The 56,716-nt window shown below is 54.7% G+C and carries 56 protein-coding genes and 1 tRNA gene (1 of these 57 only partly in view); 27 read left to right on the plus strand and 30 right to left on the minus strand.

Going from position 1 to position 56,716, the window contains the following annotated elements; all coding sequences use genetic code 11:
• The 5 genes from Yoon_RS12480 to Yoon_RS12505 all read left to right on the plus strand — a co-directional run.
• Positions 1 to 150, plus strand: partial view of a ferredoxin family protein gene (locus tag Yoon_RS12480; RefSeq protein ID WP_238112588.1) — the 3' portion only. It extends 60 nt beyond the left edge of the window; the window shows 150 of its 210 coding nt (coding positions 61-210); its start codon lies off the left edge, out of view; it ends in the stop codon at positions 148 to 150.
• A gap of 2 nt (positions 151 to 152) precedes the next feature.
• Positions 153 to 824, plus strand: coding sequence for a ferric reductase-like transmembrane domain-containing protein (locus Yoon_RS12485; protein WP_238112589.1), 672 nt, complete (start codon positions 153 to 155; stop codon positions 822 to 824).
• Positions 821 to 2,566 (plus strand): FAD-binding protein, encoded by a 1,746-nt coding sequence (locus Yoon_RS17950; protein ID WP_304957301.1) that lies wholly within the window; start codon positions 821 to 823, stop codon positions 2,564 to 2,566. The genes Yoon_RS12485 and Yoon_RS17950 overlap by 4 nt, the downstream gene beginning before the upstream one ends.
• Before the next feature lie 22 nt (positions 2,567 to 2,588).
• Positions 2,589 to 3,821, plus strand: coding sequence for a DUF1566 domain-containing protein (locus Yoon_RS12500; RefSeq protein WP_238112590.1), 1,233 nt, complete (start codon positions 2,589 to 2,591; stop codon positions 3,819 to 3,821).
• A 188-nt stretch (positions 3,822 to 4,009) separates the two neighbouring features.
• The gene (locus Yoon_RS12505) at positions 4,010 to 4,165 is read left to right on the plus strand and encodes a hypothetical protein (protein ID WP_238112591.1); all 156 of its coding nucleotides are present in this window, start codon (positions 4,010 to 4,012) and stop codon (positions 4,163 to 4,165) included.
• 182 nt (positions 4,166 to 4,347) lie between these two features.
• Here the strand turns inward: Yoon_RS12505 and Yoon_RS12510 are convergent, their stop codons facing one another.
• From Yoon_RS12510 to Yoon_RS12525, 4 genes are all read right to left on the minus strand, one after another.
• The gene (locus Yoon_RS12510; RefSeq protein WP_238112592.1) at positions 4,348 to 4,878 is read right to left on the minus strand and encodes a ricin-type beta-trefoil lectin domain protein; all 531 of its coding nucleotides are present in this window, start codon (positions 4,876 to 4,878) and stop codon (positions 4,348 to 4,350) included.
• A 57-nt stretch (positions 4,879 to 4,935) separates the two neighbouring features.
• The gene (locus Yoon_RS12515) at positions 4,936 to 6,144 is read right to left on the minus strand and encodes a DUF1566 domain-containing protein (protein ID WP_238112593.1); all 1,209 of its coding nucleotides are present in this window, start codon (positions 6,142 to 6,144) and stop codon (positions 4,936 to 4,938) included.
• Between the two features lie 117 nt (positions 6,145 to 6,261).
• Positions 6,262 to 7,371, minus strand: coding sequence for an AraC family transcriptional regulator (locus tag Yoon_RS12520; RefSeq protein WP_238112594.1), 1,110 nt, complete (start codon positions 7,369 to 7,371; stop codon positions 6,262 to 6,264).
• A gap of 175 nt (positions 7,372 to 7,546) precedes the next feature.
• Positions 7,547 to 7,623: transfer RNA gene (locus Yoon_RS12525), tRNA-Arg, on the minus strand.
• An 89-nt stretch (positions 7,624 to 7,712) separates the two neighbouring features.
• On the opposite strand from Yoon_RS12525, the gene Yoon_RS12530 reads away from it, so the two are divergent.
• The gene (locus Yoon_RS12530) at positions 7,713 to 8,741 is read left to right on the plus strand and encodes a LacI family DNA-binding transcriptional regulator (RefSeq protein ID WP_238112595.1); all 1,029 of its coding nucleotides are present in this window, start codon (positions 7,713 to 7,715) and stop codon (positions 8,739 to 8,741) included.
• An 87-nt stretch (positions 8,742 to 8,828) separates the two neighbouring features.
• Entirely contained in the window at positions 8,829 to 9,404 is a 576-nt protein-coding gene (locus Yoon_RS12535; protein ID WP_238112596.1) for a hemerythrin domain-containing protein, read from the plus strand.
• Between the two features lie 50 nt (positions 9,405 to 9,454).
• Here Yoon_RS12535 and Yoon_RS12540 read toward each other — a convergent pair whose 3' ends face one another.
• The 4 genes from Yoon_RS12540 to Yoon_RS12555 all read right to left on the minus strand — a co-directional run bounded on the left by Yoon_RS12540 (position 9,455) and on the right by Yoon_RS12555 (position 13,359).
• Positions 9,455 to 10,399 carry a type IV pili methyl-accepting chemotaxis transducer N-terminal domain-containing protein gene (locus tag Yoon_RS12540; protein WP_238112598.1) on the minus strand — a complete coding sequence of 315 codons (945 nt, stop codon included), beginning with the start codon at positions 10,397 to 10,399 and terminating at the stop codon, positions 9,455 to 9,457.
• A 137-nt stretch (positions 10,400 to 10,536) separates the two neighbouring features.
• Positions 10,537 to 12,114, minus strand: coding sequence for a phosphate ABC transporter substrate-binding/OmpA family protein (locus Yoon_RS12545; RefSeq protein ID WP_238112600.1), 1,578 nt, complete (start codon positions 12,112 to 12,114; stop codon positions 10,537 to 10,539).
• A 287-nt stretch (positions 12,115 to 12,401) separates the two neighbouring features.
• Positions 12,402 to 13,136: a transcriptional regulator gene (locus Yoon_RS12550; RefSeq protein WP_370642168.1), complete on the minus strand. Its 735-nt coding sequence runs from the start codon at positions 13,134 to 13,136 to the stop codon at positions 12,402 to 12,404.
• Positions 13,078 to 13,359 (minus strand): hypothetical protein, encoded by a 282-nt coding sequence (locus Yoon_RS12555; protein ID WP_113774898.1) that lies wholly within the window; start codon positions 13,357 to 13,359, stop codon positions 13,078 to 13,080. Before Yoon_RS12555 ends, Yoon_RS12550 begins: the two co-directional genes overlap by 59 nt.
• Before the next feature lie 168 nt (positions 13,360 to 13,527).
• On the opposite strand from Yoon_RS12555, the gene Yoon_RS12560 reads away from it, so the two are divergent.
• From Yoon_RS12560 to Yoon_RS12580, 5 genes are all read left to right on the plus strand, one after another.
• On the plus strand, positions 13,528 to 13,953 hold the full coding sequence (locus Yoon_RS12560; protein WP_238112603.1) for a hypothetical protein: 426 nt from the start codon (positions 13,528 to 13,530) through the stop codon (positions 13,951 to 13,953).
• A 120-nt stretch (positions 13,954 to 14,073) separates the two neighbouring features.
• A complete protein-coding gene (locus tag Yoon_RS12565) occupies positions 14,074 to 14,691 on the plus strand; it encodes a ribonuclease HII (protein WP_238112605.1) in 618 nt (205 codons plus the stop codon).
• Between the two features lie 104 nt (positions 14,692 to 14,795).
• Positions 14,796 to 15,905, plus strand: a complete 1,110-nt coding sequence (locus tag Yoon_RS12570; RefSeq protein WP_238112606.1) for a site-specific DNA-methyltransferase — start codon at positions 14,796 to 14,798, stop codon at positions 15,903 to 15,905.
• A 265-nt stretch (positions 15,906 to 16,170) separates the two neighbouring features.
• Complete coding sequence (locus tag Yoon_RS12575; RefSeq protein ID WP_238112607.1) at positions 16,171 to 17,328, plus strand: DUF3500 domain-containing protein; 1,158 nt, start codon at positions 16,171 to 16,173, stop codon at positions 17,326 to 17,328.
• A complete protein-coding gene (locus tag Yoon_RS12580; RefSeq protein ID WP_238112608.1) occupies positions 17,325 to 17,885 on the plus strand; it encodes a hypothetical protein in 561 nt (186 codons plus the stop codon). Before Yoon_RS12575 ends, Yoon_RS12580 begins: the two co-directional genes overlap by 4 nt.
• On the opposite strand, the gene Yoon_RS12585 is transcribed toward Yoon_RS12580, so the two are convergent.
• Both Yoon_RS12585 and Yoon_RS12590 read right to left on the minus strand, forming a co-directional pair.
• Entirely contained in the window at positions 17,886 to 19,007 is a 1,122-nt protein-coding gene (locus Yoon_RS12585) for an alkane 1-monooxygenase (protein WP_238112609.1), read from the minus strand.
• Positions 19,008 to 19,054: 47 nt separating this feature from the next.
• Entirely contained in the window at positions 19,055 to 20,053 is a 999-nt protein-coding gene (locus tag Yoon_RS12590) for an A/G-specific adenine glycosylase (protein WP_238112659.1), read from the minus strand.
• 122 nt (positions 20,054 to 20,175) lie between these two features.
• Between Yoon_RS12590 and Yoon_RS12595 the strand changes: the two genes are divergently transcribed.
• Both Yoon_RS12595 and Yoon_RS12600 read left to right on the plus strand, forming a co-directional pair.
• Positions 20,176 to 20,694: a DUF721 domain-containing protein gene (locus Yoon_RS12595; RefSeq protein ID WP_238112610.1), complete on the plus strand. Its 519-nt coding sequence runs from the start codon at positions 20,176 to 20,178 to the stop codon at positions 20,692 to 20,694.
• Positions 20,695 to 20,696: 2 nt separating this feature from the next.
• On the plus strand, positions 20,697 to 21,362 hold the full coding sequence (locus Yoon_RS12600; RefSeq protein ID WP_238112611.1) for a DsbA family protein: 666 nt from the start codon (positions 20,697 to 20,699) through the stop codon (positions 21,360 to 21,362).
• Positions 21,363 to 21,412: 50 nt separating this feature from the next.
• Here the strand turns inward: Yoon_RS12600 and lpxK are convergent, their stop codons facing one another.
• The 7 genes from lpxK to Yoon_RS12635 form a co-directional block, all read right to left on the minus strand.
• Complete coding sequence (gene lpxK, locus Yoon_RS12605) at positions 21,413 to 22,399, minus strand: tetraacyldisaccharide 4'-kinase (protein ID WP_238112612.1); 987 nt, start codon at positions 22,397 to 22,399, stop codon at positions 21,413 to 21,415.
• Complete coding sequence (locus Yoon_RS12610; RefSeq protein WP_238112613.1) at positions 22,400 to 23,596, minus strand: 3-deoxy-D-manno-octulosonic acid transferase; 1,197 nt, start codon at positions 23,594 to 23,596, stop codon at positions 22,400 to 22,402. It abuts the gene before it with no gap.
• A 21-nt stretch (positions 23,597 to 23,617) separates the two neighbouring features.
• Complete coding sequence (locus tag Yoon_RS12615; RefSeq protein ID WP_113774910.1) at positions 23,618 to 23,863, minus strand: DUF4170 domain-containing protein; 246 nt, start codon at positions 23,861 to 23,863, stop codon at positions 23,618 to 23,620.
• Positions 23,864 to 23,899: 36 nt separating this feature from the next.
• On the minus strand, positions 23,900 to 24,691 hold the full coding sequence (locus Yoon_RS12620) for a 3'(2'),5'-bisphosphate nucleotidase CysQ (protein ID WP_238112615.1): 792 nt from the start codon (positions 24,689 to 24,691) through the stop codon (positions 23,900 to 23,902).
• Positions 24,678 to 26,024 carry a TldD/PmbA family protein gene (locus Yoon_RS12625; protein ID WP_238112616.1) on the minus strand — a complete coding sequence of 449 codons (1,347 nt, stop codon included), beginning with the start codon at positions 26,022 to 26,024 and terminating at the stop codon, positions 24,678 to 24,680. Before Yoon_RS12625 ends, Yoon_RS12620 begins: the two co-directional genes overlap by 14 nt.
• Positions 26,025 to 26,076: 52 nt before the next feature.
• Positions 26,077 to 27,609 carry a DUF2125 domain-containing protein gene (locus Yoon_RS12630; RefSeq protein ID WP_238112617.1) on the minus strand — a complete coding sequence of 511 codons (1,533 nt, stop codon included), beginning with the start codon at positions 27,607 to 27,609 and terminating at the stop codon, positions 26,077 to 26,079.
• Between the two features lie 76 nt (positions 27,610 to 27,685).
• Positions 27,686 to 29,185, minus strand: coding sequence for a DUF2125 domain-containing protein (locus Yoon_RS12635; protein ID WP_238112618.1), 1,500 nt, complete (start codon positions 29,183 to 29,185; stop codon positions 27,686 to 27,688).
• Between the two features lie 118 nt (positions 29,186 to 29,303).
• Here Yoon_RS12635 and Yoon_RS12640 point away from each other — a divergent pair, with 118 nt between their 5' ends.
• From Yoon_RS12640 to Yoon_RS12665, 6 genes are all read left to right on the plus strand, one after another.
• Complete coding sequence (locus Yoon_RS12640) at positions 29,304 to 30,062, plus strand: SDR family oxidoreductase (protein ID WP_238112619.1); 759 nt, start codon at positions 29,304 to 29,306, stop codon at positions 30,060 to 30,062.
• Positions 30,059 to 30,673 (plus strand): enoyl-CoA hydratase/isomerase family protein, encoded by a 615-nt coding sequence (locus Yoon_RS12645; RefSeq protein WP_238112620.1) that lies wholly within the window; start codon positions 30,059 to 30,061, stop codon positions 30,671 to 30,673. Before Yoon_RS12640 ends, Yoon_RS12645 begins: the two co-directional genes overlap by 4 nt.
• Positions 30,670 to 31,845: a TIGR03862 family flavoprotein gene (locus Yoon_RS12650; RefSeq protein ID WP_238112621.1), complete on the plus strand. Its 1,176-nt coding sequence runs from the start codon at positions 30,670 to 30,672 to the stop codon at positions 31,843 to 31,845. Before Yoon_RS12645 ends, Yoon_RS12650 begins: the two co-directional genes overlap by 4 nt.
• A 44-nt stretch (positions 31,846 to 31,889) precedes the next feature.
• On the plus strand, positions 31,890 to 34,010 hold the full coding sequence (locus tag Yoon_RS12655; RefSeq protein WP_238112622.1) for a YjbH domain-containing protein: 2,121 nt from the start codon (positions 31,890 to 31,892) through the stop codon (positions 34,008 to 34,010).
• Positions 34,007 to 34,660, plus strand: a complete 654-nt coding sequence (locus Yoon_RS12660) for a YjbF family lipoprotein (RefSeq protein WP_238112623.1) — start codon at positions 34,007 to 34,009, stop codon at positions 34,658 to 34,660. The genes Yoon_RS12655 and Yoon_RS12660 overlap by 4 nt, the downstream gene beginning before the upstream one ends.
• 103 nt (positions 34,661 to 34,763) lie before the next feature.
• Positions 34,764 to 34,973: a hypothetical protein gene (locus tag Yoon_RS12665; protein WP_238112624.1), complete on the plus strand. Its 210-nt coding sequence runs from the start codon at positions 34,764 to 34,766 to the stop codon at positions 34,971 to 34,973.
• A gap of 55 nt (positions 34,974 to 35,028) precedes the next feature.
• Here Yoon_RS12665 and holA read toward each other — a convergent pair whose 3' ends face one another.
• From holA to Yoon_RS12690, 5 genes are all read right to left on the minus strand, one after another.
• Complete coding sequence (gene holA / locus Yoon_RS12670; RefSeq protein WP_238112625.1) at positions 35,029 to 36,051, minus strand: DNA polymerase III subunit delta; 1,023 nt, start codon at positions 36,049 to 36,051, stop codon at positions 35,029 to 35,031.
• Positions 36,048 to 36,533, minus strand: coding sequence for an LPS assembly lipoprotein LptE (lptE, locus tag Yoon_RS12675; RefSeq protein WP_238112626.1), 486 nt, complete (start codon positions 36,531 to 36,533; stop codon positions 36,048 to 36,050). The genes holA and lptE overlap by 4 nt, the downstream gene beginning before the upstream one ends.
• Positions 36,523 to 39,051 (minus strand): leucine--tRNA ligase, encoded by a 2,529-nt coding sequence (gene leuS, locus Yoon_RS12680; protein WP_238112627.1) that lies wholly within the window; start codon positions 39,049 to 39,051, stop codon positions 36,523 to 36,525. Before leuS ends, lptE begins: the two co-directional genes overlap by 11 nt.
• 76 nt (positions 39,052 to 39,127) lie before the next feature.
• Complete coding sequence (locus tag Yoon_RS12685; RefSeq protein ID WP_238112660.1) at positions 39,128 to 39,523, minus strand: DUF3576 domain-containing protein; 396 nt, start codon at positions 39,521 to 39,523, stop codon at positions 39,128 to 39,130.
• A gap of 162 nt (positions 39,524 to 39,685) precedes the next feature.
• Positions 39,686 to 40,867 (minus strand): porin, encoded by a 1,182-nt coding sequence (locus Yoon_RS12690; RefSeq protein WP_238112628.1) that lies wholly within the window; start codon positions 40,865 to 40,867, stop codon positions 39,686 to 39,688.
• Between the two features lie 227 nt (positions 40,868 to 41,094).
• Between Yoon_RS12690 and Yoon_RS12695 the strand changes: the two genes are divergently transcribed.
• The 5 genes from Yoon_RS12695 (at position 41,095) to Yoon_RS12715 (ending at position 44,237) form a co-directional block, all read left to right on the plus strand.
• Positions 41,095 to 41,751: a YggS family pyridoxal phosphate-dependent enzyme gene (locus tag Yoon_RS12695; RefSeq protein WP_238112629.1), complete on the plus strand. Its 657-nt coding sequence runs from the start codon at positions 41,095 to 41,097 to the stop codon at positions 41,749 to 41,751.
• Positions 41,748 to 42,392, plus strand: a complete 645-nt coding sequence (locus tag Yoon_RS12700; RefSeq protein ID WP_238112630.1) for a pseudouridine synthase — start codon at positions 41,748 to 41,750, stop codon at positions 42,390 to 42,392. Before Yoon_RS12695 ends, Yoon_RS12700 begins: the two co-directional genes overlap by 4 nt.
• An 85-nt stretch (positions 42,393 to 42,477) precedes the next feature.
• Positions 42,478 to 43,125 (plus strand): peroxiredoxin, encoded by a 648-nt coding sequence (locus Yoon_RS12705; RefSeq protein WP_113774922.1) that lies wholly within the window; start codon positions 42,478 to 42,480, stop codon positions 43,123 to 43,125.
• Between the two features lie 129 nt (positions 43,126 to 43,254).
• Positions 43,255 to 43,878, plus strand: a complete 624-nt coding sequence (locus tag Yoon_RS12710) for a hypothetical protein (protein WP_238112632.1) — start codon at positions 43,255 to 43,257, stop codon at positions 43,876 to 43,878.
• 77 nt (positions 43,879 to 43,955) lie between these two features.
• Complete coding sequence (locus Yoon_RS12715; RefSeq protein ID WP_238112634.1) at positions 43,956 to 44,237, plus strand: SH3 domain-containing protein; 282 nt, start codon at positions 43,956 to 43,958, stop codon at positions 44,235 to 44,237.
• Positions 44,238 to 44,272: 35 nt separating this feature from the next.
• Here the strand turns inward: Yoon_RS12715 and Yoon_RS12720 are convergent, their stop codons facing one another.
• Positions 44,273 to 44,782, minus strand: a complete 510-nt coding sequence (locus Yoon_RS12720; RefSeq protein WP_238112635.1) for a hypothetical protein — start codon at positions 44,780 to 44,782, stop codon at positions 44,273 to 44,275.
• 550 nt (positions 44,783 to 45,332) lie between these two features.
• Complete coding sequence (gene pnp / locus Yoon_RS12725) at positions 45,333 to 47,459, minus strand: polyribonucleotide nucleotidyltransferase (RefSeq protein WP_238112662.1); 2,127 nt, start codon at positions 47,457 to 47,459, stop codon at positions 45,333 to 45,335.
• Between the two features lie 418 nt (positions 47,460 to 47,877).
• Here pnp and Yoon_RS12730 point away from each other — a divergent pair, with 418 nt between their 5' ends.
• Together Yoon_RS12730 and Yoon_RS12735 are read left to right on the plus strand one after the other, a co-directional pair.
• A complete protein-coding gene (locus Yoon_RS12730; protein WP_238112636.1) occupies positions 47,878 to 48,732 on the plus strand; it encodes a hypothetical protein in 855 nt (284 codons plus the stop codon).
• Between the two features lie 200 nt (positions 48,733 to 48,932).
• On the plus strand, positions 48,933 to 51,218 hold the full coding sequence (locus tag Yoon_RS12735; RefSeq protein ID WP_238112637.1) for a methyl-accepting chemotaxis protein: 2,286 nt from the start codon (positions 48,933 to 48,935) through the stop codon (positions 51,216 to 51,218).
• A gap of 112 nt (positions 51,219 to 51,330) precedes the next feature.
• On the opposite strand, the gene rpsO is transcribed toward Yoon_RS12735, so the two are convergent.
• The 6 genes from rpsO to Yoon_RS12765 form a co-directional block, all read right to left on the minus strand.
• Entirely contained in the window at positions 51,331 to 51,600 is a 270-nt protein-coding gene (gene rpsO, locus Yoon_RS12740; RefSeq protein WP_113774929.1) for a 30S ribosomal protein S15, read from the minus strand.
• A gap of 134 nt (positions 51,601 to 51,734) precedes the next feature.
• Entirely contained in the window at positions 51,735 to 52,580 is an 846-nt protein-coding gene (locus Yoon_RS12745; RefSeq protein WP_238112638.1) for a calcium-binding protein, read from the minus strand.
• Between the two features lie 92 nt (positions 52,581 to 52,672).
• A complete protein-coding gene (locus Yoon_RS12750) occupies positions 52,673 to 53,182 on the minus strand; it encodes a DUF1643 domain-containing protein (RefSeq protein WP_238112639.1) in 510 nt (169 codons plus the stop codon).
• 33 nt (positions 53,183 to 53,215) lie between these two features.
• Positions 53,216 to 54,121 (minus strand): tRNA pseudouridine(55) synthase TruB, encoded by a 906-nt coding sequence (truB, locus tag Yoon_RS12755; RefSeq protein ID WP_238112663.1) that lies wholly within the window; start codon positions 54,119 to 54,121, stop codon positions 53,216 to 53,218.
• Between the two features lie 87 nt (positions 54,122 to 54,208).
• A complete protein-coding gene (recQ, locus tag Yoon_RS12760) occupies positions 54,209 to 56,245 on the minus strand; it encodes a DNA helicase RecQ (RefSeq protein ID WP_238112640.1) in 2,037 nt (678 codons plus the stop codon).
• A gap of 146 nt (positions 56,246 to 56,391) precedes the next feature.
• The coding region (locus tag Yoon_RS12765) for a hypothetical protein (protein WP_238112641.1) at positions 56,392 to 56,716 on the minus strand (325 nt) is incomplete at its 5' end.

Genomic DNA, 56,716 nt, shown 5'->3' on the forward strand with positions numbered 1-56,716 from the left:
TGCGATGTCATCCGCATGGACGGGAACAAGGCGTATATCGCCCATGCTGCCGACTGCCAAATCTGCCACCTTTGCCGGATGTATTGCCCCGTTGATGCCATCGAGATGGCACCGGAAAAATCCATTCCTGTGATCTTGCCTTGGGGATGACTATGAAGCTTTCTGCACAAAAATATGCGATCATCGCGGGCCTTTTCATTTTCGTCGGGCTGCCGGTCTTATTCTACACATTGGGCGATGCCCCACGCCGTACGGTGCTAAAAGAAGCGATTTCCATCGCGACGCTCTTGGCTCTTTCGATGATGCTGGGGCAATTCTTTCTCGCGCGGAGCAACGAAACCCTGCTGAGCCTGTTCAAACCGCCGCAAGTTCAGAAATTCCATAAATATATCGCCTATTCCGCAGTCGTCGTCATTCTGCTGCACCCGGCACTGATCGTATTACCGCGTCATTGGGAAGGCGGGATAAAACCGTGGGACGCATTTATCACCATGATCACTGACCTTGGAAATATTGGTATCATTCTAGGCATTGTGGCTTGGTGCTTGTTGCTGATGCTGAGCATCACCGCGTTTTTTCGCAAGAAACTGATCCCGCGTTTTAAGCTGCGCTATCGCGGTTGGCGGTATTTTCATGGGGGGCTCGCGGTGACGTTTACCGTGTTGGCGCTGTGGCACGCAATTGCCTTGGGCCGCCATACTGACGCTGCCATGTCGGCCTTCTTTATCACTGTGGCCGTGCTTGGTTTTGCGATGCTGGCCCAGATGTATTGGGGCGCAAAAACGCCCAAATCGAAACCGACGTCCAAAGGGGCCGTGACATGACCGATCTAAACGACACAACATCACCAACCCGCCGCGAGTTCCTTGCCCTATCTGGCGCGACCGCTGGCATCGCCTCGCTTGGCATGGCGGCATGGGCGCAAAACAATGTTGAAATTGACGTGGACGCGATTACCAACACAGACCACGTGACGGATGTCTTGGTTATTGGTGGCGGAATGGCGGGGCTTTTTGCTGCTGTAAAGGCGCATGATGCGGGCGCGGCCACAATGATCGTGTCCAAAGGACGCTTGGGCGCATCCGGCCTGACGCCGTTTGGCAAGGGTTTCTTCGTGTTTGACCCGGATACAGAAAGCGGCACCATCGATGATTTCGTCGATACAGTGTCACGTTCGGCGCTTGGCACAAACAACCCGACTTACACGCGCCAGTTGGCGGTGCACTCGATGGCCCGCGCGCAGGAACTGCGTGATTGGGGCTTCTTCGATCAAACGCTGGCGAATCGCCCGTTTATTAAGCCTATCGAAGAACGTAACATCCCGCTGCTTGAACGCGTTGTTGTGACCCATCTAATCAAAGAGGACGGGCGCATTGCGGGTGCTGCAGGTTTCCGCGTCGATGCCGAAGAAACAGTCACTATTCGGGCCAAATCAGTGATTCTTTGCACAGGTGCGGGCGGGTTTAAGCCAAGCGGTTTCCCACTTGGCGATCTGACCCATGATGGCACGATCATGGCCTATGAAATTGGTGCCAAGGTCACAGGCAAAGAATGGAACGATGGCCATTCGACCCGCAGCGTGAACCCCGCCGCCTGCTATGACAATTGGGGCGACATGTTTGAACGTGTCCCATCGACAAATGGCGTCGAGGTGCATCACGATCTGGGCGTCGACATCAACTACCGCGCCTATGTGACGGGCAACCCGGTCTCTGGTGGGACCGGTGCGGTGCAGCCTACCGAAGCCGTAGACGGCGGGCCCTATGTGCCCGAGGAATTTCAAAATGTTGGTCAGCCTTCGGGTGACGGGGAAGGTGGCGCGCTCGGTGCCCCCCCCTCTGGCGAAGGCGGTGCCCCCGGTGGCCCGCCCCCCGGCTTTGCGGCAAGTGCGAATGTGGGCGGTGCCTCGGCTGGGATGGCGATCCATAAATCCGAAGGGCTGGTTCCGTTTGATGATCGTTGCGCGTCTAACATCGCAGGTCTTTATGCGGCGGGCGATGCGCTTGGTAGCCATATGGCGGGCGGTATTTACACACAAATCGGGTCGTCGCTTGCGGGGTCTGCCGTGCAGGGCGCCATCGCGGGCGAGGCGGCAGCAGAATTTGCCGACACAGTGGAAACCCCCGTCATTAGCGATGATCGCCTGATTGAATTTACCGACGAAATCCTTGCGCCCTTGCGCCGCGAGGCAGGGTATGGCCCCGCATGGGTTACACAAACCCTACAAGGCATCATGATCCCGAACTTCGTGCTTTATATCAAAAAGGCGTCGATGATGACCGCCGCGCTCGCCTATGTTGAAGAGCTGCGGGACCACCATGCCCCGATGTTGCGCGCAGCCAACATGCACGAACTACGCTTGGCCCATGAAACCCGCAATATGATCCTGAGCGCGGAAATGAAGATGCGCGCCTCGCTGATGCGCACGGAAAGCCGCTGCAGTCACTACCGGCTGGATTATCCAGAGGTGGACGACGAAAACTGGCGCGCCTGGATCAATATCTACCGTGGCACGGACGGTGCAATGCAGCTTGAAAAGCAGCCTTTCGATACATGGCCTACCTAATCATTTCAAAGAGGCACTACAAATGACCCAAACACCACTGAACCTTACAACGGTTCTTGCGATTGCTGCGCTGGCGCAAACAGCAACCGCGCAGCCCACATTCCCGATTGTCGATACGGGGCAAAGCAGCTGTTTTGACGCAAGCAACGCTATTGAGTGCCCCTCAGCAGGCGTCGCGTTTTACGGCCAAGATGCCCAGTTTGATGGCACCCAACCCAGCTATACCGACAATGGTGATGGCACTGTCACCGACAATGTCACGGGCTTGATGTGGGCCAAGACGCCTGACATGAACGGTGACGGCGATATTCTTGCCGAAGACAAGATGAGCTATGAGGCTGCATTGGCTGGTGCCGCGGATTTTGATCTTGGCGGCTATGACGATTGGCGCCTTCCGACCATCAAGGAAATGTATTCGCTGATGGATTTCGATGGCGTTGATCCATCGGGATATGAGAGCGAGGACACCTCTGGCCTTATCCCGTTTATTGACCGCGACTACTTCGACTTTGCCTATGGCGACACCGACGCGGGTGAGCGGATTATCGACAGCCAGATGGCGTCAAGCACGCTGTACGTCTCGGGCACGAACGCCACAAATGACGCAGCTTTGTTTGGGGTCAACTTCGCGGATGGTCGGATCAAAGGCTATGGCCTTGAATTGCATGGACGCGACAAGACATTCTTTGTCATGTATGTGCGCGGTGACACGGGCTATGGCGTAAATGATTTCACTGATAACGGCGACGGCATTGTAACGGATGCATCCAGTGGGCTGATGTGGACCCAAGCCGACAATGGCGAGGCAATCAGTTGGGAGGATGCGCTGGCATATGCGCAGACAGCCAATGCCGAGACCTACCTTGGCCACGACGATTGGCGCGTGCCCAATGTCAAGGAATTGCAAGCGATCGTAGATTACACACGTTCACCTGATACAACGGATTCGCCCGCGATTGATCCAGTTTTTGCGAGCGCCGCAATCACCAATGAAGCCGGGCAGGTCGATTATGGGTGGATCTGGTCGTCGACCACCCACGCCAATTGGACCGACGTAGAGGGCGGGGCTGGTGCTTACGTCAGCTTTGGCCGGGCGATGGGCTATTTCGATGATGTCTGGACGGATGTGCATGGCGCAGGGTCGCAGCGATCTGATCCAAAGCTTGGTGATCCCGCAGATTTTCCAAAAGGAAACGGCCCTCAGGGTGATGCACAGCGTATTTTCAATTTTGTCCGTCTGGTACGCGACGGGTGATCATGACAGTCTGATCGTACCCGTGATTTGAATGCACGCAGTACAGCGACCGACACGCAGATAGACGCGGGCGAAAGCGCATAAGCGGTGGGCTGCAGTTGTTTGTGGGGACCGCGCTGTTTATCTTTGCCACGGCTGCAATTGGCTTCATGCGCGCCACGTTGGCCCGGTCCATCGCGTAGTTCGCCATGTTTCCCATGCTTGTTTACCTGCCGGTTGTGCTGCTTTCAGGCGGCGTCAGTCCGGTCGAAAACCAACCCGATATCCTGCAAGAGATCACTTGGTTTTTGCCGTCATGCCACGATCTCGACTTGGCCAAATCTGTTCGGAACTGCATGGCTTGACGCGGTCTGGACTCAAATCTTGACAATCGCAGGACTTGGAACCGTCTTTTTTGTTGATCAGCCCTAGCCTATTCCGACGCTCCATCAAAGCTGGCGGATGATTCGATTCTATTTGGTGTTGCGCCGGGCACGAATGGCCCGACGCAGTTTTTAGGGTCAGACAAAACTGCCTAATGCGCCCATTATTCTGTGCGTGTCGCCCAAGTTTGATAGGCGGCGCTATCCGCGTCACAAACTTCCAACGTCAGGGCTTTGATTTGGTTGGTGTCGCTGCGGCCAGACCGTGTGTCCTCACCGACGGTAAAGCACATGTCGGTTGCAGAGGCAGGTGTGATCGTACCTTCGCCAGAAAAGACGAAAGATTGCGCTGCGCTGCCGTCACAATCGGCCAGCGCAAGTGTGGCGCCTGCTTCGGTCGACGCGGCCTGCGCGCAGACGTCGAATTCTGGCATGTACAGCAGACCGTCGGCGAATTTTTCGGTGTCGAAAATTTGGTCGACAAGCAGTTCACCAAGTGGGCTGTAGCACGTGTGGCCTTGCAAGCCGTTGGCCGGATCTGCCTGCGCACCTTTGCCGCCGGCGATATCAACACAATAGCCGTCTTGTGTGTTGTCGAGGATATCTGTCAGATAGATTTCGACATTCTCGGCTTGTGCGGTGCTAGCGACAAGCATGGCGCTGATGAGGCCTGAGAAGAAAATGCGGTTTAACATAAGTGTATTCCTTTTTTAGATGGGGCCCGTATTTTGGACCCCGTTGAGTTTCGTATCTTAACGTACACAGCGCACAAGGTTGTCGGCGCGATTGTAGTCACAAGCGTTGATAGAACAGGTCGTGTCTTCGGTCATTTCTTGGTCAGCGGTTGACTTGATAGAAGACCGCTGCGCGCCTGCGCCATGCCAGTCGGTGAATTCTGTCTGCTCGCCTGCCATGCTCAGCGCTTTGCCGAATGCGATGACGTTGGCGTAGTTTTTCCAGTCGCCGAATGTCGTGCTGGTCCAGAAATCCAGTGTTTCAGAATCCTCTGTGATCATGAAATAGTTTTCGTCGATCGCGGGAAAACCGGTACGGCGATAATCCACGATGCTTTGCAGTTCTTTGGAGGTCGGGAGATACCAATCATCATGACCGCCAAGCTCAAGCGCTTCGCAATAGGCAAGCGCATCGTCCCACTCGCGGCGTGCGCCATCGTCAGATTGCTGCCACATGCGGCCGGTGGCTGCGTCGGTGACGGTACCATCGCCATTGTCGGCAAATTCATTCACCCCGTACACGCCTTCGTCGCCGCTCACACAGCGCACGTAGTTGCCTGGTGCTTGGCTTGCCAGACCACTCGTGGCGGCAGCGCCAGTGTAGAAATTCAGACCTGTCCCGTAAGATTTGATATGGCCATCCGCAAAGTTAAAGCCAAAGGCGGCTTGGTTCATACCGTTTTGCACGGGCCCTTTGATATAAAGCGTGTTGCTCCAATATTGGCCCGCAAAGATCATTTCACCGTCAGGATAGAAGAAGTCAAAGACGCTTGTGTCGATGTAAGGGGTTGGTTCGCCTTCTTCTGGTGTTAGTAGCTCGCCGCGATTGTCGGCCAGTGAATACAGCTCTTTGATCGAGGGCACGCGCCAATCAGTGCGATCACCAAGTTCAAGCGCTTCGCAATAGTCGAGCGCATCAGCGTATTGAAGACGTTCGTTTTGCGGGGTTTGCTGCCAGACAAGCTGTGTGTTGTCGTCCAAAACTGTGCCGTCGCCATTGTCGGTATATGAAGCCGCCAAACGTGGGTGCTGGGTGTCTTGACCGTACAAGGCTTCGCCGACTGCGGGGCAGGTGATTTTTACGCCGATATTGTCATAGCAAGCATCTTGCATTGTATCGACGATCGCGAATGTCACATCTTGTGCCATGCCTGCTTGGGTGGAAAGAGCCAGCAGTGCAGGTGTCAGGTAGGACGCCAGCGTAAATGGGCTAAGACGGCGTGTCATAAGAAAATCTCCTTTGAGAAAGCTAAACATTACACCTGCCTTATACGCTGCCCTGCGGGCTAAATCGTCCTCGCCGCTAAGCCCGTACGCGCCAAAACGGAAAAATTTGTTTAAAGCTCACGCTAAGTCGCGGCGATATTGCGACGGGGTCATTCCTGTAAGCTTTTTGAACGCTGTGTTGAATGGAGATTTTGAATTGAATCCGGACGCATAGGCGATGTCCAACACGGTATTTTCTGCCTGCGCGGGGTCTTTCATCGCCTGTTGGGCCGCTTGGATGCGGTATTCATTGACGAATAGGTAAAAGTTCTTCTCATAGCGTGCGCTGATCACTTCGGTCAGGTGATGGCGTGGCACAGCCATCCGTTTCGAAAGCGTTTCGATCGTCAGGTTTGCGTCCAGATAAGGACGCTGTGATTGCATGAAAGTGTCAAGCCGCTGCGCAATGACATCTGCACGCTCAGGGCTTAAACCTGACCGATCATATCGGGGTTTGGTTGATACCAATTCCTGCGTGTCAGGGGCAGGGGCCGTGTCGTCAGTAGGGGCATCGGCGTCAAAAACGCGATCTTGCTGAAGGCCGAAAAAGCTCAATCCCAAAATGGCGGCGATCAGGGCAAAAAGATGCAGATCCATCAGGTTGGGTTGGGAAAGAAACGCCGCGAGAAACAGTAAAAGAAAGACGCCGGTTACGCCCGCCGTCATCGCGCGGAGCCATCCCAAGGTGATGTGGTTCGGCAGGTTGGAGTAATGCCCAACCACGGCGTTCGCATGTCGATCTAACCGCCGAAATATCGCGATAGAATACGCGAGAAGAATACCGAGATTGATCGCGCCAACAACGCGAATGGACGTGCTAAAGGTGGCGACTTCAGGGTTTGGTGGGACGGGTGCCCAGCCGGTGATAATCTGCACCACACTCACCGCGAAAAAAGGCGCGAAATGTACGAGGTTTCGGGAAGTGATCCGGGTGACGTCCCCTGTCAGGCTTCCAACATATAGCCACATAAATGGTCCGTAGGTGAGCGGATAAACAAGGTTAGCGCGCAGAAGTGGGACTTTAATCTCTGGCCAAAGCTGCATTACCGCACCAGAAACCAGCGGAAGCGCCATAAGGACCATCCAGACCGCCAAAATGGTGTCATTTAGCGACTTTGTACGCTTATTTAGTAAGAAAAACGTCGTAAAAAGCGCCTGGACGCTGCCGACAAAAAGCAAATGTTCCATGCGGCCTCTGTTGCAAAAGGGTTCTTTGCGATCTCAGTACCTCTATCAATGCATTTGCGTAAACTCAAATTGAGATGGATCACAAGGCCGTTTGAGGCGGCTCGAAGTCGTATAGATGGGCCCGCTTGCGCGCATTCTTTCAAACACGCAACCCTGTCAAACGTCTTATCGGGTCTGGCGACCCCGGCAGGATTCGAACCTGCAACCTGCCCCTTAGGAGGGGGCTGCTCTATCCAGTTGAGCCACGGGGCCGTTCTGGTCGATCAATGCCTACGTTTGTTCATCTGGTCAACGGGCCAAAGGACCGTTAACAATGGTGGATACAAAGACAGGATGACGCCGTGACGAGCCGCAATAAACGCCCATTGACCCTGCGTGATGTATCCGAAGCTTCGGGCGTCAGCGAAATGACAGTTAGCCGTGTGCTGCGTAACAAAGGGGATGTAAGCGCTGCGACCCGCCAAAAGGTGCAGGATGCGGCCAAGCAGCTGGGCTATGTGCCCAACAAAATTGCCGGGGCTTTGGCATCGCAGCGCGTCAATCTGATTGCGGTTATTATTCCGTCATTAGGAAACATGGTTTTCCCAGAAGTCTTGTCCGGCATTTCCGAAGTTCTTGAAGGTACGGAGTTGCAACCTGTGGTGGGTGTGACCGATTATCTTCCTGAAAAGGAAGAAAAAGTTCTGTTTGAAATGCTGTCGTGGCGGCCCTCAGGGGTGATCATTGCAGGGCTGGAACATTCCGAAGCCTCGCGCGCGATGCTGCGCCAAGCAGGCATTCCGGTCGTTGAAATCATGGACGTTGATGGCGAACCAATTGACGCCTGTGTCGGGATTTCGCATCGCCGCGCGGGGCGTATCATGGCCGAAGAGATTCTTGCTGCGGGGTACAAGCGGATTGGCTTTATGGGCACGAAAATGCCGCTTGATCACCGTGCGCGCAAACGGTTCGAAGGGTTTACGCGTACCTTGGCCCAATCCGGCGTTGAGATCGCTGATCAGGAGTTTTACTCGGGCGGGTCTGCCTTGGCCAAGGGCCGAGAGATGACTGCGAAGATGGTTGAACGCACGCCTGATCTCGATTTCCTGTATTTCTCAAATGATATGATTGGCGCCGGTGGATTACTGTATTTGCTCGAAAAAGGGATCGATGTGCCGGGCAAAATTGGGTTGGCGGCGTTTAATGGTGTCGAGTTATTAGATGGTTTGCCGCGGCAACTTGCCACGATGGATGCCTGTCGCCGCGAGATCGGCGTGAAGGCAGCCCAGATTATCGCGGATTACCACAGTGGTGCGGATCAAGAAGATGGGCAGTTGGTGACACTTAGCCCTAAGCTGGCCTTTGGTGATACGCTGCGCCCCCGCAGGTAAGGCCTGCATCTGAGCACATAAGTAACTGACCCATTTCGCATGCATTGCGCTAGGTTGGGCACAGCGAAAGTGACCGATAGGACTGCCATGACCCCTGAACTCGCACTTGCCAAACGCGCGGGCTTACTCGATCCGCTGCGCGTTTTGATCAAAGAGTTTCCGCGCGAAGCCTGGCAGTCGCATGCCGCGTATTCGCAATTAATCGCGTTTTGGTTGGACCGCCATCTGATGTTTCGGCGTCTGTTGGCGCATCTGTACGATGATCTGCAAGGCGTCATGGATGGGCAAAACGATCCCGAAATCTACAAACGGGCGCTGTCGCGTTTTGGTGGCATGTTGATCAATCAACTGCACGGACATCATCAAATTGAGGATGCAAAGTATTTCCCTGTCATGGCGCAGCTCGACACACGGGTTTCGCGGGGGTTTGATCTGTTGGATTCAGATCACCATGCAATGGATGAGTTGTTGTCTGGTTTGGCAGATTCAGCGAATGCCGTTTTGCAGACGGATGTGGGTAAGCCCCCTGCCTTTCACGATACATTAGGTGGTCTGCACGGTGTCCTTGATCGGTTTGGTGCGATGCTCAATAGGCATTTGATTGATGAAGAAGAGTTGGTTGTGCCCGTCTTGCTGAAATATGCGCCTGCCCAATTCCAGTAACGTAAAAAAGGCGCCACAATGGGCGCCCCTTTCATTAGCATTCATGCGCCCTAAAGGCCCAGTTTTGAGTTTTTGTCGTAGAGGATGGTCACGTTGTTCATCCGCGCCTCAATGCCGAGGAAGGCAAAGAACAGACGCTGTCGTGCGGCTTCGTCGACACCCGCGCCGCTTTGAACTTGCTCAAGAAGCGGCTGCACTGTGTCCCATTCCTCAACTGCGAACTGCAGGCCTTCTTCGATCCGGGGTGTTGGCGGGGGGCGTACCCCAACGCTTTCCAGCCCGTTGCGTAAAGCCGTCAACGTGTCACTGAACAGCTTGCTGTTGCGCGCGAGATCGGCTTGGGCCTGTTCGACGTTAATACCCGATGCAATGAGGCAAACATCTTTGGACATTTGCGCGGCCAATGTCCGCTGACGACCCGAAAGGTCGATCAAAAGCGCATCGGCATGAAGCAATGCAACTGGGTCGGCATATTGGCCGGTGATTTCACTCACCAGAACGTTTGCAGTGTGCAATAGCGGGTCACTTTGGTCTGCGAGTGCCTTGATCTGCGCGTTGTCGTTACCGGCAACGGCGGTGGCTGTCGCCTGTTCAAGAAGCGGCCCCCACGATGTGTTCAGCTCTTCCATCACTTGCAACGTGCGTGGGCGGACTTCTGTACCCAACACGCCCATGCGGCGATTTCCATTGAGCAGAGCGTCGGCGATCACGCCGAATTGCTGCGCCGAGATTTCGAGGACAGCTTGGCTTTCACGGACTGTGATACCAGAGTTGAGGTTGCAAGCCGAAGCAATGATGCGTTGGCTAAGCGTCGAAAGCTGGCCGGCAATGTTAATGCGTTCGCTGGCACCTATGTCTGTCGCGATGCTCTGGGCAGATGCGCCTGTCGCAATGCAAAAGCTGATCGAGGCCGCTGTAGCAACTCGGCTAAGTCCTGAGAACGTGAACCGCCGAGACGTTGCTAACGTGGTCGTTAGTGTTGTGTGATATGACATATCGTTTCCTTATCGTTTCCATCCCATACGGCGCTGAGGGCAATGTGAAGATGTCCGCCGAGTACTCCCCATACTCGGCGAAAAATTGCCCGATGCACGTATCCGATTTAGGTACGGTTGGTCTTTAACTGGGCAAGTTAAGCGGGTGACTTGATCCAGACTTCGACGCGACGGTTGATGCGACGGCCTTCTTGGGTCGCGTTACAGCCAGAGGGTGCTACCTCCCCGTATCCGATCGATGAAATAGAGATGTCATTCAAACGGTTACCTGCATATGCGGCCAATTCTTGTGAGACTTGGGACGCGCGCTGTTCTGACAGAACACGGTTACCGTCAAACTGCCCAACATCATCGGTGAAGCCGACCAGAAGGACTTCTGAACCTGCAGGCTGCGTTTCAAGGTATTCAACAAGACGGTCACGGTCGATCCGGCCGCGTTCATCAAGCTGTGCGGATCCTGTCCGGAAGCGGAACGTTGTGGACAGGCGATCATAGTCGACCATCTGGGCGAGCATCTGGCGCATAAATCCGGCTTCATAAGCATCAGCAGCTGGGTCAAGCAAACTAAGTCCGCGGCTGCCATCAAGTGATTGTTCGCGGCGATCAACTGCAAATCCGATAAAGCCAGCTTTGCCGATCAGGCTGTCCGCAGCGTTTGACGTCGCAAATTCTACGAATGCGCGCGATTGGTCAGAAATTGTGTCTGCGCGTGTGTAAAGATACAGCCGACGCTGCAGCGCGTATTCTTCGGTACGGGCTGAGAATGCGTCAGGTGTCATTGTGATCCCGCATTCGTTGATCAAGCTCACAGGGTTCGCGCCACGCTGGAACGAATAACCGACAACGCCGATTGCGCCTTGTGTTGCGTTAACCAATTGAGAAGCTTCGCTGCCAGATCCTGCAATCTGCGCCCCAGATGCAAGCGACGCTGTGGTGTCGCCAAAAATGCGGTCTTCAAACACGGTCCGTGTGCCAGAGTCTTCTGATTGGGTGACGACGACGATTGGCAAATCTGGGCCATCAACCTGTGACCAGTTTGTGATTTGGCCGGAATAGATGGCGCGGACTTGATTGGTCGTCAGCGTTTCAATCGGGTTCTCGGCGTTGGTAATCATAACAAGGCTGTCGATTGCGACAATGTGTTCTTGGGCAGGGTCAACCATGTTGCCCGCGCCTGCGTCACGTAAGCTGCGTGCCTCGCCGGGGACAATTCGGCGCGAAGACATCGTTATTTCGGCCTCTTCAGCCAGAAGCTTTTGGAAACCGTCCGTTGATCCTGTCCCGCTAACAAGGATAGAGGTGAGATCGTCACCAAAGCCCTGATCTGCAGTGAGCGTCGCGATCAATTCACCGCTTTGGCCAGTGTTACCTAGTGCCGCAGCCGCATCAAGCGATCCGGCGTAACCTTCTAAGAGAAGCGGCATCAGGCCGGATCCAACGACGTCAGAACCCGCAATAGTGATGTCCGTTTCAACAGCACCGAGCGATGGGCAAGATTCGCCCGAACAGCTCACCCGGCTTGCTGCGACCCGCAATTCTCCGAGTGCGGTTGCAATGACATAGGCGTTGTCTTGGAAATCGACAAATTCACCTGTCATGTTCACGGTGCCATCTGCGGATGACAATGTCACTTCACCAGCATGTGCCAGACTTGCGATTGTCAGTCCGCTCGCAAGGGTCATCATGCTTAGTGATTTATTTGTTCGCTTACTCATTGTTAATAACTCTCCTCCCCGTAACATTTTCTGCTGTGGTGGTGGCAAAAACAGCTGAAGGGATATGTTCGGGTCTTTGTTGTTGGGTAAGTGCTATTAACCGTTTCAATTGTGCGCAAAATGCGGCGAATTCTTTCCAAATTCGAGGAAATGGCATCAATACCGATCAAAATGTCAATTTTTGTGGCCTAAGTTACGACCTAAAGCTGCATTTGATATAAAAACACGTGGTTCAAGTGTTTTTACAACCGATAGGTGATTCGTGCGGCGGATTGTCACATATCTTTCTAGACCATGCGAATAACATCTTTATCGATTGCCAACATATAGCCCTGACGCGCGATATTTTTGACCAATAGTTCACTGACCATCTGGTTCCCCAGCGTATCGCGCAGGCGCTTGATCCGAGTAGCGCCGGCGGCTTCTTCGCAGTCGGAACTGTCGCGTCCTGAAATAACGCCTTCGATTTCGGCGCCCGATAGTACCTCGTCATCCATGCGGGCTTCGGCCAAGACCGAAAGTGTTTCAATCGCCGCCGCGGTCAGCTTGAATTCAAAATCGTTCAGGTAGACTGCTTTTTGATCGCGGCTGATGGTCAATGAATTGACTTCGATCCCTTGGCGTTCGATTCGGCCCATACGGCGGTTCAGCACAACGAGCATCGCAAGAAACGCGACAGCTGCGATTAACAGTGCTGTCGCGAACACCAGCAGTACAAAGATGACAAAGCGGTAGGATGACAACGTATCCGAAAATGCTGTCCCGGAATGGGCCAGAATTTCGAGCAGTTTAATTTCGGCGTTCCCGGTCAACGTGTCATTTTCAACAAACAAACGTTCCACGCGCACATTAAATGCATTGGCGTCAGGTAGGTTGATGAACAAGAGAACAGCCGCGATGGTCAAGATCAGGACAATTGCGACGATGCCCGCAACCACAATCCGCGATCCAATTTCACGTGCCTCAGTAGCGGAGGAAGTAGTCACCAGCGCTGTCCCTTCTTTCTTGCAGCCCTGCGTCATCAAAGACGCCAAGCACATTCAATAGTTCCCAGCCATCTGCCCGTAGCGCGGCGCGAAGCTGATCTTCGGCTGACCGTACACTACAAGCGTCACGTACCTGTGTCACACCATAGTGAAGTCGCAGTGGGTCGTCTTGCTTGGCCTTATAATCGGCATAGCAATCGGCTTGGGCGGCACCCGCAGTCAGACAAAACGTCATGAATGTATAAGAAAGAATTTTCATGGTTTCCAACTGACCTCAAAGCGCCGTGATATTCAATAACTTCCGATGTTATCGCGCGGGCCATCGTATAACCATCCCCCGATATTGTTTGGCAGCCGGTTTGGGCTGCAATTTCGTTTCATCAGCGTCGATCCGTCCACAAAGGCGCAACAGATGAAAGGAAAACTCATGTTTAAACCACTGATAGCGGGGGTTGCTGCCCTGTCACTTACTTTTGCGGCGGCCGCGCCCGCACAGGCCAATGGCATTGACCGCGACGATGCAGGGAAGATTATTTTTGGGCTAGTTGCCTTGGCTGCGTTGGGCGCGGCAATTGAAAACCGGAATGACAATGACGACCGCGTCACGCAAACCCGGTCACCAGAAAGGCAGCCTACGCAACGAAATCAAACGCGCCTGCCCTCTGAATGTCTGCGCGAGGTTGGTCGAAACGACCAGATTTTTACGCGCAATTGTTTGCAAAGGAATGATGTGCGCGTGAATACACTTCCTAACCGCTGCGAAGTGCGCGTGTTCACTCGAAATGGATCACGCAACGGTTTTGACCCCAGCTGTCTGCGTCAAGAAGGGTACCGTATTGATCGGCGTCATTAAGGCGTCGGCATAAAGCGCGGCTTCAAGCCCCGGTCGCCGCGCCACCTTGGGGCAAGGGTTCGATATGGCCCTTGCCCCTTTTTATCTTGAAACGCAGCCAGCGTTCTGGTCACTGGCCGTATGACAACACCAGATTATATATTTGAACAGGCCGCGTTGGCGCGCGGCTTTTCCGCAATCGCTGGCGTAGACGAAGTTGGGCGCGGGCCTTTGGCCGGACCTGTTGTCGCCGCCGCAGTCATTCTGGACCCAGAAAATATTCCGGCAGGGCTAAACGACAGTAAGAAACTGACCGCAAAGAAGCGCGATGCGCTTTACGACGCGATTATGGATGCGGCGGAGGTGTCGCTGGCGCAGGCTACGGTGGCCGAGATTGACGAACATAACATCCTGCGTGCGTCCCATATCGCGATGGTGCGCGCGATTGCGGGGCTAGCGCGCCCTGCAGATCATACGCTGATCGACGGCAATCTTGTACCGCGCGGTTTAGACATTTCGAATGAGACAATCATCAAAGGGGATGGGCGCAGCCTGTCGATTGCGGCGGCTTCAGTCATTGCCAAAGTGTGGCGCGATAGACACATGGTGGATTTGGCGCAACAGTACCCCGGTTATGGCTGGGAAAAGAACGCTGGTTACCCAACAGCGGTGCATAAAAGCGGCTTGGTCGAATTGGGTGTCACCCCACACCATAGACGTTCGTTCAAACCGGTGCACAATATCTTGTATCAAGAGTAAATTGTAACCCATTGATTCAATAAAGCTTTTGACAGCGAATCGTCTGTGACTCACACTAGGGACAACCAAAGAGCGGAATAACCGCCGGGTGTATGAGGCAGAACATGACGATTAAAACCAAAGCAAAAGGGGCTTCCAAGCTCCCTCTGAACACGATCCTTGATGGCGACTGCATTGAGCGGATGAACAGCCTGCCAGAAGGCTCAGTTGACCTGATTTTCGCGGACCCGCCCTATAATCTACAGCTGAAAGGCGATTTGCACCGTCCCGATAATTCCAAGGTCGACGCAGTGGATGACGCCTGGGACCAGTTCGATAGCTTTAAGGTTTACGACAACTTTACCAAAGCGTGGCTCAAGGCTGCCCGCCGCATCCTGAAGCCCAATGGTGCGATTTGGGTGATCGGTAGCTACCACAACGTATTCCGCATGGGGTCAGAGCTACAGAACCAAGGGTTCTGGATTTTGAACGATGTGGTCTGGCGCAAATCCAACCCGATGCCAAATTTCCGCGGCAAACGCCTGACAAACGCGCATGAAACGCTGATCTGGGCGTCAAAAGAAGAAGCGAGCAAATACACCTTTAACTACGAAGCGCTTAAGGCCTTGAACGAAGGCGTGCAAATGCGGTCTGATTGGGTGCTGCCGATATGTACCGGGCATGAGCGTCTAAAAAACGATGCCGGCGAAAAGGCCCATCCAACGCAAAAGCCGCAATCACTGCTGCACCGTGTTTTGGTCGCGACAACAAATCCCGGCGATGTTGTGCTGGACCCGTTCTTTGGCACGGGCACCACGGGTGCTGTTTCAAAAATGCTGGGCCGGAATTTTATCGGGATTGAACGCGAAGAAGCTTACCGCAAGGTTGCTGAAAAACGCATCGCCAATACCCGTAAGTTCGATAGCGAAGCACTTGAGGTGTCGGTATCAAAACGCGCCGAACCACGCGTGGCCTTTGGCGTGCTGGTCGAACGCGGCATGCTGCGCCCCGGTGAAGAATTGTGGTCGCTGAACGGGCGTCACAAAGCCAAAGTGCGTGCAGATGGCACGTTGGTTGGCGATGATATCAAAGGATCAATCCATCAGGTCGGTGCCCACCTGGAAGGCGCCCCAAGCTGCAACGGCTGGACCTATTGGCAATTTAAACGCGACGGGCAAAAAGTCCCGATTGATCTGCTGCGCCAGCAGATCCGCTCAGAGATGGCGAAGCACTGACGCAGGCTAAACTGCGTCGCATTCCCCAACGTTGATACCGCCGGTGATTGCGGGACGCCCTGCCATAATGGCAGGGGCCGCAATTACTAACTTTGCCCGCCGTCTTTGTACGGCGGGTTTTTTTGTGTCTTTGGCTCCCACTCCGACATCGCTACGGATATCTAGTCCAGATTGAATGGCGCGCTTGCCCGGCGCTGTTACACGGCTGCGGTATCGTGTATGTACTTGAGAACAACCAAGCGTTCACCTTTTGGGAGAAATTCACATGATAACGACACGCTTTATACGCACGGGGCTCACTGCGATCACGTTTTTCGCGATGATGGGCACAGCCCAGGCACAGCCCGCAGGCGGCCCACCGCGTGATGGCGAAGGCCCACCTGTCGACAAACGGCTTGGCGATACCAGCATTCTGATGGGACGCGTTCAAATTCCAGTTTCAGTAGCGACATGCGACGATTCAGCGGGCCATGCGCGGTTGCTGTGCCTGATTGACCTGCTCAAGGCCGACATGGATGAAGAAATTCTAGAATACATCCAGCTTGATTACTCTGTCGCCGAGGGCAAAAACTGGAGCAACTTGCCCGCTGGTGCTTTCCCGGATCGTCCGGGTGCGTATTTGGGTGAGCTGAGCGTCGAACAGCGCGGTATCCTCAAGGCGATTTTGATGGAAACTGCCAGCCTGACCGAAAACGAAGGCTACGACGAGATGGAGCAAACACTGAACGCGGATGACTACATCGGATCGATCAGCACCGATTATAACGTTGGCTATTCATCCTATAACAGCAAGATCGCGTTTCTTGGAACGCCCGCTGAAACAGGCACTTGGCAGTTGTATTATGGCGGGCACCATTTTGCGTTGACCAATACATATACCGATGGTGCGTTGGCCGGGGCGACGCCATCCTTTCGTGGAATTGAACCTTTTCCACGTTTCGAAATGAACGGGCGCGAAAACCTGCCGTTGATGCAGGAACGCGAAGCTTTTGCGGCATTGCTGCGGTCATTGTCCGATGAACAGCGCGAAGCGGCCCTATTGGAAGGCACGTATCGTGATATCCTTGCCGGGCCGCAAAACGATGATGCGATTCCTGACGCGCAAGAGGGCCTAAATGTAACCGAGCTTTCCGCCGATCAGCAGGCATTGTTGCTTGCCGCAGTCGAGACATATGTCGGTGACCTGAACGAAACTGATGCGGCGGCATATATGGCGCAGTACACCGCAGAGCTGTCTGAGACGGTATTGGGTTATTCGGGCACCACGGAAGTAAACACCGAAGACGACTACGTCCGCATCCATGGACCGACACTTTGGCTCGAATTTTCGCTGCAATCGAATAAATCCACAGGTGAGGTCGGGAACCACCCGCATTCAGTTTGGCGTGATCAGGTCGATGATTACGGTGGAAATACCGAATGAAATTGAACCAATTTGGGCGGGCTTTCATGCTCGCCCTTGCGGTTTGGATCGGTAGCATGGGAGGCGTCCTTGCCCATGCATTACCGGACAGTACACTGATTTTCGCTGAAGACGAGGATCAGATTTCGTTGACGATCCAGCTGGCTCTGGAAGACCTGACCATCGCGGAACCCACACTTGTAGATCTTATGGAACATCCCGTTGCGCAAGATATTCCTGCGGCTGATGTGGCTGTGGTTGCAAGGTATTTTGCGCAACACTTACAAATCCAAAACGATGACGGAGCGTTCAGCCCTACGCTGGCGGGTGTGGCAATTGAAACTGCCCATAACGACCATGTTGGCCGTTATGCTTTGCTAACGCTCCAGTACCAATTTCCGGCTTCCACATCGCCATTGTACCTAACCTATGACGCTATCATGCACGAAGTTCGCAATCAGCGCGCGGCTGTGTATTGGCAAGAATCAGGGTCTGAACCCCGGATTATTGAAGAATTCGGGTACAGGCCTGTGGATGGGATGCAGCAGCCAATCCAATTGAATTTTCTCTCGCGGTAATCACCGGGGAAGCGGGTTTGTGGCTTCTTTGTATGGAGTCCATTCTTCGATTTCTGGGTAGAATTTTGTGCGCCACGCTTTGACACGTGGGTGCATCACTCGCCGCCATGCGGTCGGCACAAGCGCAACCATTGTCATCACCGGATAGCCAAGCGGCAATTGCGGGGCTTCTTCTTCGGTATAGTTTTGCAAAAGTGGGAAGCGGCGATCCGGTTTATAGTGGTGGTCGGAATGGCGTTGCAGGTTGATCAACAGCCAGTTCGACGCCTTATGTGCCGCATTCCATGAATGGCGTGGCTTGACGTGTTCGTATTTACCATCGCCCAAATGTTTGCGGGTCAACGCGTAATGTTCGACGTAATTTACCAGCTCAAGCTGAAACACGGCCCAAAATGCCTGTGTCGCAAACAAGAAAACGCCCCACCATCCGGCGATAACCCACGCGAGGATCGCAAAGCCGATTTCAAGCGCCCAGTAGCGCCAAAACGGATTGGATCGATGGTGCCACGGCAGTTTTTTGCGCGATAGCATCTCTTTTTCGGCAAGGAATGCGGATTTCAGACTTTGCCAAAGCACACGCGGAAAGAAGTGATAAAATGATTCTCCATAGCGGGCGCTGACCGGGTCGCGCGGCGTGGCAACATAGCGATGATGCACCAGCAAATGTTCGGATCGAAAATGCCCGTACAAGACAGACCCAAGCAAAATATCCCCCAACCACCGCTCAAATTTGGGTTTTTGGTGCATGAGCTCGTGGCTGTAATTAATTCCAATTGTACCGGACAAGATGCCAAGCCCCGCAAAAAGAGCCCATTGCGCCACCCAGCCCAAGTGGTCCGATGCGGTAACATAAACCATAATCCCAAATATCGTGATCAGTTGCAGCGGCACCCAAAGAATTGTGATCGCGCGGTACCAGAACAGGTCCTTTACGCTGGTTTCTGGATCGTTGTTGTCCAAGTTCAAGCCAAGCAGGAAGTCCAATAGGCTGAACAAAAACCAGGTACAAAGTGGCAGTAGGGCGATTGTCCAGCCACCATAGATTGCCGCGACGAACGCAAGCGGAATCAGCATCAAGGACAGCCAAAACGGCAGCGTGGCGGTAATCCGGTTGATTGGCATGGGACGCCTCCTATCTATCAGCAATCTAGGCACCCGATACCCAGCGCTCAAGCATTGCTTAGCGCCGGGGCCGCGATATCGTATACTTTACGCATGGCTGTAGGTAGGGATTCGGGGTCAAAATCAGCTGCGCTGATAAACTTGCCGCGTATGGATGCCGCCTGTGCATCGACGGTGGTGACCATCACCGTGAGCCGCAAGTGAAAATGCGTGAATGTGTGGCGGGCCTGCGTGTTCAGGGTTTGCCAATTCGCGTCAAGCGGTGGTGCCGGGGCGGGGGCATCCCCCCATTCCGATCCGGGCCAGCCCAACATACCGCCAAGCAACCCGCTTTCTGGGCGGGTTTCAAGCAATAGCGCCCCATCGTCGCGCTGCACGACATAAGCGATGCCGTGCCGCGTGGGTGTTTTCTTTTTGGGTGTTTTCTTGGGAAGTTCCGCTGCGGTGCCTGCAATTCGCGCCGCGCATGGCGTGCGCCATGGGCAATTCCCACATGCTGGATTGCGCGGTGTACAAACCGTTGCGCCAAGATCCATAACCGCTTGGGCGTAATCGCCCGGACGGCGCGCAGGTGTCAACGCACGTGCCTTTTCTGTCAGCGCCGGTTTTGATTTCGGCAGCGGGTCATGGATATCATACAGCCGCGCCATCACCCGTTCGACATTCCCGTCGACAACGGTTTCGGGCAGGTCAAATGCAATCGATGCAATTGCGGCGGCGGTATATGGCCCGATTCCCGGCAGGGTGAGAAGCAAAGCATGATCAGTAGGAAATTCCCCACCATGATTTGCGACAACAGCGCGGGCGCATTTCAGCAGGTTGCGCGCGCGTGCATAGTACCCCAACCCGGCCCAAGCGGCCATGACATCCGCATCATCCGCCGCCGAAAGGTCGTGGATAGTTGGCCATAAACACATGAATTTATTATGATATTCTCGGACGGCAGCAACAGTGGTTTGTTGCAACATGACCTCTGACAGCCAGACGGCATAGGGATCAGGTAGCGTCCCACGTTTGCGCGCGCCGGGCGGTATCCGCCACGGCATTTCGCGGGCATGGGCGTCGTACCAGTTCAAAAGCTGCAAGCTGAGGTCACGCAATGGTTATTTACCTTTCACAACGTAGGCGCTGACTTGGCGCAACCGTTCACATACAGTAAAGATCAGATATGAAACAACAACGCCACATTGGCACCACGCGCGGGTTTTCTCGGGCGGCGACGTTGATGCAGACCCGCATTCGTACGGCAAGCGAAGAGCGCGGCTTTGCAGTGACGCGCCTGTTGACCCATTGGGCCGAGGTCGTGGGGGACGCGACAGCTAGCACCGCGACGCCGGTGAATGTCAGCTACGGCAAAGGTGGTATGGGCGCGACCCTGACATTACTCACGACAGGCGCGCAGGCCCCGATGTTGGAAATGCAAAAAGAGAAAATTCGTGAAAAGGTGAATGCGTGCTACGGATACCGCGCCATTGCGCGTGTACGCATTACCCAAACCGCACCAACCGGGTTTTCAGAAGGGCGCGTGGCCTTTACCCCCGCCCCAAAAACGCGCAAAGCGCCAACCGCTGAAATACGCGCGGCGGCGGAAACTTTGGCCGATACCGTTGAAAGTGATGAACTCCGTACGGCGCTTGCAGCGCTGGGCGCAAATGTCTTAACAAAACAAAACCCTGAGCAGAGGTGAATATGAAACGTAGAACTTTATTGGCGACCGGTGGTGCGGCCATTTTGACTGTGGGCGCGGGCATGGGCCTGATGCCGCGCAATCAACAAACGGGTCTTTTGCCCGGTGCCGCGAACGCCCAAGAAGCGACAGGTGAGCTGCCAGAAGTCATGGAAATGGTCCTGGGCAACCCAATGGCTAATGTCGAGGTCATTGAATATGCGTCATATACATGTGGCCATTGCGCAAACTTTAACGCCAACCAGCATAAGCTGTTGAAGGCAAACTATATCGACACGAACAAAATTCGGTTCGTATACCGCGAAGTGTATTTTGACCGTCCGGGGCTGTGGGCGTCTATGATTGCGCGCTGCACGGATAACCCGGATTTCTTTTTTGCGTTCTCTGACGTGATCTATGAGCAGCAAAGCACATGGCTCGCCAGTGGTGATCCGACGATCATCATCGAAGAACTGCGCCGCCTTGGCAAAACAGCCGGGCTTGACGATGCCGCACTTGATGCTTGTCTAAGCGACGCGGCAAAGGCCGAGGCGCTTTATACTTGGTACCAAGAGAACGCCGACCGCGACAATATTTCGTCGACACCAAGTTTCTTGATCGATGGCGAAAACTATTCGAACATGAGTTACGATGATTTCGCGGAAGTTCTGGATGAAAAGCTGGGTTAACCCCGCTGAAAACTGAAAAAAGGGCGGGTCAAACGGCCCGCCTTTTAGCGTTATAGCCCCAGTTTATCAAAGGCGGCGTCAATTTCTGTCCAATCTGCGATCTCTAAGCGCACGGGCAGGGTGACGACTTTCATCCGAAAATTTTCTGGCAGGCGCACTGCATCTTTTTCGGTCGTGACCAGTTGCGCGTGACGCGTCTGGGCTTCGATCTCCAGCCGTTTCATCAGCGCATCGGTCAACGGTTGGTGGTCGGCTAGGGCTTCGGCCCGGATTACATCGGCCCCCATTTCGCGCAGCGTCCTAAAGAATTTTTCAGGGTGACCAATCCCGGCAAAGGCCAACAGCCGCATCCCTTTCCAAGGCATGCCGGTCGGGAGTGGGGTCAGTGCACCGCGCAGATGCGGTAGATCGAAGTCCCAGTCATTTGCAAAGCCGTCCTGCGCCTTGTCAGGCCCGATAGACAGCACCAAATCAGCGCGTTTTAAGCCGGTTTTGACGGGTTCGCGCAAGGGGCCCGCTGGGATCACCCGGCCGTTGCCAAACCCGCGAATCGCATCGACGACTACGATGGAAAGGTCTTTGGCCACCGTTGGGTTTTGAAACCCATCATCCAACAAAATGACATCTGCGCCCGCGGCTTGGGCGGCGGCAACCCCTGCGGCCCGGTCCCGTGACACCCATGTCGGGGCAAAGGCCGCGAGCAAGAGCGGCTCATCCCCGGTTTGCTCTGCTGTGTGGCCTTGTGCGTCCACTTGGACAGGCCCGGTGAGGTTCCCGCCATAGCCGCGCGACACCACATGCGGCGTGCGTCCGCGGGCCTTGAGCCGCTCAATCAGCGCAATCGTTGTGGGTGTCTTGCCGGTGCCACCCGCGTTGATATTACCGACACAAATCACCGGGACTGTGGCCTGAATCTTGGGTGGTTGGCGCAGGCGCCGTGCCGTCAGGCCCGCATAGATTGTAGCCAATGGGGTCAGAAGGCGCGCGGTAAGGGCGGGTCTATCGGGGGCGGTGAACCAGAATGACGGTGTGTGCATTTAATGCCCCAATTCTTCAAGCCGTAGGCGGATGTAATCTGCAATGCGGTTACTTACGATGGCCCCACGTGATGTAACGTCCCAGGCGGCACGGGCCAGTTCGGCGGTCTTATCAACGGCCAGCAAAATTTCGATAATTGCGCCCAGATCGTTACTGCTTCGGATCAAACGCGAGGCACCCGCCGCATTGAGCCGCGCGGCGTGTCGTTGGAAAGGCGCAACCAAAGGGCCGTATAGAACGGCTGATCCCAACGCGGTTGCCTCAAATGGATCGCGACAACCGCCACCCCGAAGCGTGCCGCCGATAAAGGTGATGGGTGCGATGCGGTACCACAGCCCAAGATCATCTTCAGTGTCGATGACATACACTTGGGTTAACTCGGTCGGAAATGGCGTTTCAGAGCGCATATCCACATAGAACCCTTGCTCGCGCATGGCATCGGCAAACGTATAGGCATCATTAGGGTTGCGCGGCGTGATCACAAATAGCAACCGGTGCGCACGACGGCTGGCTTGTTTATGGGCGCGGCTCAGATCGTTGAGCTCTGAAAGATGCGCCGCGGCAGCAAGCCACGTGGGGCGTGTGCCAATCGCCTTGGCCAGCGCTTGCCGGTCGGTTTCATCGCAAGGTAACGGTGGTGGGCAGTCCTCCATCGCGCCAGACACAATGATTGTTTCGGGCGGGGTGCCCGCCCGGATCAGGCGGTCCGCTGCGTTTTGATCCAGCGCCAATATGGCTTCGAACTGCGATAAAAGCGACCGCATCGCACCGGGCACCCAGCCGCCCGTGACCTGCTCAAGCCCGTCTCCATTGGCGTCGACAAGGACACAATGCATCTTTGCCGCGCGCATCTCATCCATCAGCAAGGGGTCAAGATCGCCGCGCACCCAAATCCCTAACGTTGGTTTCCAGTGGTCAATAAATTCACGGATCGTTTCTTTGCTACGGGGTTCTTGGATCGCGCGGCCGCCGATGGTATGGGTCCATTCGCGGATGGTCGGGATGATCGTGATTGGGTCGCCATCAACAGTGACTTTACGGCCCAGCGTTTCAATCGCAGTCAGCTGATCAACATGGGTACAGCGCGCCCAAATCACCACGCCGTCAGGCCGGGCGGGATATTCCAAAAGGCGCGTAGGTAGGTCGGCCGACCCCCGGCTTGCCAAAAAGGCAGCAATGGAAAGGGATCGCGCCATGTCTAACTATCCAAGCGAGGCTTAACCGCCAAGTTCTTCTGTGGATGACGCGGCGATTTCTTCATCGCGCAGTCGGTGAATATGCGCGATGAAATAACGCATATGTGCGTTATCTACCGTGCGCTGGGCTGCACCTTTCCAAGCGTTATAAGCGGTTTCATAGTCCGGAAACATGCCAACAATGTCGATTGCGTCGACATCTTTGAACGCGTTTTTTGTCGGGTCGATCAGTTCGCCACCGAAAACGAGGTGCAGGCGCTGGGTCATTAGAAAACCTTTGTAAAAATTGCGGTTAGATGCAGTCTACGGGTTTGCGTGGCGCGGCTCAAGCAACTCGGCAAGATTGCCGTGTAAATCAGGGCCAGCGGCCAAGACGCCGGGCACTTTGGGCAGCGGGTTGTTAAACGCCAATCTTTGCTGGTGTTGGTCTGTGACAGATGCGCCCGCCTCGGAGGCGATCAGCGCACCTGCGGCAATGTCCCATTCCCAGCTTGGGCGTAATGTGATCATACCGTCAAACCGCCCCTCTCCGACAAGGCAAAGCCGATAGGCAAGCGAAGACCGAAACACGCGCCGGATTGGCGGGGTGATACCACCGCGCCAGTTGCGCCCTTCAAAATTGGGTTTTGCGCCAAGCACTGTCGCCCCGTCGATGTTCGCTTTGGACGCCGCGATTGGGGTGCCATTCAGCATGGCCCCACCGCCCCGCATTGCCGTATACATCAGGTCGCGCACAGGCAGATAGACGGCTGCGCTGACCACCTGACCGTCTTCAACAACGGCTAAGGCGTGTGACCAATCTTTGCCGCCTTCGATAAACGCGCGGGTTCCATCGATTGGATCAATGATGAACTGCCGCTGCGTGGTCATGCGGGCGTCGTTGTCTTCGGTTTCTTCGGACAGCCAACCGTAGTCGGGTCTGGCGCTGCGCAGCTCTTCGCAAAGCATCGAATCAACCGCGAGATCGGCCTCTGTCACCGGGCCTGCCCCATCTGGCTTATCGGTGACAGCCGGGTTTTGCTGAAAAAACCGCATCGCAATGTCGCCCGACTGGCGGGCGGCGGCGGTTAAAAGTGCAAGATCAGTCTCCGGCAAGGGTAAGCCCTTCAACCAATAGCGACGGCACGACGCGCGACAGATGCCCGCGCCCATCGTTGGCCGGGATAATCGACATCAGCATATCGCGCAGGTTCCCAGCGACGGTACATTCGTTCACCGCATAGGTGATTTCGCCGTTTTCAACCCAAAACCCGGATGCCCCTCGCGAATAATCGCCTGTATTGGGGTTAATCGTAGACCCGATCATTGATGTCACTAACAGCCCGGTGCCCATCTGTTTGATCAGATCATCGCGGCTTTGCGTGCCTTGGGTCAGACTAACATTTGTTAGGCTTGGGTCGGGTGGTGCGCCTGTGCCACGCGCCGCGTTCGCCGTGCTTTGCAGCCCCAGTTTGCGGGCCGTCGCAAGATCAAGGGTCCAGCCTGTTAACATCCCGTCATCTACGATTGCGCGCTGCGAAGTTGGTAGCCCTTCGGCGTCAAAGAGCTTGGATCCAGTCACACGGGCACGGTGTGGGTCTTCGATCACTGACAGCCCTTTGGGCAAAACCTGTTCGCCCAAAGCATCGCGCAGCCAGCTCGACCCCCGTGCGATCATCATACCATTGGTGGCTTGCAATAAGTGACCGATCAAGCCGCTTGCGATCCGTTCGTCGAACAAAACGGGGTAGGCCCCGGTTTTGGGTTTGCGTGCGCCCGCGCGTTCGACGGCACGTGCCGCGGCGATTGTGCCGATCTCATCGGCGTCACGCAGGTCTGTGTAAAACACGCGGCTGTCATAGTCATAGTCACGTTCCATCGCAGCGCCTGTGCCGCTAATTGCGACACATGACAGGCCGCTATCGGTCCGGGCATAACCGGCAGAAAACCCATTGCTGGCGGCCAGATGGATGCGGCGGCGGCTATAGCCTGCCGAGGCTGATTGCACTTGACTGATGTCCTGGTTGCGCAGGGCTGCGGCTTCGGCGCGTGCGGCGGCGTCTTGCAGTGCTGCGGGGCTTGGTTCGTCGCTTGGATCAAACAGTTCAAGCCGCGCAGTTTCTAAATCGGTCGCCAGTTGTGCTGCGTCGGCTAGCCCTGCATAGGGGTCTTCGGGGGCTTCTTTGGCCATGGCGACCGCGCGTACGGCGACTTGCACCAGCGTATCAGGTTTGGTGTCGGATGAGGACACGCAGGCTTGGCGCTGGCCAACCAGAACCCGCAGCCCAATATCCACGCCCTCGGACCGTTCCGCATGTTCAAGCGCGCCTGCACGCACGTCAATAGAAACGGATGTGCCATCCACTGCAATTGCATCGGCGCTATCCGCGCCTGCGCGGCGGGCGGCATCCAAAAGCTGCTGGGTCAGATTGGATAGTGGCTGGGTCATGGGCAATCCTTTGTTCCCCATGACCTAATGTGCCGAACCATATGCTGCAAGCCTATCTGACCCGTTCGCCATTCACATGCACGCTGCCGGCATCGTCGATTTCGACAGACGTGGTTAACGTGCCGTTACCATCATCGCGCGAGAACATACCGAGCCCCATGCGCATGCCAAAGGCTTCGTCGGCATTTAGCAGTTCCAAGGCGATCAGATTATCAAGCAACGCATGCACGCCCGTCATTGTTGCACCGGCAGCACCCGTTGGACGCGGCATACCATCAAACGTATCAAGATCAGTCATGTCGAAGGTAAATGCGCCCGTCGATGCCAGCGATGCCCCAGCACCAGATATATCAAATGCATCAATCCGCAGGTCGTGCAATTCGACCGGGGTTTGTTGGATCATCAGCTCGTTTTCGATGTTCAGGAAATCAAGCCATTCAACGTTGTAGGTAAGGCCAGCTGAAAGGTCGATGTTCATATCCAACGGATCACGAGAAAGGACCTGATCGGGATCGAACATAGCCCAAGTATTTTCTGAAACTGTGAGGTCATCAAAGCCAATGTGATAGCGCGCGGTTTGGGCCGTGTCCGACTTGAGCAGCGGGACGAGAATGTCAGCAACCGTGGCACCAACCACAATATCGATCTCGCCGGGAATCCCGGCCATCTGGGTTGCTTGGGTTTCCTGAACTGAAATTTCACACCCATCGCCGCTTCCGGCAAACGCTAACCCTTGATCTGAAAGGCCAAAATTATAGATCGCTGGCCCGCAACGGTGTGAAAGCGACATGAACATCTGACCGTTTGCCATCGTGACCTGCTCTGCCTGTGCAAATTCTGTTGTTTGCGTGCTTTGCATGAACATCCCCGCGCGCAATGCAGGGGCAAGGTTCAACAGATCAAACCCTTCGGCAGGGATCGCGGAGCTTGCGGATACTTGTGAGCGGCCGATCGTGTTTGTGTTGGTTGATTGACCTTCGCCAAAATCTGTCATGGCTTCATATGTCATTGGTTCCATGACATATTCAGAGCTGATCGTGATCATTTCGCCTTCGGTGACGGTTGAAACGACCGTATGCCCGCCGCTGTTGATGGTGACGCCGAAAACCATTTCGGCGACATCGGGAACTATAGACGCCGAAGTCAAGGACGCGGTTCCGGCGCCCGCGACGCTTTCATATGTGATCGCGCCCGGTTCGCCGCTGGCCGTCATCTGCATGTCAGATTGCTGCACGTTCATTGTGGCTTGAATCGGTTCTGACCGGATAAGTGGTATTACCGCCATCACCGTGTAATCCATAGATTTTGGCAAGGTCATTGTGACGGTGCCGTCTGCCGCGTCCACCATCGTCATAGGTGGCACGCTGACAGAAATTTCACCAAACCCCATCGGCAAGGCATAGGTCATCACCATATCGTTGACGAATACGGTCGATCCTTCTCGGACGCGATCCGCAGAGACCTGCAACCCAAAAGCGGTATAAAGCGCGTTTTGGTTCGCCCAGACATCATCTGCGGTGATGTCTGCAATTGCGGGGGTGCCAAAGATGGCGAGCATGGTGGGTAGGGCAATACGGTATGTCACGAATAATCCTTTGGTCTGCAAACGAAAAAGGGCGCGTCGGTTGCCCGACGCGCCCTTTCAAATGCAACTATGGCGCTTATTTCACGCGCTGTCCATTGACAAGAACATGACCTTCGCCGTTGACCTCTAGAGAGGTTTCAAGCTGATCTTCGCCCGTGGTTTGGGCAAACATGCCGATCATCATGCGCGGCCCCATGACCTGCTCTTCTGGGACCAGACCCATTGCGATCAGGTTATCAATCAGTTGGTTCAAGCCGTTGACCTTAATGGCGGCTTCACCTTCGGGGCGTGGCATCGGCGCAAATGTCTGCGTGTCGGTTGGGTCAAACGTAAAATCGCCGGAACCCGTCACAGCGGCACCCGCAACCGAAACATTCAATGTATCAAGCGACAATGTGTTCAGCTCGAACGGCAGTTCGCCATATTCCAGCGAGTCTTGTTCTTCGGGGTTCATCATGTTGATCATTGGCTGGGCTGTCCCAGACAAACCGATCTGCAAAGTGGCCGGATCGCGCGGCAGGATGTTGCCCGGGTCGATCATACCCCAGATCATTTCATTGATCGCCATATCGATCAGGTCGATGCTCATACGGAAGTCTTCCGGCGCGTCAGATTTGCCCAGCGGCATCTCAAAGCCAATACCGTATTCCGCGAACGAAAGCTCGATTGGGAACGGTACCTCGGAGCCGGTCGCAGAAATAGCGACGTCCTTGGCCGATACGTCATAGGCAATCGCAGCATTGCTTGCAGAGATCGCAAAGTTGGCAGCGCCCATGGTAGCGGAACCCGCCAATTGGTCGCCTTCTGCGTTGACGTCAAAAATATAGTCGGCACCTTCAACGGTATACCCGCCATCAACAGCAAACCCATCCGCGAACAGCATCTCAGGGTTTTCAAAATCTGCGTCCAGTGGCAAGGCAACTGTGGCGTCCAAATTCATGCCCGTGATTTTACCGCCGCCAGTAATGTATTCGCCGTTCCCGCCGGGTAGCTGGATATCAACAAGCATATCCATCGAAGCAATATTCATGTCGTAGTCGACGGTCATCAGCGCGTCTTTGACGGTGGTATAGTTGCCAGACAGGTCATTCAAAACGATTTGCGCATCGCCGGTAAAGGTCATGTCGCCATCAACAACGTCTTTGAGAGCGATCGCAATGCTATCAGCAGTCATTTCGTAGTTCATCGCATCGACATCGCCGGAAACGATCATTTCAAGGCCGGAATTGGTCGCTTCCAAATTGATCTCTACGTTACTTTCAGGGCTGAAAGTGATGGGATAGGATTCAGACATCGTAATAATGACGTTTCCACCGTCTTCGGTGAAACGAATTTCATCGATGGTGTAGCTGGTGCTTATCTCTGGCGCAGCCGTGCTGACAGACAGGCCGGACACAACCAGCGTGTCGCCGGACATTTCTTCTGAGCCTACCGTAATATCGGCGGCCGCATACATGCCCATCTGTTCTTGCCAGCTATCCCAGACCTCTTGAGCTGTGACATCAGCGTGGGCGGCGCCACCGGCAACCAATGCCGCGATGCAGACGGCGCTGCGCATTTTCATTGAATGGTTCATTCCAAATTCCCTTCGGTTAAATACATCCCGATTCTTGTGTGGCACGATTGAGTCGTGTCAGTGTTCGGGTATTGCGCTATAACCTAATCATCAAAGTTGCTTACCGAAAGGGATCGGCATGAAAAATCTGGATTTGGTCGGGAAAACCTTACTGATTACGGGCGCAAGTCGGGGTATTGGCGCCGCGACCGCGCGTGAATTCGCCGCTCGCGGTGCGAATGTGGCGCTTGTTGCGCGTAGCATCGATGAAATTGCCGTTATTGCCGGCGAAATTGGTGAAAAGGCGCTCGCGATCCCTTGTGACGTATCGCGCCATGCAGAAGTTGAAGCTGCTGTAAACGCCACGGCACAGACGTTTGGTGGGCTGGATATTTTGATCAATAATGCCGGTGTCGTTGATCCCATCGGTGATCTTGCCGATGTTGACCCAGAGGCCTGGGGACGGACGATTGATATTAATCTTAAGGGTGTCATGTACGGAATGCGCGCCGCACTCCCCGGTATGATCGCCCAAGGGCATGGTACAATCATCAATGTCTCATCAGGGGCCGCGCATGGGCCGGTTGAAGGTTGGACCGCTTATTGCAGCTCTAAGGCCGCAGCTTATATGCTGACCCGGGGCGCTGATCTTGAAAATCGCGCGAAAGGTATTCGTATTATGGGGTTGTCCCCGGGGACCGTCGCCACCCAGATGCAGCGCGAAATCAAGGCTTCGGGCATCAATGCAGTCAGTCAGCTTGACTGGTCTGATCATATCCCGCCTGAATGGCCTGCGAAGACGCTTGCGTGGATGTGTTCACCCGCCGCGGATGCTTACATGGGGCTTGATGTCAGTTTGCGTGAACAAACCATTCGTGAACAGGTCGGACTTGTATGATCCAGTGTGAAGTATCGGGCAACCTGTGGCGCGTAACCATTAATCGTCCTGAAAAAGCCGGTGCGCTGACCCGCGATATGCTCATTGAGCTGGCCGAAATCGCAGAGCGGGCAACAGCGGCGAAAGTTGTCGTTTTTGGCGGAACAGGCACTGTTTTTAGCGCTGGCGCTGATCTTGATCAGGCGCGCGCTGGGCTTGCAGTTGATCCGGTGTGGCAGCGATTGTCACATGCGGTTGCCGCTTTGCCCGGCCTGACGATTGCCGCGCTGAATGGCACCGCTGCTGGCGGGGCGATGGGGTTGGTCTTGGCTTGTGATTTACGCATTGCGGTTCCTCAAGCCAAATTTTTCTACCCTGTGATGAAGCTTGGGTATCTTCCGCAGGCATCCGATCCTGGCCGATTGACTGCATTGGTCGGGCCGTCGCGTGCAAAGATGATCCTGATGGCGGGGCAAAAGATATTGGCCGAAGAGGCGCTGCAATGGGGGCTCATTGATCGTATTGTCCCCTTAGACGATTTGTCGGCGCAGGTTGATCAATTGACGCAGGATGTGATGCATGCTGACCCGCGCCACGTCGCGGCCATCAAATCGATGATCCCCACAACGTGACCGATGCGCTGGTAATTGGGGCCGGGCCTGCCGGGCTTATGGCGGCGGAGGTTTTAGCGAAATCCGGGCTATCAGTGACGATTGCGGATGCCATGCCCTCGGTCGGTCGGAAATTCCTGATGGCTGGAAAATCGGGGCTCAATCTGACCAAAATGGAACCAATGGATCAGTTCCTAACTGCGTACGGTGACGTGCCGCCGATGATGCGTGATGCACTGATGGATTTTGGCCCGGACGCGGTGGCGGCATGGGCGCAAGGGTTGGGCCAGCCATTGTTCACCGGATCAACAGGGCGTCTATTCCCCGTCGCCATGAAGGCGTCGCCGCTGTTGCGCGCGTGGATCAAGCGGCTTGATGGGATGGGTGTGACGCTTGAAACGCGGTGGAGATGGGCGGGTTGGCAGGATGAAACCGCTGTCTTTCATACGCCTGAAGGGGCACAAAACCTGCCCGCTAAAGTCATAATTCTTGCGCTGGGCGGCGCCAGTTGGGCGCGGCTTGGGTCTGATGGCGCATGGGCAAAACAGTTCCCCCAGGGCGCGGTCGCGCCTTTTGCACCATCAAACATGGGTGTTTTAGTCGACTGGTCCGCGCATATGCAGCGCCATTTTGGAGCACCAGTTAAAGCTTGTATGCTCACCGCAGGCGACCAGCACACACGGGGTGAATGCGTGATCTCTGCGCGCGGGATTGAGGGCGGAGGCGTTTATATGCTGTCTAAACCGTTGCGGATGGGCGCGCCGATTTATCTGGATCTGCTGCCCGATTGGCCGCTTGACCGCGTACGCGCGGCACTTGCGAAACCGCGTGGCAAGGCCAGCTTGTCAAACCATCTGCGCAAGGTACTAAAGCTGGATCCGGTGCGGATTGCCCTGCTCATGGAATTTGGGCGGCCCATGCCGGATGACATTGGCCCCCTGATCAAAGCATTGCCAATCGTGCACAAAGGCCCGCGCCCGATTGACGAGGCAATCTCGACCGCAGGCGGTGTGCGATTTGACGTGCTGACAGATGGTTTTATGCTGCGCGATCAGCCCGGCGTGTTTTGTGCAGGTGAAATGCTAGATTGGGAAGCCCCAACAGGTGGGTATTTGATTACTGGCTGCATGGCGACTGGGGCAAAAGCCGCACATGCAGCGATAGAATACGCAAGCCATAGTAGCAATCTGTAGTGCGGCGCGCTAGACACGCCTAACGACAGTACGGAGTACCGATTATGCGAGCAAAAGCATTTCTTGCGACAACCGCTTTGACGACAGTGATTGGCCATCAGGCTACGGCGCAAACTACCGACCTGAACTATGGGCAATATGGCCTGCCCGGGCTGGTCGAAATGCCAATCGCGCAAAGCGCCCCTGAAGGGGAAATCGCAAGTACGATTGTTATGCGTGACGGGCTATTTCGCCTCAACTTCGCAGGACAATTGACCGATCGATTGTCTGGTAGCGCGAGCTATACGGTCACCGATCTTTATGACAGCACAGGCGTTGGGATCGACGACGGGCAATTTGAACGTTCTTTTAGCCTGCAATATCGACTGATCAATGAATCCGAATATTTGCCTGCGGTGGCCATCGGGATGCGTGATTTCCTGAACCCCGGCCGGTTCCAGTCTGAATATTTGGTTGCAACCAAATCCATTGGCGACAATTTAGCGGTGACAGCGGGTCTTGGCTGGGGGGCGATGGGCACGCATGAGGGGTTTGATAACCCAATCAGCGGACGCTCAACGCGACCCACATTTGATGAAACGACCCCCGAAGGTCAATTGGCGACGGATCAGTGGTTTGCCGGGGATGCAGCGTTTTTTGGTGGGGCGTCTTATCAGATCAACGACAAATGGGGTGTGACGGCTGAGTATTCGTCAATCGCCTATCCGCAAGAGGCCTATGCGCCGGTTTTGGATGTGAACAGCTCGTATAATTTTGGCGTTACCTACCGCCCTGCCGATGGGGTGCAGGTTGCGCTGGCATCACTGTACGGCAGTGAAATTTCCCTTTCGGCTTCGTTTGTTTTGAATGCGAATAACCGCCCCGGCATGAGCGGGATTGAAGGCGCGCCCGCGCCGATCAAGGTACGCAGCGCAAACGTGCGTGCGGCGCAAACATGGGACCGCAGTACGCTCCCCGAAGCGGGGCTACGCGCGGCATTGCAAGCTTTGCTTGAAATCGAAGGGATCCGTTTGACAGGTCTCGAGGTGACCGACACCACGGCGCGCGTGCGTTACGTTAACACCCGGTATCGGTCGCAAGCGCAGGCATTGGGCCGCGTGTCACGGATGATGACACAGATTATGCCCGGATCGGTTGAAACCTTTATTCTCGAACCTGAACAACGCGGTATCCCGCTTTCGGCGACAACAATCCAGCGTAGCGATCTTGAGGCATTGGAAAACCGTGGTGGTGCATCCGAGGCGATGTTTGAACGGGCGCAGTTTTCCGACGCAGGTAGCGATGCTGGTCTCACGGCGGTTGATACAGGTGCCCCGGCGTTTAGTTGGGGAATTAGCCCGTATTTTACGCTGAACTCGCTTAGCACGGATGGATCAATGTCGGTTGATGGAGGGCTTAAGCTGAGCGCGCGGTACCAGATCACACCGCAAACAGTGATTTCAGGCGCAATAGTACAAAGTCTTTTGAACAATGATGGCAAAGACCCGGTTGTTGACACCACCCCGGATCTGCAAAACGTGCGGACAGATGGCGGATATTATGGTGATGATGGCGTCCCGGTACTGCAAAGCCTTGCGATTACCCACTACGGGCGCCCCGGCACAAACCTGTATAGCCGTGTGAGCGCGGGCTACCTTGAAACCATGTATGGCGGGGTCTCAACCGAATTGCTTTGGAAGCCTGTCGAGAGCAGCTTTGGATTTGGTGCTGAGCTTAACTATGTTGCGCAACGCGACACCGACATGGGGTTTGGGTTTGATGAATACGACTATGATGTCCTGACTGGGCATGTGTCGGCCTATTACGATTTCGGTGATGGCATCCATTCGCAACTTGACCTCGGACGGTACCTTGCGGGGGATTGGGGCGGCAGGGTCACGCTTGCCCGTGAGTATGACAACGGCGTTCAAATTAGTGCTTATGTCAGCCAAACAGAGGTCAGCTACGAAGATTTTGGCGATGGGTCTTACAACAAGGGCGTGCGTATCACGATCCCGCAGGATTTCTTGACTGGTCAACCAAGCCGCAAAGACTACGGTACGACGCTGCGCACGCGTTCAGGTGATGGCGGCGCAATGCTGAATGTCGATGGGCGTTTGTACAATATTGTGCGTGATGCGCATCACGATGATCTGAACGATACTTGGGGACGGTTCTGGCGATGAAACAGTTGATTAAGATCGGCGCGGTACTTGGCGCGTTCCTTGCGTTGGCAGCTTGTGGCGAACAGGGTGCAAGCGGCATTGGTGCACGCGTCGCAGGCTTGGTCACGGGCCAAGATGCCGCACCCGCAGCGCCCGCAAATGCGCTTGTCCCTGCGACAGAAATGCAAGCCAACCCAGGCAAATATGTACGCTTGAATATCCGCGACCAAGGGGCGTGGTCGTCGCTCGTGCAGGCCGCGCAAAACGGTAACCGCACCACATGGATTGGGCAAAGCAATGTCAGCGTGACATTCGAAAACGGTCTGGTCGTTGCCACCCGTGGGCTACCGCGTGATTTGATGGGCGCAGAGGTGGCGCAATCTTGGGCAGCGATCAGAAACGGCGGTGGAACCGCAGAACGGCGGCAGGATTACATCACCGATCAAGACGGCATATCCGCCGAACTGTTGCAATGTAGCATCGTTTCCGAGGGAACTGAGACATTCACCCGCGCGGAAGTCGCGATCAATGCCACGCGTTTCAAAGAAACCTGCACGGGAGAAAACTTTACTTTTTCCAACATTTATTGGGTAAATCGGCAAGGGAAAGTGGTGCGTAGCCTGCAAGCGGTCTCTCCTGACGCTGGCTATCTGCAAATCGACGTATTTTGATCAGTAGTAAACCACTTGGATTTCGCGCTATGCCCTGATTTAATAGGGGAATGTGGATCGCCACGAAGTGGCAGACCACCCGTGCATTAATTGGAGTACCGACATGCGCCTTACAACTACTTTCGCCGCCGCAGCTGCATTGGCTGTTTCCGCTGTTTCTGCAAACGCTGGCGGCATGTCCGAACCAGTCATGGATGCGCCTGTTGTCATGGTTGAAGAACCAGCACCAGCCGGCTCTTCTATCAGCAGCACATACATCGTCATCGGTGTTGTTGCTGCTCTGCTGATCGCTGCAGCTGCATCAGAAGACTAAATCCTGATCGTAAGATCATGATGAAAGGCAGGCCCTTGGGTCTGCCTTTTTTCGTTTAGCGGCGCGCCATCATTGCAAGCCGCAAAAGCGTGCGTTCCATCAGCGGCCCTTGCGGTGCGGTGCTGGCCGAACGCAGCTGCAAATCCACATCCGTCAGCGCGGTGAGCGCGCGTTCTAATCTAGGCCGCCCCCAATGGCTGGCTTGACGCACGATTTTGTCACGTCTTGGGCCAAATACAGGCGGGCGCAAACGCCCTACACCAGCCGCCGGACCGCCCGGGTCAGAGGCTGCGGCGTGCAAGCGTCTGAAATGCCGCATCGCGCCAATACACAAAGTCACAGGCGTGACCCCTTGCGCGTATAGGCTGCTAAGCACAGGGCCAAGCTTATCCGCCTGTCCAAGCGCCACGACCTCAAGCACATCGTCAACGTCAACCTCAGCGGATTGCGGGGCATTTAGCATCACCTCGGCCACACTGAGCGGCATCGCATCGTCAAGTTTGTACAGGCTGACCTTTTCCAATGTTTGCCTGAAATCGCCCGGTTCTAGTGACGAGGCAAGCGCCATCAGCGCGTCCATGACATCGCGTTCGGGCGGCGCGATACCTGCTTGCTTGAGTCCCAGTTCAATATCCGCCATCGACGGCGGATCATCATATATTCCAATCGACATCGCGTTGCGGTGGTTTTCGAACAACTTACGCAGTGCCGATTTCGCGGTTAGCTGGGCTGCAGTGACGACAATCTGCGCGTCGCCCGGTTTCCAGTCCACCAAGGCTGATGTGATCGCCTTGGCGGCCGTATCGGTCGCATCTTCGACAAATGCCACACGGTGACCGGGAAAGAAGCCCTGCGCCTTGATAGCGTCATCCAAAAGCGCTGGATCTTTGCGCAAATCCGCGGCGGCCATACGGGTTAGCCGCATTTCCTCTTCGCCAGATGGTCCAACAAGGGCAGCAATCGCTTGCTGCCGTTTCTCAGCAACACGCATCGGGTCGGCACCAAAAATCAACAGGCCCGCGTGGGTCGCATCAGGTTTCCGGCAATAAGCCGTTGCCGCCGCGCCTGCTAGCTTCATGGTGTCAGGCTTGGGCTAAGGATCAAAAGGCGGTCCGCGATCATATCTGCAAGGATCACCGAAAGCCGCGCAGTTGCATCCGTTGCGGCGGCTTGGGTCGCTGTTGTCGACCCGGTTGCGGAATAGCTTGTAAAGGCGTCAACTTCACCGGTTTCGATCCGTTGACCCGTCGTGCTATCTGTCAGCGTCCATTTTGCGGTTCCTGTCACGTTATAGCGCGTCGTATCACCATCATCAGTGATTGCAGCACTGCGCCGTTCTTGGGTCTGTGTCACCTGCAAAACATATCGTGCGGCAGATGCTTGCCCAAGTCGTTGTTCAAGCTGCACCCGCATCCGGTAACCCGCAACGCTGTCATCAGTTTCGAATGCGATCATATCGCGCAACCCGGTGCCATTCCCGTAAACAGGCGCAAAACCGCAGCCACCTAGGGCCAAGAGCCCAAGAAGAGCAAAGCGACGTGATGGCAAGTTAGATGACAATGTTCACAATCCGTCCCGGTACAATGATCAGTTTCTTTGGTGTGCCGCCATCAAGCGCTTTTTGCACAGCGTGGTGGTCCATGACGATGGTTTCAATCGCGTCTTTGCTAGCGTCGGCTGCGACCTGTATTTCACCGCGCCGTTTGCCGTTAATCTGGATCGGCATCGTCACAGTATCTTCCACCAACATGGCCTCGTCTGCAACAGGCCAAGGGGCGGTCGCGATCAAACCTGTGCCGCCAAGCAACGCCCAGATTTCTTCCGAAAGGTGCGGGGTCATTGGTGACATCAGTTGCGCGAGGGTGCGCATAGCCTCTGATTTGGCCGCCTTGCCTGCTTTGGATTTCGACAGTGTCGCGGTAAAACCGTAAAGCTTTGCGATGGCCGCGTTAAACCCAAAGGTTTCGACGCCCATGGTAACATCGTGGATTGCCTTATGCATGGCGCGCAGCAGGTCATCATCGCCCGTACCAGCACTGTCATCCATCGCGGCAATATCACCAGCGATACGGAACACGCGCGACAGGTGCTTATGCGTAGCCTCTGCACCCGATGCTGTCCATTCAACGTCGCGCTCTGGCGGGCTGTCAGACAGCACAAACCAACGCGCGGTATCGGCGCCGAATTTAGCAAGAATGTCGTCGGGATCGACCACGTTTTTCTTGGATTTCGACATTTTGGCGGATGGGATGATCTCAACCTCGGTTCCGTCGGCGAGCTTTCCGTCGGTCACATCCTCGGGGAAATGATAGGTTGGGCGGCCATCATTGCCGATGGTTTGGTAGATCTCGTGCGTCACCATGCCTTGGGTAAACAGCGCGTTAAACGGCTCCTCACAGCCCTGCGGCAAATGCCCTGTCATCCGCATCGCGCGAGAAAAGAAGCGACTATAGAGCAGGTGCAAAATCGCATGTTCAATCCCGCCGATATATTGGTCGACGTTCATCCAATAGGCGGCGTCGTCCAGATCGGTTGGCGTGTCGGCGTGCGGGGATGTGAATCGCGCGTAGTACCAGCTGGAATCCACGAAGGTATCCATTGTGTCAGTTTCGCGCAGCGCGGGCTTGCCACAGGCAGGACATGCGCAATTTCGCCATGTCGGGTGGCGGTCAAGCGGGTTGCCGGGGATGTCAAACGTCACATCGTAGGGCAGCTCAATAGGTAAGTTTTCTTTCTTTTCAGGCACCGCGCCGCAATCGTCGCAATGCACAATCGGGATTGGCGTGCCCCAATAGCGTTGGCGCGACAGCCCCCAATCGCGCAGACGGAATTTTGTGACGCCTTCCCCGATACCGTTCGCTTCGCAATGAGCAATCGCGGCGTCAACGGCGGCTTCGCCCGTCTGGACCGTTTCACCTGAGAACCCTTTGACATAGGTGACTGTTTCAGATTTCGCGGGGGTATAGGCCTCTTGCAAAGTGGCGTTCGCCTCGGCATCCGGTAGGAACGCCGCGGTGATCGGCAACCCGTATTTCGTCGCAAAATCGAAGTCGCGTTGATCATGCGCAGGGCAGCCAAAGATCGCGCCGGTACCGTAATCCATCAAGATGAAATTCGCGATATAGACGGGCAGTTCAGACCCATCCAACGGGTGTTTCACTGTCAGACCAGTATCATAACCCAGCTTTTCAGCCTTCTCGATCGCCTCGGCGGTCGTGCCACCTTTGCGGCATTCTGCACAGAAATCGGCGATCTTATCGTCTTGGGCTTCCAGTTCACGCGCGAGCGGATGATCGGGTGAGATGCCAACAAATGATGCGCCCAGCAATGTGTCGGGCCGGGTGGTGTAGACCTCAATCTCACCACCGTCGGTACGTTCAAACGCGAATTGCAGCCCGCGTGACTTGCCGATCCAATTGGCTTGCATCAGTTTGACCTTGGCAGGCCAGTCATCAAGGCTATCAATCGCCGACAGCAATTCTTCGGAATGGTCGCTGATCTTAAAGAACCACTGCACCAGTTCACGGCGTTCTACCTCTGCGCCGGAACGCCAGCCTTTACCGTCAATGACCTGCTCGTTTGCCAGAACGGTCATATCGACCGGGTCCCAGTTGACCACAGCCTTTTTACGATAAATCAGCCCTTTGGACAGAAAATCAATGAACAACGCCTGTTGCTGGCCGTAATATTCTGGATCACAGGTCGCAAATTCGCGGCTCCAGTCAATGGACAGGCCCAGCGGTTTCATCTGCGCTTTCATGTCGGCGATGTTGTTGTATGTCCAATCCTTGGGGTGCCCCCCTGACGCCATCGCGGCATTTTCGGCAGGCATCCCAAAGGCATCCCAGCCCATTGGGTGCAACACGTTATGCCCTGTTGCCAGCTTGTAGCGCGCGATCACATCACCCATCGTGTAGTTGCGCACGTGGCCCATGTGGATGCGGCCCGATGGGTATGGGAACATCTCTAGCACATAGTATTTTGGCTTATCGTCGCTGCGCACAGCCAGAAACGTCTGGGCGTCGGCCCATTTAGACTGCCATTTGGCTTCAATATTGGCGGGCGTGTAGGATGTCATCGGTAGGGTCTTTCAAGAATGCAAACGCCGGGCAAAAGGGCCCGGCGCATTGGATATTCGGGCGATATGCCGGACGTTATAGGGCGCCGTCGGCAATACGAAGCTGTCGGGCGCGCGAGAGAATCGCATCCTCGACCGCGGTTTGGGTTTCAAGGGATACGGGGCCGCTGCGTGTTTGCAAGGCCAGCTGTAGCGACCGGGCGTCAAGTGCGGGATCAATCACGCGGATGGTTGCGCGGTAAGCGGTGCCGCCGCCAGGTGGCGTGCCAAATCCGGTCGAAATCACGCCAGTGAACGGGTCTGCGGATTGAACAGGCAGAAAGTCCAAAACATCCAACGATGCCGCCCAAATGTAGCGGTTCACCGCGACGTTTTCCGCGCCGCGTGGGGTTGGGGTCGCAACAGAGCCGCCGCAAGACGCGAGGGTTCCGATCAACAGGGCCGTGAGCCCCGCGCGCATAAGTGTAATCATCGACGTCAAACCATTTCCCCTTTGCCGGGATACTTTGTCATTGACGAAATATGTAGCGAAGGGGGCAGCAGGTCACAAGCAATTATGCGCAAATCCACACCCCACAAACGCAAAGAGCGGCCCCAAAGGGCCGCTCTCGCGTAAGTTAGACGTTAGCTTCGCTTAGAAAGTGAAGTTAACTTCAACTGTTGCGCCTTCTTGGTATTCGTTAGCACCGATTTCGTCTTCTTGGTCGAAGTCGTCGTCAACACCGTAAGAAACCAACAGGTCTGCACCGCCACCGAGGTCATATGTACCTGCGATGTAGTAGTCAGTGTCGTCGCCTTCGTTCTCGTTCAGAACACCAGCAAGAACTGTGATGCCGTTGCCCAGATCGTAAGAGCCTTCAACGCCCCATTTGTCAACGCCTTGGTCGTAGTCATAGTCAACTGCAACTGCGATTGCGCCAGATGCATAAGCAACGTTCACACCGTAGTTATCTTCGTCTGTGCCGTCATCTTCAGCAACATAGTATGCTGTTGCTGTGATAGCGTCGCTGAATGGGTAAGAAACTTCGATACCAGTAGAGTTGGTACCAGCAGTTTCGTCAGATGCGTATGCAACTGTGATGTCTGCGCCAGAGAATGTTGCGCCAACAGACAGACCGAATACTTCGTCTGCATTGTAGTCGCCATTAGCTGTGTTGCCGAGGTCACCCTCTTCTTGGTATGCAGCAACAACTGTGAATTGACCGAAGTCAGCAGCAGCACCGAATGACATTTGGTCGAAGCTGTCTGAACCGCCAGAAGCTGACTGAGCTGTTGTACCGTTTGTGTCAGCAACTACGACAGAGAGCGATGCTTCAACCATAGCAACTTCAAAGTCGCCGCGCAGAACTGTTTCGCCGTCTGCTTCGGAGAAGCTGTCTGATTCCATGTCGCCAGCACCGGACCAGCGTGTTTCAGCAGCGAAAGCTGTATCGCCGAAGTACAGGCCAGCTGTGTCAGATGTCAAAGACAGAACGTAGCTGCCAGCTTCGAGAGTGTCGCCCAATGTCAGGTCAGCAACGTCAAAATCGAAAGTCGCAGAAGCTGTCAGACCGTTGTCCAGTTCTTCTGAAAGGGTAACTGCAACGTTTGCATCCCAGTAGAAACCTTGGTTGTCGTCAAGCGCGGTGACGCCAGTGCCGGCTACGCCGGTCGCTACTGTAGTAACACCCCAGCCGCTTGTCGCGCCCGTAGTAGTTGCAGTTGTGCGTGTTGTGTCGTTATAACCCAGCGTAGCTGAGCCAGAGAAAGTTACTTCAGCAGCTGCCGCGCCAGCAAAGGCGATCAGAGCAGTTGTTGTAAGAAGGGTGCTTTTCATGGATTTATTCCCTCGTGTTTTGCATTCCCAAGAATGCCAGTTTTCCTAGCATTGGTGTGTAAGTGCGCCGTTTGGGGCTGACACTCAAGCAAATTAGAGCCTTATTTGGCGGGTTCGCGCAAAATGATGCATCAAGGACACACAGTGTTTTGGGCGGTGACATCGCCCAGATTCCCCTTTATTTCGGCCTGAAACGTGACGTGACCCTTATTTTTCGGAGCCTTAACATGCCCCTTGCCGATATTCAGGACAAAATGCGCGACGCTTGTGATGCTGCAGGCCGCGATTATGATGATGTGACGCTTATCGCAGTGTCCAAGGTGCAGCCCGATGAACGTGTCGCGGTGGTGCTTGACGAAGGTCACCGAATCTTTGGTGAGAACAAGGTCCAAGAAGCAGCTGGAAAATGGCCGCGGTTCCGTGCGCAATACGATGGCATCAAATTGCATATGATTGGACCGCTCCAAACCAACAAAGCGCGCCAAGCGATGGAACTGGCGCAGGCGATCCATACGGTTGATCGCCCTAAACTTGCTACAACCATTGCAAGGCTGGCCCAAGATATAGGGTCCTGCCCCGATCTGTTCGTGCAGGTGAACACCGGGGAAGAGCCGCAAAAGGCCGGCGTTTTGCCGGCAGATGCGGATGCTTTTGTGGCCGAGGTGCGCGCGCTTGATTTGCCGCTCAAGGGGTTGATGTGCATCCCCCCCGTTGATGAAGAACCTGCGCTCCACTTTGCGTTGCTGGCTAAAATTGCGGCGCGCAACGGGTTGTCGGGTCTGTCTATGGGGATGAGCAGCGATTTTGAACGCGCGATTGCCCTTGGGGCGACCCATATCCGTGTCGGTTCGGCCATTTTCGGTGATCGCGTACCTGCGCAATGACCGAATATAATCCACCCCAAGACCCGCTGGTTATCCTGCATGATGACCATGAGGTTGTACTCGTCGATAAACCAAGCGGGTTGTTGTCGGTGCCAGGCAAGGGCGAGCATCTGGCTGATTGCCTGATGGCGCGGGTCAAGGCAGTTTTCCCAACCGCGCTTTTGATCCACCGCTTGGATCGGGATACCTCTGGGGTGATGATCTTTGCGCTGACCCCACATGCGCAGCGGCATCTTGGGCTTCAATTCGAAAAACGTCAGACTAAGAAAACCTATGTCGCGCGGGTTTGGGGTGAGATGACAGAGAAGGCAGGGACGGTAGACCTACCGCTGATCGTCGACTGGCCGAACCGGCCGTTGCAAATGGTTGACCATGAAAACGGACGGCAAGCCGTGACGGATTGGCGCGTGCAGCGCAAAGGAAATGGCGAAACCCGCGTGCGGCTGATGCCTAAAACCGGGCGATCACATCAATTGCGTGTGCATATGCTGGCGCTTGGGCATCCGATTTTGGGCGATCCATTTTATGCCGAAGGCCCGGCCAGAGACTATCCGCGTCTGATGCTACATTCTGAGACATTCCAGTTTCGGCACCCCGATGGGGGGCAGGGCATGCGGATCACGGCGAAATGCCCGTTTTAGCTGCGACAATGTGCGCGTTCCCGTAGCGCATTTGAATTTGCGGACCTATATAAATGGTAAGGAAATTCAAAATAGGAGCGCACACATGGGCCTACGTATTAATGACACCATCCCTGATCTGACAGTCGAAACGGATCACGGCACAATTTCACTGCACGATTGGATCGGCGATAGCTGGGCGGTTCTGTTTTCGCACCCCAAAGACTTTACCCCTGTCTGCACGACCGAATTCGGCGCTGTCGCACAATTGGCTGACGAATGGGAAAAGCGCGGCACGAAGGTACTGGGTATCAGCATCGATAGCGCGGAAGAGCATAAAAAATGGAAGACCGACATCGAATCCGTTGCAGGCACCAAAGCTGGCTTTCCGATCGTTGCCGATGAAAACCTCGAAATGGCCAAAGCGTTCGATATGCTGCCAGCGGAGGCATACATGCCAGATGGTCGCACGCCAGCAGATAGCGCAACAGTCCGTGCCGTATTCATCGTTGGTCCTGACAAGCAGCTCAAGCTGTCGATGACCTACCCGATGACTGTTGGGCGCAACTTTGCCGAAGTGCTGCGCGCGCTGGACGGTTTGCAAACCTCCGCAGGTCAAGGCGTGGCAACGCCCGCAAACTGGAACATCGGCGATGATGTGATCATCCCGACATCTGTCAGCGACGAAGACGCGAAAGAAAAATTTGGCGATTTCACAACTGTGCTGCCTTACTTGCGCACCACCAAGCTGTAATCAACATTTCGGGCGCGGGGGAACCCTGCGCCCGTCACTTTGCGAGAGCCTAAGGCGTCACCCTGCCGTTTCCGTTGCGGTCCGATCCAATGTGTTGGATCAAGCAGTTGAAACGCGTAGGATAATGGGATGTTCCTTAGAAAGACCCTGCAAAAAAGGCCTAATCAAGTCACTGCGGGTGACATTGATTTCTCGCTCCCCGCGCAAGAGGCTGCGCATTTAGAGAAAACCTACGCACAGGCCGCACGCATCTTGGAATATGGATCGGGTGGGTCAACGCTTGTCGCGGCGCGTCTCGGCAAACAGGTAGTTGCTATTGAGAGTGACGCGCTATGGGCGAAAAACATGAACGCGATACTGGCAAGCGAAGGCCAAAGTGAGCACGCGCGCGTCGTGCATGAAGATATCGGCGCGACCCGCGAATGGGGGAACCCGCAGGATAGCAGCGGATATAAGGACTTTCATCGCTATCCGATGGGAATCTGGGACGATCCCGATTTGGCTGCCCCTGATGTTGTGCTGATCGATGGGCGTTTTCGCGTGGCTTGCATGTGCGCGATCATCATGCGCTGCCAGCAGCCGACCTTGGTACTCTTTGATGATTACGGAGACCGCCTAAAGTATCATAGTGTGGAACGTCTGGTGCAGCCGAAAGAAATGATTGGGCGCATGGCTGTGTTTGAGATCAAGCCAGGCATCGATACGCGCGCACATTTGACGTGGATGATCGGAAGTTTCGTAGATTATGGGTGATCTTTGCATTCGGGGTAACGAGGCTAGGATTTAGCCCGCACCCAGTCTATTGATGAGAAAACAAAAGAGGTGAGCCCATGTTCCGCAGTGCAATTTCAATGACTTTTGCTTTGGTGTTTGTCGCAAGCTGCGGCTTGTCGGGAGGGCGCACATTTGTTGAGGGCACAGGGGATGACCTGCTGAAACTACGCGCGGGGCCGGGGCTTGGGTTTAATATCATCGTCGGCCTGCCAGATGGCACAGCACTGAACCTGCACGAATGCGTCACCGAAGTCGGGCAACGCTGGTGCCGGGTCTCACTATCGGACGCGCCGCAAACCACAGGTTATGTCTCCGCGGATTATCTGTCACGGAGTTGATGTGAATAGTAGGGCGGCATCGTCATCTGATAAACTTATTGGGTTTTTCGTCGTGACCGCATCTCTCGTCCTGTTGGGTCTGTTTCCAAAACAGATTCATGCAAACTGCCAATAATTTCATCAGTCGGCTCGAATTCATCGTTCGTTGCTACAAGAGCCCATCCCAATACGCCAACGCGTTCCTCAACGTTATCTTCTAGGCACGGGTCTTCAAGTAAGTAACAAAGACCGGCGATCATTTCGACTTGCGCACACCGGACCAGGTCTACGATATCTGCACGCTCTACTCCCTGCGCCAACATCCGCCCTATTGCATGACCTTGACCGGAAAACGGAGCCTCTGGATTACGCTGCGCCGCCTCAACAACTCTTTCGATCCAGCTATCATCCAATTCATCGATGACTTGGGCCCATGCTTGTTTGAGAAATAAATATCTATGAAGCTGAGGGATTCCCTCTTTAACTTGTGAATCTGCCCACTGCTCAGGCTCACTTGCGCCTATTGCTCTAAATATTTCGGTTAGTTCATCCCGCTTTTTTAACATGAATGGGATCCTTAAATTGTGCTACTTTGGTATGGATCATGAATGCACCAATCAATAGCGAAGGTGATCTCGGATAGAATTAGCGGAGTTGATGAAGATAGGCAGCAAGACAGCTGTTAGCTTGATTGAACTTTTTGAGGTTTGGTGATCTAGACGTTGTCATGGTTAAATTGAAAAATGTTTTGGCCCTTGTTTGCATCTGTTGCTTCGTTTGGCTCTGCCTTTTTGGCGACTTACTGCAGTCAGGAGACCCAAAAATCAGCTCCATTGTGGTTCTCCGTCTACTTTGCGTGTCTTTTTTCGCGCTACTTTTCTTGCGTATTGCTTCGATGTTGGGTTGGCTTAAGACGATATTTTCTAAGCAATCGTGAACAAGAAATACCTTAACATATGGTCACTTTGGGCTCAAATCCGCCATTAGCGTGATGCAGGTGATCAGTACTTGGCTCGTCTTTGATCAAATTTATCGAATACAACTAATCTTAAACCCCAAAACACAAAAGGCCCCGGCGTTTCCACCGGGGCCTTTGTTATTTCAAAGCAGCGAAGATTACTCTTCTGCGGGTGCTTCTTCTTTGCCAGTCTCTTGGTTCACCATTTTCATGGCCAAGCGTACTTTGCCGCGGTCGTCAAAGCCGAGCAGTTTGACCCAGACTTCTTGACCTTCCTTAAGAACGTCTGAAGGGTGGTTCAGGCGGCGGTTTTCGATTTGGGACACGTGGACCAACCCGTCGCGTTTGCCAAAGAAGTTCACGAATGCGCCAAAGTCGACAAGTTTCACAACCTTGCCTTTGTAGATCACGCCTTCTTCTGGCTCTGCCACGATGGAATGGATCATGTCGTAGGCTTTTTTGATCGCTTCGGCGTCGTTAGAGGCCAGTTTGATCACACCTTCGTCGTTGATGTCGACTTTTGCGCCGGACGTTTCAACGATTTCACGGATAACCTTACCGCCTGATCCGATCACTTCACGGATTTTGTCGGTTGGGATCTGCATGGTTTCAATCTTTGGTGCGTGCACAGAGAATTCCTGCGCGCCTGTTAGGGCTTTGCCCATCTCACCAAGGATATGCAAACGGCCGGCTTTCGCCTGATCCAATGCTTTGGACATGATGTCAGACGTGATGCCCGCAATCTTGATGTCCATTTGCAAAGACGTGATCCCGTTTTCGGTACCCGCAACTTTAAAGTCCATGTCGCCGAGGTGGTCTTCGTCACCCAAGATGTCAGACAAGATCGCGTAATCGCCATCGTCTTCCATGACCAGACCCATCGCAACGCCTGCAACTGGTGCTTTCAGCGGTACGCCCGCGTCCATCATGGACAGTGACCCACCACAAACAGACGCCATTGAAGATGAGCCGTTGGATTCAGTGATCTCTGACACCAAGCGGATGGTGTATGGGAAATCAGTTGCCGCTGGCAGAACCGCCTGAAGCGCACGCCAAGCCAGTTTACCGTGACCGATTTCACGACGACCCGGGCCAGACACACGACCAACTTCACCAACGGAATATGGTGGGAAGTTATAGTGCAGCATGAAGTTAGATTTATACATGCCAGTCAGCGAGTCGATCATCTGCTCGTCGTCGCCGGTGCCCAATGTGGTCACAACCAGACCTTGGGTTTCGCCGCGTGTGAACAAGGCAGAACCGTGCGTACGTGGCAAAATACCCGTTTCAGAAACGATTGGACGGATGGTGTCGAGCGCACGGCCATCGATCCGTTTGCTGTTTTTTACAACGTCGCCACGCAGAACATTTGATTCCAGCTTCTTAAGCGCAGCGCCCAAGTTACCGTCTTCTTTTTGCTCGTCGGTCAGCGCATCGATGATGGATGCTTTGGCCGCAGCAACAGCGGCTGTGCGTTCTTGCTTGTCGGTGATCGCATAGGCGGCACGCATCGCGTCTTCGCCCGCTGCTTTGACCGCTGCTGAAAGGTCCGAGTAATCAACAGGTTCGAATTCAAACGGCTCTTTCGCGCAATCTTCGGCCAGATCAATGATCAGGTCGATGACAGGCTGAATTTGCTCGTGTGCAAAGTTTACGGCGCCCAGCATTTCTGCTTCTGACAGTTCGTAAGCTTCGGATTCAACCATCATCACGGCGTCTTTGGTGCCGGCCACAACAAGGTCCAAACGCTGCTCTGGGTTCAGGCGCAGGTTGTGCATGTCGTCGATTTCTGGGTTCAGGATGTATTCACCATCTACGAAACCGACGCGACATGCGCCGATTGGACCGCGGAATGGTGCGCCAGAAATGGTCAGCGCCGCAGATGCCGCGATCATCGCAACCATGTCTGGGTCGTTGATCATGTCGTGTGACAGGACTGTACACATCACCAGAACTTCGTTTTTGAAGCCGGGGACAAACAGCGGGCGAATTGGACGGTCGATCAAACGGGATGTCAGCGTCTCTTTTTCAGTCGGACGTGCTTCGCGTTTGAAAAAGCCGCCAGGCACTTTACCGGCGGCGTAGTATTTTTCTTGGTAGTGAACGGTCAGCGGAAAGAAATCCTGACCCGGTTTTTGGGCGCGTGCAAATGTCACGTTCGCCATAACGCTGGTTTCACCCAACGTGGCGATGACAGAGCCGTCAGCCTGACGAGCAACTTTGCCCGTTTCAAGTGTGAGCGTATCCTGCCCCCACTGCATCGATTTTTTTACTTCGTTAAACATCATGTGTTCCTAGTCGGGCCGCAGCCCATTTTGCGTAGGGGGCGTATTCCCCCTCATTCCGGTATCTTCTTTGGCAGGCGCTGGAATGCGGGCGCCGGTCTCTCAAGATTGTCGGGCCATAACGGAATTTTGGTGATTTGGGAAGAGTGGATCGTTTGCGTGCCGATTGCTATGTGACGCGTTGGGCTGTAGCCAGTTTTTACCGTAATAATTTTTAATACTGAGTTTGCAATGATTGAGATAGTTGAGGAAGGTACATTAGCCATGGCACAGGCCAAAAATGGCTTGGTACATGCGGCCGAAGTTGAACTAGCACCAACACTTACCCTGAAGATATCGACCTGAAGCGCACAGAAGATTGCCGCTTTTCGCCCAGTGGCAAGGTGATCGCTGTCGCTGGCTTTGTTACCACTCTATTATGTTGTTCAAACTGAGCTACCGGCGCAACGCGGGCAAACTGACTGTCACGATTGAAGGCAAATTGACGGTTAAGCATCCCTCGCTGAAATTACCGCATGGGATCGATTTTGTTGATGAACACACTCTCGCCGTTGCCAACCGCAAGGGGCGCTTGGTGGTTCTACGCCTGCCTGACGTGCCTTTTGATGGCAATGAGGCCACAGCCGACCTTCTGTACGAAAGCGACAAGGCGTCTTGGCGCCACGACATGAAATCTCCGGGTTCGGTTGCAGTGGCGAACAAGGGGCGTTTTGGATACCAGGTGCTGGTATGCCTGAACTATTCCAAGCGCATTGCACATCAGAAGATATTTACTGGGTTTGGTGACCACCGCGCCTACCGGAGGCGCATCGCCTTGAAACGCGGTATGGAGATTCTAGACGGTATTTCTGTCTGCTCCCAGTCTAAAAGTGTCGCGATCTCTAATCATGACGAACATGCGATACGGGTTTACCCTTCCTACCGGAGCATTTCGAAACACGTTGAACCATCTGGTCGATTGATGGGATCCGCCTACCCGCATGGGGTTCGGTTTATGCAAGATGGGCGCGGCGTTCTTGTTGCCGATGCCGGGGCACCTTTGGTGCACTATTGGCGTGATGATACGACCAATTGGCAAGGTGACCACCAACCGACCGGATCGTTTAAGATTATGGATGATGCAACGTTTTTGGCGGGAAGACACAACACACAAGAAGGCGGGCCTAAGGGACTCGATATTCACCCGTTTGGCGATTTCCTTGTGCTGACCAGCGAGCAGCAGGGTTTTGCCGCTTACGATCTGACGACGATGATGGCGCAGGTTCGAAGCTAAAAACGCACACCAAGACGCTGAATGTCTGGTGAACCTGCGCCGACGGACACCTGCAAACTCCGAATCGAACAACCGATGCGGGCGCATGTGTTGCATTCTGCGCGATTCCAAGCGCCGCTTAATCAAATCGAAGGAATCTTTGGCTAGCTCTTTTAACCAGCGCATTGGGCGCGCGGCCGAATCTAGTTGGAGAGTGGATCATGACGAAAGTCTGGAATGGTAAAAACCGTCGCAGCCGTTGGCGCAGAATGAAACTGCGCTACAAGTTCCCAATTCTTGTGGCAGTCCCGACTTTGGCTCTAATGATAGCATTTTCCACGTTGTCGTTTGTGACTGCGCGAAGCGAGCTTAACGAGCAACGCGAACTCGCGTTCACGCATCTACTGAATGAGAAATCAAAGCAGCTAACAGTTTGGTTGTCATCGGTGAACGTTGATATAACGGTGCTCGCGCATAACCACGGGACATTTGACGCATTGGCGGCGTTTGGCACGGGCTGGCAGGCCTTCGATGGAAGCGCGCAAGATAGGCTTCAACAGCTTTATATATATGATAATCCAAGCCCAACGGGTGAAAAGGACATGCTACAAGATGCCGCCGATGGATCGCAATGGTCCGCCGCGCATGCTGAGTTTCATGAAACATTTCATCGCTTCCAACAGGAACGCGGTTATTATGATGTGTTCCTTTTTGATCTTGAAGGGAACCTTATTTACTCTGTCTTTAAGGAAAGCGATTTCGCGACCAATTTTCGGACAGGTGAATACGCGAATAGCGATCTTGGGGTCGCATTCCAAGCAGCGACGACGATGACGGCTGGCGAAGTCTATATGACAGATTTTTCACCCTACGCCCCGAGCGCAGGTGCGGCAGCAAAATTTGTGGCAACTCCCGTATTTGGCACCGATGGTGCGCGTCTCGGTGTTGCTGCCTTGCAATTGCCAGCAGACGAAATTGGGCGCATTATTTCCGAAACAGAAATGTTAGGCGAAACAGGTCAGATCTACGCCGTTGGTGATGATGGGCGCGCACGTTCTGGGTCAACTATGCCGGGTGGGCACGCAATTCTCGATGCGCTGCCGTCGCTCCCTCAGATCGCGGCAGCGCAACACAGCGAAGAAACGATGATGACAGGGGTGACGGGCCTTTCAGGTGAACCTGTAATTGCCTACACGAAAGTATTCGATGCATTTGGCAAAGAATGGCACCTCGTTCTAGAACAAGACTTGAGCGAAGCGAACGGTGCGACGCGCCATCTACTGTCACTGGTGCTACTCCAGACGGCATTGGTGCTGGTCATTGTTGCAGCTCTTGCATTTTGGATTGCAAGCAAATTAACACGTCGGATCGTTGCTTTGTCCGACAGTGTGAAAACGCTGTCTGGTGGTGATTTAGAAAGCATCGTTTCAGAAGCCAAAACGGGCGATGAACTGGGGGATATCGCGCGCGCGTTGGAACGCTTTAAGACTGAACTGGCGGCCGGGAAGGATGCAATTTCTGAACGTCAAAAGAGCGTTGAAGCTCAGGCAGAAGTTATGCAAAAACTAGGTGAAGCGCTGGCGCGTTTGGCCGAAGGAAGTTTGGACTGCAACCTCAGAGATCGTTTTCCAAGCGAATATGAAGAATTGCGGGAAAATTTTAATAACACAGTCCGATCTTTGAGCGGAATAGTTGGGAACCTGCAAGACAACGCCGAACAAATTGACAGTGACGCGCAAAGGCTCAACGACAATACTGTCAGTCTCTCGCAAAGAACCGAAAATCAAGCTGCAACGCTCGAAGAGACTGCCGCAGCGATGCATGAAATTAGCACCAGCGTGAAAGCCACAGCTACCGGCGCCCGTGATATTGCGAGCGCGATTGACGGTACACGCGCGCAAGCAGAACGTGGTGAAAATGTGCGGCGTGAGGCTGTCAGCGCGATGAAAACGATCGAAGATTCATCAGAACAAATCGGCCATATCGTGCAATTGATGGATGATATTGCGTTCCAGACCAACCTATTGGCGCTGAACGCAGGTGTAGAAGCCGCGCGGGCAGGGGACGCAGGGCTTGGATTTGCAGTTGTTGCATCCGAGGTGCGAGCATTGGCGCAGCGTTCGTCCGACGGGGCGTCAGAAATTCGAAGACTGATCGTTGGGTCAAACGACAATATCGCTATTGGTGTCGGTTTAGTATCTGATATGGGCGCGGCCATTGAAGAGGTTCTCTCAGGCGTCAACGCGGTCTCAGCGCAGATCAAAGAAATCGCGAGCGGTGCAGAAGAGCAATCAACAGGCCTGTCTGAGATCAACTCTGGCATCGTTGTGTTGGATCGCGTGACACAGCAAAACGCAGCAATGGTTGACGAAAGCGCAACGTCATCGCTTGAACTGCGTCAGAAAGCCGGAGAGATGAAGGAGCTTGCAGGCCACTTTAGCGGCGGGGAGGGCGAATATAGAGGGTCAGATCGGTCATCGAGCCCGCCATTTGCACAAGCGAGCTAGTTTGATAGGCAGTGTGATCGCAGCAACAAAAAACGCCCATCGTCAGACGGGCGTTTTTAATAGATCTATCAAACGAATTGGGAATGGGCGCGTAGCCCATTGTGCTTAAACCTTAGCGGCGTAGGCCCAGGCGTTCGATCAAAGATTGGTAACGTGCAACGTCTTTGGCTTTGGTGTAGTCCAAAAGCTTACGACGTAGTGCAACCATCTTGAGCAGGCCGCGACGACCGTGGTTGTCTTTTTTGTGGGTCTTGAAATGCTCTGTCAGTGTCGCGATGCGCGACGACAAGATAGCAATCTGTACTTCGGGCGAACCAGTGTCGCCTTCTTTGATTGCGAACTCTTTCATGATCCGTGCTTTGTCTTCAGCAGTAATCGACATCGGGGTCTCCTTGTAAAAAAGGGTGAATGGCGCGATCCGGGATGTCGTCCAGAAAGGCCCTTGGAGGTATCCGTCAAGCGATTCCTTGCACGGATGGCTGCGTTTAAGAGAATTCCACCAAAAATAAAAGAGCTTTATTCAGCAACCAACGCAACGTTCGATAAATCAAGATCGGATACGTTTGCCAAAGTCGCCACAGCCACCCCATCAGCTAAGAGAACCAAGCCGCCATCTGACATGGCTGTGCTCAGGGTCGGTGGCGTGCCGGAATAGTTGATTTCAAGGCTGTCTTCGCCGGGGCTAAAATCTTCGATAATAGCGTCACTCGCTAAGTGTAACAAAAACCGATCTGCCCCTGTGCCACCGTTGAGAACGTCATTTATACCGCCAGACAAAACGTCGTCACCCGCGCCGCCATTCAGAAAATCGCGGGTTTGGTCGGCGCTGTCGTCAATGATGTCATCACCCGATCCACCATGCAGCGTGTCCGCACCATTTCCCCCAATCAAGATGTCATCACCCAATGAACCCAGCAGCATATCGTTGCCGTCACCGCCGATAAGCTGGTCATCGCCGCCGCCGCCGTTCAGACTGTCATCTCCGGCTTGTCCAATGAGCACATCGTCCCCGATATGCCCAAAGAGGTTGTCGTGACCTTCACCGCCGTCCAACTGATCATCACCCGCGCCGCCATGCAGTTCATCATCGCCAGCATTGCCGAAGATATTGTCGGCGCCACCTTCGCCATCGATGTAGTCGTCGCCGCTACCGCCAAACACGCTGTCATCGGCATCGCCTGAAAACAGAACCATGTCTTCGTCCATCGTGTCGACCAAATCGCCGATCGTGAGAACTTCATCTTCGCTGTCGGAATCATCCTCGGACGCCGTGTTGGTGGGCTCTGCGTCTGTTTCATCATCGCCGTCGATCAGCATGATCGCGGACATAGTGACACCCAGAATTCCTAGCATAGCTAACATAGCGCACCTGCTCATTCCCCGAGTCGACTGACTCATGATGCGTCAGACTAGCACGAACAAAGGCGGAACGCGTCAGAAATCGAACCAATTGGTTAACGCGGCCAGCGCTCTGGCAGCTGTGTGTAGCGAATATAAAGCGGGTGTTTTGGGTGGCCATGTTTGGTCAGGCCCAAATTGGATATCGGTTTGCCGGTTTCCCAAAGCAGTTCGGCAACAGCGGGGCCACGGTTCAAATGCGCGCCGTGGGTGCCCCAGGCGGCGACGATTTGATCCGCCCAATCGACGGAATCCAGCAGGGTTTGATCGTTATCGGGGCCAATCGGATCGATGGCTTTGCGCATCAGCAGTGGGTTGGTTTCGCGCCACGCAAAGATGTTTACCACCCGAAACGCGCCATACCCCAAGGCGCGGGCACGCCGCTCGCACCGTTCTACTGTGGGGTCATTCTGAATTTCTGTCGCCTTCGAGGGGTTTAGCATGACGAATAGAACGCGCGGGTTTTCGGGCTCCCAGCTACGGGTCAGCGCATAGCGATAGCTTTCGCAGTCGGAATAGACCGCGGATGACTGCGTCTCGCCTTGAGTGTGTTTGCGTATAATCATAATGCAGCGGCGTAGGGTGGATCTTGATCCACCTTACATGATAAAAACACGGGTTGGCTGAATTTCACCACCACGATAAGTGCCGACAGCAATGGCTTTGCCTTCGAACGATGCCCAAACCTCTTCGCCAAATTCAACACCTGACGCGATGACAGAAGCCGAGTTGCCGTTGCGTAGTTTTGCGACGCTTTCGGCAAGACAGCGGACCTCTGGCAGATCTTCAAGCCCAATTTCAAGTGGCTGAAGAAACGCGTCGAGCGCGGGCGTTTTCGCCAGCGCATCGACCTGATCCAAAGTGACACCATCTGTAGCTTGGAAGGGGCCAGACCAAATTCGGCGCAGAGATTTGACATGGGCTTTGCAGCCCAAAGCCTCGCCTAAATCGCGGGCGATGGACCGCACATAGCCGCCTTTGCCGCAGGTCATTTCAAGCACGACGTGATCCGCGTCGGGGCGGTCAAGCAGCAAGAGTTCTTCGACCCAAAGCGGCCGCGCCGCGAGCGCCATTTCTTCGCCCTCACGTGCTTTTTTATAGGCCCGCTCACCGTCAACTTTCACGGCTGAAAACTGTGGCGGTACTTGCATAATATCGCCAATAAATGCGCCAAGTGCCGCTTTGATCGTCTCGTCATCCGGCCGGGCGTCACTGGTGGCGATGACCTCGCCTTCGGCGTCGTCGGTATTCGTCGCCTGACCGAGGCGCACGACGAAGGTATAGGCTTTGAGAGCATCCGTGATATAGGGCACGGTTTTTGTTGCTTCGCCCAATGCGACGGCCAAAACGCCTGTTGCTTCGGGGTCTAGCGTGCCAGCGTGCCCGGCCTTCTTGGCATCAAGCGCCCAGCGGACCTTGTTCACCACAGCGGTAGAGGTCAACCCAGCTGGCTTATCCACTACGAGCCAGCCAGAAATATCGCGTCCCTTGCGTCTGCGCGCCATCATCAATTCCTTTGTCAGATTGCGCGCTAGCTAGTGCGCGTGCGTGCGGGGGTCAAGCGCTGCGAGCTCTTGGGCACCCTCGCGGTCCTAACGATTTGCAATCACTTCGAGAAACGCATCGCCAAATCGTTCAGCGTGCCGTTCCCCAATGATCTGCTCTAAGTGCCGCGCGTCAGCACTGCGCATTTGCGCCACTTTGGCAAGTATTGCGGCGGTGCAGCTCATTGGTTTATCGACGCCGTGCGGGCCGCGCGTAAGATCGGCCTGCACTTCGAGCAAACGATCATAAACCTCACCCTCGCCCCGCCCGGCCAGTTTGCGGCGGGCAGGGTGTATTGGTTCGACCTCGCCAGCGATCACTTCAAGAAAATCACGTCCGTAACTTTCCAATTTCTTTGCGCCAACTCCGCCGATGTGTGCCATCTCGTCCAAATTCATGGGCCGCTTTTCAGCCATTTCAATCAGGGATCGGTCGTTAAAGATAATATAGGCGGGCACGCCGGCCTGTTCGGCAAGGAATCGGCGCTTCGCTTTGAGTGCAGAGAGAAGTGGCGCGTCTTCTTCGCTGACAAGCATTTTGACTTTCGGGCCGCTGCCACGTGCCGCGCGGATTGAATCTCGACGCAGTTCGATGCTTGCTTCCCCGCGCAAGATTGGACGGGCGGCTTCGGTCATCCGCAATGCCCCATGGCGTTCGCGATCCGGGCGTAACAGATCATGCCCCATCATTTGCCGAAAAATGGCCTGCCATTGGCGTTTGTCGTATTCTTTTCCGACGCCGAATGTGGGCAGGCTATCGTGGCCGCGCTGTTGGACCTTATCTGTCAAATCGCCGCGAAGAATATCGATCAGATGCCCCGCCCCGAACCATTCTTCGGTCCGCAAGGCCGCCGAAAGCGCCATGCGAACGGCCGTGGTGCCATCAAAAATATCAGCAGGCTTGTCGCAAAGGTCGCAATTTCCGCAGGGCTCAGGAGTCTCTCCGAAATATTCGAGCAAATTTTGCCGCCGACAGCGCAGCGCCTCTGCCAATCCCAATAGCGCGTTTAGCCGCCCATGATCCGCTGCCCGCCGTTCAGGCGGCGCTAAACCTTCGTCGATTTGCTGCCGACGATAGCGAATATCGTCAGGCCCAAACAGTGTGAGCGTTTCCGCTGGCGCACCGTCGCGCCCGGCTCGCCCGATTTCTTGATAATAGCCTTCGATAGATTTTGGCAGATCGGCATGGGCGACCCAGCGAATATCGGGCTTGTCGATCCCCATACCAAAGGCGACCGTTGCACAAACAATCAGCCCATCTTCTTGCTGAAAACGCCGTTCGACAGTGCGGCGATCTTCGGCATCCATGCCGCCATGATAGTAACACGCCAGATGCCCGGCGTCGGTTAACGCACGCCCAAGCGTTTCGGTTTTGGCACGGGTGCCACAGTAGACGATACCCGATTGCCCTTTGCGCGCGGCAGCGAAATTTAGAATCTGTGCGCGTGGCCCGTCTTTGGCGGCAAAGGCAAGGTGGATGTTGGGGCGGTCAAACCCGCGTAGGAACGTGGCAGGCTGCGCGCCGTCAAATAGTTTTTGGACGATTTCGACTTGGGTTTCAGCATCAGCCGTTGCGGTGAAGGCCGCCAATGGCACATCAAGCACGCGCCGCAAATCGCCAATTCGCAAATAATCGGGTCGGAAGTCATGCCCCCATTGGCTGACACAATGGGCTTCATCCACGGCGATCAAGTTCACGCCGACACGGCGAAGCATGTTGACCGTGCCGCCCGAGGCGAGCCTCTCAGGCGCCATATACAGCAGCTTTAGCGTGCCAGCATCAAGTGCGGCAAAGACTGCATCGGTTTCTTCTTGGGTGTTGCCAGAGGTAAGTGCGCCCGCGCTGACGCCAACTTCGCGCAGACCGCGCACTTGATCGCGCATCAGAGCAATCAAGGGGGAAATGACGACGGTAACGCCATCGCGAACCATTGCGGGCAGCTGGAAACACAGGGATTTTCCCCCGCCGGTTGGCATAATCGCCAAAGTGTTTTGCCCGGCGGTGACAGCCTCAACGATGTCTTTTTGGCCGGGGCGAAACGCATCAAAACCAAAAACATCGGCAAGCAGCTTATCAGCGGGCATCGAGAGGGACCTGTCCGGTTAGGATATTCGCGTTTCGGGCACAGTCCCACGTTCAGAATCGCGCAGCAAGTCTACGACGCGAAAAAAGGCCGCCTTCCGTTGGGAAGGCGACCTTTTGGGAAGAGGAGGGAGGATGCGTTCAGCGCTTAGCGGACGATGTCGTAGTCGCGCTCTGCAACTGTTTGACCGTTAACTTTCAGCACGGCGATGACGTCTTGCTGTGGGGCTTTACCGACGTTCACACGTACGTTGCTGTTTGCGCCAGCGTGCACAGTTTCGGTGCCGATCAATGCACCTGGTTTACCTGCAACGCTTTTGTAGATTTCAACAACGCCATCGGCGTCGGCGCGGACCAGACCAAGTTCAAGGACTGAACTTGCGTCCAAATTTTCACCGAATTCAAAGTAGTTGCTTGCAGAAGCAGTTGAACCCAGAGCAGCGATTGTTGCGGCGGCAAGTGCGATTGTTTTG

The sequence above is a fragment of the Yoonia sp. I 8.24 genome (assembly GCF_022096995.1).
In the GTDB taxonomy this organism is placed as follows: domain Bacteria; phylum Pseudomonadota; class Alphaproteobacteria; order Rhodobacterales; family Rhodobacteraceae; genus Yoonia.

What these genes read in the sequence shown, in the direction of transcription:
- Yoon_RS12485 (WP_238112589.1), top strand. Translation starts at nt 153, where the DNA reads ATGAAGCTTTCTGCACAAAAATATGCGATCATCGCGGGCCTTTTCATT.
- Yoon_RS17950 (WP_304957301.1), top strand. Translation starts at nt 821, where the DNA reads ATGACCGATCTAAACGACACAACATCACCAACCCGCCGCGAGTTCCTT.
- Yoon_RS12500 (WP_238112590.1), top strand. Translation starts at nt 2,589, where the DNA reads ATGACCCAAACACCACTGAACCTTACAACGGTTCTTGCGATTGCTGCG.
- Yoon_RS12505 (WP_238112591.1), top strand. Translation starts at nt 4,010, where the DNA reads ATGTTTCCCATGCTTGTTTACCTGCCGGTTGTGCTGCTTTCAGGCGGC.
- Yoon_RS12510 (WP_238112592.1), bottom strand. Translation starts at nt 4,878, where the DNA reads ATGTTAAACCGCATTTTCTTCTCAGGCCTCATCAGCGCCATGCTTGTC.
- Yoon_RS12515 (WP_238112593.1), bottom strand. Translation starts at nt 6,144, where the DNA reads ATGACACGCCGTCTTAGCCCATTTACGCTGGCGTCCTACCTGACACCT.
- Yoon_RS12520 (WP_238112594.1), bottom strand. Translation starts at nt 7,371, where the DNA reads ATGGAACATTTGCTTTTTGTCGGCAGCGTCCAGGCGCTTTTTACGACG.
- Yoon_RS12535 (WP_238112596.1), top strand. Translation starts at nt 8,829, where the DNA reads ATGACCCCTGAACTCGCACTTGCCAAACGCGCGGGCTTACTCGATCCG.
- Yoon_RS12540 (WP_238112598.1), bottom strand. Translation starts at nt 10,399, where the DNA reads ATGTCATATCACACAACACTAACGACCACGTTAGCAACGTCTCGGCGG.
- Yoon_RS12545 (WP_238112600.1), bottom strand. Translation starts at nt 12,114, where the DNA reads ATGAGTAAGCGAACAAATAAATCACTAAGCATGATGACCCTTGCGAGC.
- Yoon_RS12550 (WP_370642168.1), bottom strand. Translation starts at nt 13,136, where the DNA reads ATGACGCAGGGCTGCAAGAAAGAAGGGACAGCGCTGGTGACTACTTCC.
- Yoon_RS12555 (WP_113774898.1), bottom strand. Translation starts at nt 13,359, where the DNA reads ATGAAAATTCTTTCTTATACATTCATGACGTTTTGTCTGACTGCGGGT.
- Yoon_RS12560 (WP_238112603.1), top strand. Translation starts at nt 13,528, where the DNA reads ATGTTTAAACCACTGATAGCGGGGGTTGCTGCCCTGTCACTTACTTTT.
- Yoon_RS12565 (WP_238112605.1), top strand. Translation starts at nt 14,074, where the DNA reads ATGACAACACCAGATTATATATTTGAACAGGCCGCGTTGGCGCGCGGC.
- Yoon_RS12570 (WP_238112606.1), top strand. Translation starts at nt 14,796, where the DNA reads ATGACGATTAAAACCAAAGCAAAAGGGGCTTCCAAGCTCCCTCTGAAC.
- Yoon_RS12575 (WP_238112607.1), top strand. Translation starts at nt 16,171, where the DNA reads ATGATAACGACACGCTTTATACGCACGGGGCTCACTGCGATCACGTTT.
- Yoon_RS12580 (WP_238112608.1), top strand. Translation starts at nt 17,325, where the DNA reads ATGAAATTGAACCAATTTGGGCGGGCTTTCATGCTCGCCCTTGCGGTT.
- Yoon_RS12585 (WP_238112609.1), bottom strand. Translation starts at nt 19,007, where the DNA reads ATGCCAATCAACCGGATTACCGCCACGCTGCCGTTTTGGCTGTCCTTG.
- Yoon_RS12590 (WP_238112659.1), bottom strand. Translation starts at nt 20,053, where the DNA reads ATGCCGTGGCGGATACCGCCCGGCGCGCGCAAACGTGGGACGCTACCT.
- Yoon_RS12595 (WP_238112610.1), top strand. Translation starts at nt 20,176, where the DNA reads ATGAAACAACAACGCCACATTGGCACCACGCGCGGGTTTTCTCGGGCG.
- Yoon_RS12600 (WP_238112611.1), top strand. Translation starts at nt 20,697, where the DNA reads ATGAAACGTAGAACTTTATTGGCGACCGGTGGTGCGGCCATTTTGACT.
- lpxK (WP_238112612.1), bottom strand. Translation starts at nt 22,399, where the DNA reads ATGCACACACCGTCATTCTGGTTCACCGCCCCCGATAGACCCGCCCTT.
- Yoon_RS12610 (WP_238112613.1), bottom strand. Translation starts at nt 23,596, where the DNA reads ATGGCGCGATCCCTTTCCATTGCTGCCTTTTTGGCAAGCCGGGGGTCG.
- Yoon_RS12615 (WP_113774910.1), bottom strand. Translation starts at nt 23,863, where the DNA reads ATGACCCAGCGCCTGCACCTCGTTTTCGGTGGCGAACTGATCGACCCG.
- Yoon_RS12625 (WP_238112616.1), bottom strand. Translation starts at nt 26,024, where the DNA reads ATGACCCAGCCACTATCCAATCTGACCCAGCAGCTTTTGGATGCCGCC.
- Yoon_RS12635 (WP_238112618.1), bottom strand. Translation starts at nt 29,185, where the DNA reads ATGAACCATTCAATGAAAATGCGCAGCGCCGTCTGCATCGCGGCATTG.
- Yoon_RS12640 (WP_238112619.1), top strand. Translation starts at nt 29,304, where the DNA reads ATGAAAAATCTGGATTTGGTCGGGAAAACCTTACTGATTACGGGCGCA.
- Yoon_RS12645 (WP_238112620.1), top strand. Translation starts at nt 30,059, where the DNA reads ATGATCCAGTGTGAAGTATCGGGCAACCTGTGGCGCGTAACCATTAAT.
- Yoon_RS12655 (WP_238112622.1), top strand. Translation starts at nt 31,890, where the DNA reads ATGCGAGCAAAAGCATTTCTTGCGACAACCGCTTTGACGACAGTGATT.
- Yoon_RS12660 (WP_238112623.1), top strand. Translation starts at nt 34,007, where the DNA reads ATGAAACAGTTGATTAAGATCGGCGCGGTACTTGGCGCGTTCCTTGCG.
- Yoon_RS12665 (WP_238112624.1), top strand. Translation starts at nt 34,764, where the DNA reads ATGCGCCTTACAACTACTTTCGCCGCCGCAGCTGCATTGGCTGTTTCC.
- holA (WP_238112625.1), bottom strand. Translation starts at nt 36,051, where the DNA reads ATGAAGCTAGCAGGCGCGGCGGCAACGGCTTATTGCCGGAAACCTGAT.
- leuS (WP_238112627.1), bottom strand. Translation starts at nt 39,051, where the DNA reads ATGACATCCTACACGCCCGCCAATATTGAAGCCAAATGGCAGTCTAAA.
- Yoon_RS12685 (WP_238112660.1), bottom strand. Translation starts at nt 39,523, where the DNA reads ATGATTACACTTATGCGCGCGGGGCTCACGGCCCTGTTGATCGGAACC.
- Yoon_RS12690 (WP_238112628.1), bottom strand. Translation starts at nt 40,867, where the DNA reads ATGAAAAGCACCCTTCTTACAACAACTGCTCTGATCGCCTTTGCTGGC.
- Yoon_RS12695 (WP_238112629.1), top strand. Translation starts at nt 41,095, where the DNA reads ATGCCCCTTGCCGATATTCAGGACAAAATGCGCGACGCTTGTGATGCT.
- Yoon_RS12700 (WP_238112630.1), top strand. Translation starts at nt 41,748, where the DNA reads ATGACCGAATATAATCCACCCCAAGACCCGCTGGTTATCCTGCATGAT.
- Yoon_RS12705 (WP_113774922.1), top strand. Translation starts at nt 42,478, where the DNA reads ATGGGCCTACGTATTAATGACACCATCCCTGATCTGACAGTCGAAACG.
- Yoon_RS12710 (WP_238112632.1), top strand. Translation starts at nt 43,255, where the DNA reads ATGTTCCTTAGAAAGACCCTGCAAAAAAGGCCTAATCAAGTCACTGCG.
- Yoon_RS12715 (WP_238112634.1), top strand. Translation starts at nt 43,956, where the DNA reads ATGTTCCGCAGTGCAATTTCAATGACTTTTGCTTTGGTGTTTGTCGCA.
- Yoon_RS12720 (WP_238112635.1), bottom strand. Translation starts at nt 44,782, where the DNA reads ATGTTAAAAAAGCGGGATGAACTAACCGAAATATTTAGAGCAATAGGC.
- pnp (WP_238112662.1), bottom strand. Translation starts at nt 47,459, where the DNA reads ATGTTTAACGAAGTAAAAAAATCGATGCAGTGGGGGCAGGATACGCTC.
- Yoon_RS12730 (WP_238112636.1), top strand. Translation starts at nt 47,878, where the DNA reads ATGTTGTTCAAACTGAGCTACCGGCGCAACGCGGGCAAACTGACTGTC.
- Yoon_RS12735 (WP_238112637.1), top strand. Translation starts at nt 48,933, where the DNA reads ATGACGAAAGTCTGGAATGGTAAAAACCGTCGCAGCCGTTGGCGCAGA.
- rpsO (WP_113774929.1), bottom strand. Translation starts at nt 51,600, where the DNA reads ATGTCGATTACTGCTGAAGACAAAGCACGGATCATGAAAGAGTTCGCA.
- Yoon_RS12745 (WP_238112638.1), bottom strand. Translation starts at nt 52,580, where the DNA reads ATGTTAGCTATGCTAGGAATTCTGGGTGTCACTATGTCCGCGATCATG.
- Yoon_RS12750 (WP_238112639.1), bottom strand. Translation starts at nt 53,182, where the DNA reads ATGATTATACGCAAACACACTCAAGGCGAGACGCAGTCATCCGCGGTC.
- truB (WP_238112663.1), bottom strand. Translation starts at nt 54,121, where the DNA reads ATGGCGCGCAGACGCAAGGGACGCGATATTTCTGGCTGGCTCGTAGTG.
- recQ (WP_238112640.1), bottom strand. Translation starts at nt 56,245, where the DNA reads ATGCCCGCTGATAAGCTGCTTGCCGATGTTTTTGGTTTTGATGCGTTT.